This window comes from Liquorilactobacillus mali KCTC 3596 = DSM 20444 (genome assembly GCF_000260415.1).
Taxonomy (GTDB): Bacteria; Bacillota; Bacilli; order Lactobacillales; family Lactobacillaceae; genus Liquorilactobacillus; species Liquorilactobacillus mali.
Window position 1 is genome coordinate 1 of record NZ_BACP01000049.1, and the last position, 54,380, is coordinate 54,380.

52 protein-coding genes, 1 pseudogene and 1 riboswitch are annotated in these 54,380 nt (G+C 35.7%); of the genes and pseudogenes, 30 read left to right on the forward strand and 23 right to left on the reverse strand.

The genetic code is table 11. The features are described 5' to 3' along the window. Window positions 1–268 precede the first annotated feature (268 nt). The 5 genes from GSM_RS08840 to GSM_RS08860 are packed head-to-tail and all read right to left on the reverse strand — an operon-like array spanning window position 269 to window position 3,308. Entirely contained in the window at window positions 269–610 is a 342-nt protein-coding gene (locus tag GSM_RS08840; RefSeq protein ID WP_003687947.1) for a hypothetical protein, read from the reverse strand. 31 nt (window positions 611–641) lie between these two features. Further along, the gene (locus GSM_RS08845) at window positions 642–1,487 is read right to left on the reverse strand and encodes a PTS system mannose/fructose/sorbose family transporter subunit IID (RefSeq protein ID WP_003687948.1); all 846 of its coding nucleotides are present in this window, start codon (window positions 1,485–1,487) and stop codon (window positions 642–644) included. Window positions 1,488–1,489: 2 nt separating this feature from the next. Then, window positions 1,490–2,341 (reverse strand): PTS mannose/fructose/sorbose/N-acetylgalactosamine transporter subunit IIC, encoded by an 852-nt coding sequence (locus GSM_RS08850; RefSeq protein WP_003687949.1) that lies wholly within the window; start codon window positions 2,339–2,341, stop codon window positions 1,490–1,492. A gap of 23 nt (window positions 2,342–2,364) precedes the next feature. Then, window positions 2,365–2,859 (reverse strand): PTS sugar transporter subunit IIB, encoded by a 495-nt coding sequence (locus tag GSM_RS08855; RefSeq protein WP_003687950.1) that lies wholly within the window; start codon window positions 2,857–2,859, stop codon window positions 2,365–2,367. 14 nt (window positions 2,860–2,873) lie between these two features. Continuing rightward, entirely contained in the window at window positions 2,874–3,308 is a 435-nt protein-coding gene (locus GSM_RS08860) for a PTS sugar transporter subunit IIA (protein ID WP_003687951.1), read from the reverse strand. A 277-nt stretch (window positions 3,309–3,585) separates the two neighbouring features. Between GSM_RS08860 and GSM_RS08865 the strand changes: the two genes are divergently transcribed. From GSM_RS08865 to GSM_RS08925, 14 genes and pseudogenes are all read left to right on the forward strand, one after another. Next, the gene (locus GSM_RS08865; RefSeq protein WP_003687952.1) at window positions 3,586–6,099 is read left to right on the forward strand and encodes a PRD domain-containing protein; all 2,514 of its coding nucleotides are present in this window, start codon (window positions 3,586–3,588) and stop codon (window positions 6,097–6,099) included. A gap of 330 nt (window positions 6,100–6,429) precedes the next feature. Beyond that, window positions 6,430–7,386 (forward strand): aconitase X catalytic domain-containing protein, encoded by a 957-nt coding sequence (locus GSM_RS14210; RefSeq protein WP_202946212.1) that lies wholly within the window; start codon window positions 6,430–6,432, stop codon window positions 7,384–7,386. 17 nt (window positions 7,387–7,403) lie between these two features. After that, entirely contained in the window at window positions 7,404–7,673 is a 270-nt protein-coding gene (locus tag GSM_RS15650; RefSeq protein WP_202946213.1) for a 3-isopropylmalate dehydratase large subunit, read from the forward strand. After that, the gene (locus GSM_RS08875) at window positions 7,648–8,073 is read left to right on the forward strand and encodes an aconitase X swivel domain-containing protein (RefSeq protein WP_003687955.1); all 426 of its coding nucleotides are present in this window, start codon (window positions 7,648–7,650) and stop codon (window positions 8,071–8,073) included. The genes GSM_RS15650 and GSM_RS08875 overlap by 26 nt, the downstream gene beginning before the upstream one ends. A gap of 3 nt (window positions 8,074–8,076) precedes the next feature. Beyond that, window positions 8,077–9,074 (forward strand): annotated as a pseudogene (locus tag GSM_RS14215) (NAD(P)-dependent oxidoreductase). Continuing rightward, on the forward strand, window positions 9,071–10,087 hold the full coding sequence (locus tag GSM_RS08885; protein WP_003687957.1) for an ABC transporter substrate-binding protein: 1,017 nt from the start codon (window positions 9,071–9,073) through the stop codon (window positions 10,085–10,087). Before GSM_RS14215 ends, GSM_RS08885 begins: the two are co-directional and overlap by 4 nt. A 29-nt stretch (window positions 10,088–10,116) precedes the next feature. Beyond that, window positions 10,117–10,950, forward strand: coding sequence for an ABC transporter permease (locus GSM_RS08890; protein ID WP_003687958.1), 834 nt, complete (start codon window positions 10,117–10,119; stop codon window positions 10,948–10,950). Window positions 10,951–10,962: 12 nt separating this feature from the next. Next, complete coding sequence (locus GSM_RS08895; RefSeq protein WP_003687959.1) at window positions 10,963–11,736, forward strand: ABC transporter ATP-binding protein; 774 nt, start codon at window positions 10,963–10,965, stop codon at window positions 11,734–11,736. Between the two features lie 38 nt (window positions 11,737–11,774). After that, window positions 11,775–13,055, forward strand: coding sequence for a Zn-dependent hydrolase (locus tag GSM_RS08900; RefSeq protein WP_003687960.1), 1,281 nt, complete (start codon window positions 11,775–11,777; stop codon window positions 13,053–13,055). Then, on the forward strand, window positions 13,055–14,389 hold the full coding sequence (locus GSM_RS08905; protein ID WP_003687961.1) for an amidohydrolase family protein: 1,335 nt from the start codon (window positions 13,055–13,057) through the stop codon (window positions 14,387–14,389). The genes GSM_RS08900 and GSM_RS08905 overlap by 1 nt, the downstream gene beginning before the upstream one ends. 75 nt (window positions 14,390–14,464) lie before the next feature. Further along, complete coding sequence (hutU, locus tag GSM_RS08910) at window positions 14,465–16,495, forward strand: urocanate hydratase (RefSeq protein ID WP_187323303.1); 2,031 nt, start codon at window positions 14,465–14,467, stop codon at window positions 16,493–16,495. Window positions 16,496–16,501: 6 nt separating this feature from the next. Further along, window positions 16,502–17,770, forward strand: coding sequence for an imidazolonepropionase (gene hutI, locus GSM_RS08915; protein WP_003687964.1), 1,269 nt, complete (start codon window positions 16,502–16,504; stop codon window positions 17,768–17,770). Between the two features lie 37 nt (window positions 17,771–17,807). Next, window positions 17,808–18,383 carry a HutD family protein gene (locus tag GSM_RS08920; RefSeq protein WP_003687966.1) on the forward strand — a complete coding sequence of 192 codons (576 nt, stop codon included), beginning with the start codon at window positions 17,808–17,810 and terminating at the stop codon, window positions 18,381–18,383. Then, window positions 18,376–19,260 carry a MurR/RpiR family transcriptional regulator gene (locus GSM_RS08925; RefSeq protein ID WP_003687968.1) on the forward strand — a complete coding sequence of 295 codons (885 nt, stop codon included), beginning with the start codon at window positions 18,376–18,378 and terminating at the stop codon, window positions 19,258–19,260. Before GSM_RS08920 ends, GSM_RS08925 begins: the two co-directional genes overlap by 8 nt. A gap of 206 nt (window positions 19,261–19,466) precedes the next feature. Here the strand turns inward: GSM_RS08925 and GSM_RS08930 are convergent, their stop codons facing one another. Both GSM_RS08930 and GSM_RS08935 read right to left on the reverse strand, forming a co-directional pair. Beyond that, complete coding sequence (locus tag GSM_RS08930) at window positions 19,467–20,333, reverse strand: alpha/beta hydrolase (RefSeq protein WP_029327409.1); 867 nt, start codon at window positions 20,331–20,333, stop codon at window positions 19,467–19,469. A gap of 118 nt (window positions 20,334–20,451) precedes the next feature. After that, window positions 20,452–21,339, reverse strand: coding sequence for a LysR family transcriptional regulator (locus tag GSM_RS08935; RefSeq protein ID WP_003687972.1), 888 nt, complete (start codon window positions 21,337–21,339; stop codon window positions 20,452–20,454). 111 nt (window positions 21,340–21,450) lie between these two features. Here GSM_RS08935 and GSM_RS08940 point away from each other — a divergent pair, with 111 nt between their 5' ends. Then, window positions 21,451–22,479 carry a YeiH family protein gene (locus GSM_RS08940; protein ID WP_003687973.1) on the forward strand — a complete coding sequence of 343 codons (1,029 nt, stop codon included), beginning with the start codon at window positions 21,451–21,453 and terminating at the stop codon, window positions 22,477–22,479. A gap of 133 nt (window positions 22,480–22,612) precedes the next feature. Here the strand turns inward: GSM_RS08940 and GSM_RS08945 are convergent, their stop codons facing one another. The 3 genes from GSM_RS08945 to GSM_RS08955 are packed head-to-tail and all read right to left on the reverse strand — an operon-like array spanning window position 22,613 to window position 25,254. Beyond that, window positions 22,613–23,287 carry an energy-coupling factor transporter transmembrane component T family protein gene (locus tag GSM_RS08945; protein ID WP_003687974.1) on the reverse strand — a complete coding sequence of 225 codons (675 nt, stop codon included), beginning with the start codon at window positions 23,285–23,287 and terminating at the stop codon, window positions 22,613–22,615. Continuing rightward, entirely contained in the window at window positions 23,288–24,697 is a 1,410-nt protein-coding gene (locus GSM_RS08950) for an ATP-binding cassette domain-containing protein (RefSeq protein WP_003687975.1), read from the reverse strand. Beyond that, window positions 24,694–25,254 carry an ECF transporter S component gene (locus GSM_RS08955; protein ID WP_003687976.1) on the reverse strand — a complete coding sequence of 187 codons (561 nt, stop codon included), beginning with the start codon at window positions 25,252–25,254 and terminating at the stop codon, window positions 24,694–24,696. Before GSM_RS08955 ends, GSM_RS08950 begins: the two co-directional genes overlap by 4 nt. A gap of 113 nt (window positions 25,255–25,367) precedes the next feature. Beyond that, window positions 25,368–25,457: riboswitch (TPP riboswitch) on the reverse strand. Between the two features lie 308 nt (window positions 25,458–25,765). Here GSM_RS08955 and GSM_RS08960 point away from each other — a divergent pair. The 3 genes from GSM_RS08960 to GSM_RS08970 all read left to right on the forward strand — a co-directional run bounded on the left by GSM_RS08960 (window position 25,766) and on the right by GSM_RS08970 (window position 28,706). Continuing rightward, window positions 25,766–26,017, forward strand: a complete 252-nt coding sequence (locus tag GSM_RS08960; protein WP_029327410.1) for a hypothetical protein — start codon at window positions 25,766–25,768, stop codon at window positions 26,015–26,017. 23 nt (window positions 26,018–26,040) lie between these two features. After that, the gene (locus GSM_RS08965; protein ID WP_076621436.1) at window positions 26,041–27,432 is read left to right on the forward strand and encodes a TrkH family potassium uptake protein; all 1,392 of its coding nucleotides are present in this window, start codon (window positions 26,041–26,043) and stop codon (window positions 27,430–27,432) included. Between the two features lie 101 nt (window positions 27,433–27,533). After that, window positions 27,534–28,706 carry an SAM-dependent methyltransferase gene (locus GSM_RS08970; protein ID WP_003687979.1) on the forward strand — a complete coding sequence of 391 codons (1,173 nt, stop codon included), beginning with the start codon at window positions 27,534–27,536 and terminating at the stop codon, window positions 28,704–28,706. A gap of 199 nt (window positions 28,707–28,905) precedes the next feature. Here the strand turns inward: GSM_RS08970 and GSM_RS08975 are convergent, their stop codons facing one another. Further along, window positions 28,906–29,268, reverse strand: a complete 363-nt coding sequence (locus tag GSM_RS08975; protein ID WP_003687980.1) for a winged helix-turn-helix transcriptional regulator — start codon at window positions 29,266–29,268, stop codon at window positions 28,906–28,908. A gap of 174 nt (window positions 29,269–29,442) precedes the next feature. On the opposite strand from GSM_RS08975, the gene GSM_RS08980 reads away from it, so the two are divergent. After that, complete coding sequence (locus GSM_RS08980) at window positions 29,443–30,462, forward strand: zinc-binding alcohol dehydrogenase family protein (protein ID WP_003687983.1); 1,020 nt, start codon at window positions 29,443–29,445, stop codon at window positions 30,460–30,462. A 255-nt stretch (window positions 30,463–30,717) separates the two neighbouring features. Here the strand turns inward: GSM_RS08980 and GSM_RS08985 are convergent, their stop codons facing one another. The 6 genes from GSM_RS08985 to GSM_RS09010 form a co-directional block, all read right to left on the reverse strand. Further along, complete coding sequence (locus GSM_RS08985) at window positions 30,718–31,479, reverse strand: SDR family NAD(P)-dependent oxidoreductase (protein WP_003687985.1); 762 nt, start codon at window positions 31,477–31,479, stop codon at window positions 30,718–30,720. Window positions 31,480–31,697: 218 nt separating this feature from the next. Then, window positions 31,698–32,648 carry a zinc-binding dehydrogenase gene (locus GSM_RS08990; protein WP_010078135.1) on the reverse strand — a complete coding sequence of 317 codons (951 nt, stop codon included), beginning with the start codon at window positions 32,646–32,648 and terminating at the stop codon, window positions 31,698–31,700. Window positions 32,649–32,734: 86 nt separating this feature from the next. Further along, window positions 32,735–33,304: a cadmium resistance transporter gene (locus tag GSM_RS08995; RefSeq protein ID WP_010078136.1), complete on the reverse strand. Its 570-nt coding sequence runs from the start codon at window positions 33,302–33,304 to the stop codon at window positions 32,735–32,737. A 161-nt stretch (window positions 33,305–33,465) separates the two neighbouring features. Further along, entirely contained in the window at window positions 33,466–34,614 is a 1,149-nt protein-coding gene (locus tag GSM_RS09000; RefSeq protein WP_010078137.1) for an MFS transporter, read from the reverse strand. Window positions 34,615–34,690: 76 nt separating this feature from the next. Further along, window positions 34,691–34,984, reverse strand: coding sequence for an ArsR/SmtB family transcription factor (locus GSM_RS09005; RefSeq protein WP_010078138.1), 294 nt, complete (start codon window positions 34,982–34,984; stop codon window positions 34,691–34,693). Between the two features lie 103 nt (window positions 34,985–35,087). After that, window positions 35,088–35,642 carry a GNAT family N-acetyltransferase gene (locus GSM_RS09010; RefSeq protein ID WP_010078139.1) on the reverse strand — a complete coding sequence of 185 codons (555 nt, stop codon included), beginning with the start codon at window positions 35,640–35,642 and terminating at the stop codon, window positions 35,088–35,090. Between the two features lie 455 nt (window positions 35,643–36,097). Between GSM_RS09010 and GSM_RS09015 the strand changes: the two genes are divergently transcribed. Next, on the forward strand, window positions 36,098–37,180 hold the full coding sequence (locus GSM_RS09015; protein ID WP_010078140.1) for an Ldh family oxidoreductase: 1,083 nt from the start codon (window positions 36,098–36,100) through the stop codon (window positions 37,178–37,180). Between the two features lie 153 nt (window positions 37,181–37,333). Here the strand turns inward: GSM_RS09015 and lplA are convergent, their stop codons facing one another. The 3 genes from lplA to GSM_RS09030 all read right to left on the reverse strand — a co-directional run bounded on the left by lplA (window position 37,334) and on the right by GSM_RS09030 (window position 39,626). Continuing rightward, a complete protein-coding gene (lplA, locus tag GSM_RS09020) occupies window positions 37,334–38,347 on the reverse strand; it encodes a lipoate--protein ligase (RefSeq protein ID WP_010078141.1) in 1,014 nt (337 codons plus the stop codon). Continuing rightward, window positions 38,344–38,781, reverse strand: coding sequence for an OsmC family protein (locus GSM_RS09025; protein ID WP_010078142.1), 438 nt, complete (start codon window positions 38,779–38,781; stop codon window positions 38,344–38,346). The genes lplA and GSM_RS09025 overlap by 4 nt, the downstream gene beginning before the upstream one ends. Window positions 38,782–39,017: 236 nt before the next feature. Then, complete coding sequence (locus GSM_RS09030) at window positions 39,018–39,626, reverse strand: DedA family protein (protein WP_010078143.1); 609 nt, start codon at window positions 39,624–39,626, stop codon at window positions 39,018–39,020. A gap of 143 nt (window positions 39,627–39,769) precedes the next feature. On the opposite strand from GSM_RS09030, the gene GSM_RS09035 reads away from it, so the two are divergent. Further along, a complete protein-coding gene (locus tag GSM_RS09035) occupies window positions 39,770–40,603 on the forward strand; it encodes a hypothetical protein (RefSeq protein WP_010078144.1) in 834 nt (277 codons plus the stop codon). Between the two features lie 125 nt (window positions 40,604–40,728). Here GSM_RS09035 and GSM_RS09040 read toward each other — a convergent pair whose 3' ends face one another. Both GSM_RS09040 and GSM_RS09045 read right to left on the reverse strand, forming a co-directional pair. Then, on the reverse strand, window positions 40,729–41,334 hold the full coding sequence (locus GSM_RS09040) for a histidine phosphatase family protein (RefSeq protein ID WP_010078145.1): 606 nt from the start codon (window positions 41,332–41,334) through the stop codon (window positions 40,729–40,731). Between the two features lie 28 nt (window positions 41,335–41,362). Then, window positions 41,363–42,088: a GntR family transcriptional regulator gene (locus GSM_RS09045; RefSeq protein WP_010078146.1), complete on the reverse strand. Its 726-nt coding sequence runs from the start codon at window positions 42,086–42,088 to the stop codon at window positions 41,363–41,365. A gap of 236 nt (window positions 42,089–42,324) precedes the next feature. Here GSM_RS09045 and galE point away from each other — a divergent pair, with 236 nt between their 5' ends. Then, on the forward strand, window positions 42,325–43,320 hold the full coding sequence (gene galE / locus GSM_RS09050) for a UDP-glucose 4-epimerase GalE (protein ID WP_010078147.1): 996 nt from the start codon (window positions 42,325–42,327) through the stop codon (window positions 43,318–43,320). A gap of 108 nt (window positions 43,321–43,428) precedes the next feature. Here the strand turns inward: galE and GSM_RS09055 are convergent, their stop codons facing one another. Then, window positions 43,429–43,731, reverse strand: a complete 303-nt coding sequence (locus GSM_RS09055) for a hypothetical protein (protein WP_010078148.1) — start codon at window positions 43,729–43,731, stop codon at window positions 43,429–43,431. A gap of 269 nt (window positions 43,732–44,000) precedes the next feature. Here GSM_RS09055 and GSM_RS09060 point away from each other — a divergent pair, with 269 nt between their 5' ends. The 8 genes from GSM_RS09060 to GSM_RS09105 all read left to right on the forward strand — a co-directional run bounded on the left by GSM_RS09060 (window position 44,001) and on the right by GSM_RS09105 (window position 54,265). Beyond that, the gene (locus tag GSM_RS09060) at window positions 44,001–45,923 is read left to right on the forward strand and encodes a fructose-bisphosphatase class III (protein WP_010078149.1); all 1,923 of its coding nucleotides are present in this window, start codon (window positions 44,001–44,003) and stop codon (window positions 45,921–45,923) included. Between the two features lie 233 nt (window positions 45,924–46,156). After that, complete coding sequence (locus tag GSM_RS09065) at window positions 46,157–47,215, forward strand: AI-2E family transporter (protein ID WP_010078150.1); 1,059 nt, start codon at window positions 46,157–46,159, stop codon at window positions 47,213–47,215. A gap of 7 nt (window positions 47,216–47,222) precedes the next feature. Then, window positions 47,223–48,404, forward strand: coding sequence for a MalY/PatB family protein (locus tag GSM_RS09070; RefSeq protein WP_010078151.1), 1,182 nt, complete (start codon window positions 47,223–47,225; stop codon window positions 48,402–48,404). Between the two features lie 107 nt (window positions 48,405–48,511). Then, on the forward strand, window positions 48,512–49,198 hold the full coding sequence (locus tag GSM_RS09075; RefSeq protein WP_010078152.1) for a 2,3-diphosphoglycerate-dependent phosphoglycerate mutase: 687 nt from the start codon (window positions 48,512–48,514) through the stop codon (window positions 49,196–49,198). A 1,502-nt stretch (window positions 49,199–50,700) separates the two neighbouring features. After that, window positions 50,701–51,081 carry a tyrosine-type recombinase/integrase gene (locus GSM_RS14220; RefSeq protein WP_029327413.1) on the forward strand — a complete coding sequence of 127 codons (381 nt, stop codon included), beginning with the start codon at window positions 50,701–50,703 and terminating at the stop codon, window positions 51,079–51,081. A gap of 307 nt (window positions 51,082–51,388) precedes the next feature. Then, window positions 51,389–51,694, forward strand: coding sequence for a hypothetical protein (locus tag GSM_RS09095; RefSeq protein ID WP_010078155.1), 306 nt, complete (start codon window positions 51,389–51,391; stop codon window positions 51,692–51,694). 14 nt (window positions 51,695–51,708) lie between these two features. Then, on the forward strand, window positions 51,709–52,833 hold the full coding sequence (locus tag GSM_RS09100) for an ATP-binding cassette domain-containing protein (protein ID WP_268869529.1): 1,125 nt from the start codon (window positions 51,709–51,711) through the stop codon (window positions 52,831–52,833). Between the two features lie 199 nt (window positions 52,834–53,032). Then, window positions 53,033–54,265, forward strand: a complete 1,233-nt coding sequence (locus tag GSM_RS09105) for a radical SAM/SPASM domain-containing protein (protein ID WP_010078157.1) — start codon at window positions 53,033–53,035, stop codon at window positions 54,263–54,265. Window positions 54,266–54,380 lie beyond the last annotated feature (115 nt).

Sequence of the window (54,380 nt, forward strand, 5' to 3'; positions counted from 1 at the left end):
CAATCCTCCTATCCGATGAAAAAGATTTACTTATTTCATTCCTTTTTACACCTGCCTAGTATATAAAAATATTCTAAATAGTTAAAGGAAAAGATTCAAAATTTTAGAACTGTTTTTTTAAGATTCTAGTTATATAGAGGGGAAAAATATAAACGAACTAAGTCTAACATCCTAGTGTAAATAAAAAGTTCTGTTGTTAACTGAATTTCATCAATTAACAACAGAACCAACTTTACCTTTTTTTATTGGCTATCTTTACCAAAAAGTATTATGAATGTTTAACCTTTTTTCTTTTTGAACTTGAAACATTCTTATGAGTCTTATAGAAGTATTCAATTTTTTGATCGAAATCATGAATAAGTGCTCGAATGTTTTGTTGTCCTTTCCAACCTGCATATCCAAATATCAGCATACCTAGAGCACCTATTGCAAACAAGGAGATTCCCAAAATGTTAAGCCAAAAATTTTGGTGGTGGAAAAAGTAAATTAAGACGATTCCAAGACCACTGATAGTAGTCCAAAGCTGAAACCAGTAACCTAAATTTTTAAGCATATGCTTCTGATATGCAACCTCTTCCTCATATCCTTTTTTCATTTCTTGAATTGTCATTTCTACTTTCCTCCTTGTCATTGCTTGTGTTTTAGTAGGAAAGACCAGGATTGAAGAATCCAACTAGAACACCAATAAGTGAAATTACTACAAGAAGCAACATTGTCCAAATGGCTGATACATGTTTCTTAGTCATTAACCACCAGCAAAATAAAGTTACAATAACCGTCAGCAAACCAGGGTAGATGCTATCTAGTTTATTTTGAAGGTTTAAGAAAACTTTGCCATTTGCTCCGTATAATTTAAGTGAAGTTGTAACATTTACCCAAGAAGCTAGAACACCACCAACAACCATACTTCCGACAATTCCGATTGCACGTCGGATAGCAGCTCCTTGTTTTCCAACTAGGAAACTAACTGCTTGATCTCCAAAGTGATACCCACGGAAATATAAGAAACGCTGTCCAAAGTATGCAATTAATACCCATGCAACAATGTAGAAAATTGCACCAAGTGGTGAACCACCTGTCGACATACCAAGCGAAATACCAAGGAGAATTGGGATAAGCGTTCCATCAATCAAGGAATCACCAATTCCAGCAATTGGTCCCATAAGGCCGGCACGCATATCATTGATTGTTTCACCATCAATTTCTTTTCCATTTGCACGTGCCTGTTCCATACTTGCGGTGATACCGACAATAACTGTTCCTAACATTGGGTTAGTGTTGAAAAATGCTGTATATGCTTTAATCGCTTTAACTTGATCTTTATGGTTTGGATACAGTTTTTTAAGAATTGGTAGCATAGATGCCATGTAACCGAATGTTTGCATGTGTTCTTGTGAGAAGCAAGTTAATGCGCCCCAAAACCAGCGATGAAAAGATTTTAGCAGTGTTCTTTTATCAAGTTTTTTTGAATTGTTAGTATTTTCCATAATCAAATATCCTCCTCATCATCGTCATTTGGTCCTTCGGGTACAGTACTGTTGCCTTGTTTTCCACCCTTAGACATTTCAACTTCATACATAATAACTGCAAACAATAATGAAACGACTGTAACTGAAACTAAGTTAAGACCTAATGAAGCTGCCAATGTAAATCCTACAAGGAAAGGAATAAAGTCTGTTGTACGACCTATGATTTGGCGAAGTAAAATTGCAATTCCGACACATGGTAACATACCACCAACTGTGAACAGTGTTTTCATAGCAACGCCATCCATAGGTAAAGCATTTCGTAAAGCTGTTACGGCAGTAGCACCATAGTAAGTAAGAAACATTGTTGGTAAAAATGAGAAAATAGCATGAGAAATCCAAGGCCAACCAAAGTTAACAGCTGTCAACTTATTTAATTTTCCATTATGAACATCTTTCCATCCAAATGATTGCCAAACCAAGTTCATAGTAGCAACAGCATAATAGAGAACAGTCCCAACAGTTCCAACTAATGTACCAACTGACTTAGCAAGGTTAGCAGCACTTCCTCCAAGTGGATTTAATCCTTGTGAGGCAATAGCAACCATAGCTAACGGGATACCAATATAAGAAATTGCACGGACATCAGCAGAAACAGTACCACCCGGTGTAACAAGTGCAATATAAACTAACTGCATAGCAACACCACAAGCAATTCCTAGCTGAAGATCACCTAGGATAAGGCCACAGATAAGGCCTCCGACCAACGGACGACCGATTGTATAATTACCGACTGCTTGACCAGCCATACATGAGTTAGAACATAAACATGCGAACAGTCCTAACATTGCTGCCTGAATCCAACTAATTGTCATTTTAAATCCCCCTCTTTTTTAATCTAATAACCAAATTTTGACTTAAACTTGTCCCAACTTCCTAAACGCTGATCAGGTAATAAGGCGAAATCTACTTTATACCCATTCTTTTCAATTGCTTCGAAAGCGTCTCCCTCTTCTTGGGTAAAGGACTGATTGTCTCCAAGTTTTATTGCATTTTCACGATCATTACCAGGGCCAACAATAACAGTTTTTACATCACTAGGCTTGAATTTTAAATCAACTAGAATTTTTTTCATATCTTGTGGATTCTTGGTAATTAAGAAATATTTGGTGCTAGAATTTAAAACCTTGTCTTTTACCTTATCGAAATGTTCGAGTGTCCAAACAAATGTTTTTTTGTCTGAAGCTGCTTTATATGCTCCCGCCAAAACAGGATTGTTGGCAGCCTTATCATTTACAGCAATAATTCCATCACATGGATATTCTTTACCCCAACGGACAGTGATTAGCCCATGAATCATACGATCATCGATTCGTACAAAAGAAATTGACATTATAATAACCCCCTCTAAATATCATCATCTGAAGTCTCTGGTGCAACATCTATATCCAAAAATTTAATTGCACCTGTAGCTTCCGACATTATTTTTGCCTTTAATTCATCTTCTTCCATAGTGTCCTTAGACATCAATGCAGTTAGTGCCATGGAAAAATTCATACCGCCGATTATGAAACTATCTTGCAGTTTTCCATATTTGTTCAAAGTATTGCAAATCGTTGTAAGTGGACTGCCACCAATAATATCAGCCAAAATAATGAATTGAGCATCAGCTGGAAGCTTATCAAGAATTGTTTCAAAGTGATGTTCTAGAGTCGAACTAGTTTCATCAGGTTTCAACCCAACAGCAACAACGGAATTAATAGTATCTCCTGCAAACATACTTAAAGTCTGTCTCAATCCGCTCGAAAATTCACCATGGCTAACCAGTAATAAATATTTCATTTTCATCTCTTCCTCTCTGTAAAAATATATAGAATATAGCTCTACAGAAAACGATGATTATTTATCAGAGTTGTTTGAACAACCTTTATACACAATTGATACCAATCATCGTGAAGGAAGCACCCCCCTTCATTTGAAAATTTGTAAACTATTTCTTAGATTCGTCTAGACTTAAGCTAAGGTAACGCTTACACTTATTATATTAAGCATATACTACTGAAAAGTCACTTGAATGTTGTGCTTAATTATGATTAATTGTGCTTAAGGAGGGATTTTTTTGAAAGCCATAGAAAAACTTTATGCAGCAATTGCGCAACAATTTCCTGACGAACGTATTACAACCAAGCAGGCTGCTGACGCTGTTGGCCTAACGCGAGGCGTAACAAGCAGTTATCTATCTAAGTTAGAGAAACAGGGTAAATTGGTAAAGACTGGAAGTCGACCGGTGTACTGGCAGATTAAGCGAGAAAAGTCTGCGTTTGATGAATTGATAGGTTTCCATGGTAGTTTGAAAAATGATATTAATCGTGCTATAGAGGCAATTGTCTATCCAGGTCATGGATTACCTATTTTAATCATAGGTGCTCATGGTACCGGAAAACTATCACTTGCTCGTAGTGTTTATCATGAGGCGATTAGCCGCGGAATTTTTACCAAAGAATCTGTCTTTGAAACGATAGACTGTGGTAAATATAAGAATAAATTCAATACATTGCAGAGGGAGGTACAGGGGGTTGCCAGTGAGGTACAAAAGGCGGGGTTTCTATACATCAAAAATCTACAAGTATTGCGTTCTGAAGAGCAACATGAACTCTTTATGTTTGCTAGTCAACAAGAAAAAACAAATATTCGCTTTATTTTTTCAGCGACTACAGAATTAAGTAATAAGAATTATATTGATTTTAATTGTGCAGTGGTTCAAATTAGGCTGAGCTCGCTTAATGAGCGTCCACTTGATGAAAGAATTGCGTTTGTTGGTTTGTTCTTACAGAGTCAAGCTGACAAGATAGGTAAAAACATCCTAATTTCACCACACTCACTGATTAAGTTTGCTAAGTTCACTAATGTTGGTAGTATTAGTGAACTTAACAATCGAATACAGTTAATGTGTGCTGCAGCATATGCTAAGACACCTAATGTTAATCAATTAATAATTAATAAAGTCGATAAAAATTCAATTTGCATAATACCCAATCAGCAATTATTAGAAACAAGGATTACTTCTCTGGTTACCAGTGCATTGCAGCTTGGTCCAACAGCTAATAGTTTGCTTGAGAACCTTTCTGAGTCACTACTTGCTGGAGAAACTATTGCTGAACAAAATTTCTTAGTGCTTAAAGTGCTTAATCAGGTAGACACTACTGTTAGTGATTCGCTCTTGAAAGAACTTGCCCAAACAATTCAACAAGTTTCAAAAGAAGCTATTACACATCAATATGGGATTGTCTTTCAAAAGGATGATAATTTTTGGCGTTATGTTGCACTTGCATTTGTATTTGCAAATTTGTGCAGCGAGAATCTACCTGCCGCTGAGTCTACCCATAAGCTTCAAACTCAGATTAAGAAACGGTATCCAAGGAGCCATTATCTGTTCAAACAACTGCTTATCAAGATGGCTCCTAAAAATATACAAAGTGCATATTATTACCTCCCCTTTTTTGTACTCATGGTCCAGTGTTCAGAGAAACTTGAATCAGTGCATTACAATGCAATTTTACTCACACATGGGGAGCACACAGCATCAAGTATTCAACAGGTTGTTAATACACTTTGCGGCAATTATTTTTTTGAGGCATTTGATATGCCTATCGATGTTTCTATCGGTCAAATAAATGAATATGTACGCGACTATTTGATTGATCAAGGGTCTTCTAACAAAGGAAATATTATTTTGTTTGATATGGGTTCTTTGAGAGAAATGTTTAGAGAAATTAAAAAGGTGTCTGACCAGGAACTGTTAGTCGTTAATAACGTTACAACAGCAATGGCCCTCGATATTGGACTGAGAATTCAACGCAATGATATTTTTCAATCTATTGCAGAAGCCAGTCAAAAATATAGTTCAACCACTGATGCACAATATTATGAGGGGTTATCAAATCGGAAGAATATTATTGTTTCATGTATGTCAGGAGTCGGCCTTTCAGAGGAATTAAAGAAGCTGATTGAAGAAACTCTTTCGCCCTCATTAGAGGTAATTGCCCTTGATTATAAACATCTGCATGCATTACTGAAAAACAATGATCGTCAGTTTTTCTCAAATACACAGTTAATTTTAACTACAACAGATGTTAGCGGTGATATGGGGATCGATATTATTAATATTTATAACATTTTCGATAAGTCAGTTTCATTAAAACTAGAAACAATTTTTCTACAAATAGGGGAAAATCAAAAATCGAGTAATTTATTGATTGAGCGATTATTGCGCTTTTTGTCGATTGAAGGAATTCGTGGACGTTTACAAATCTTGAATCCAGACGTTGTTATCCAAGAAAGCCAAGATATTGTATCTCACTATGAGAATTTTTATAATGTAAAATTTGAACCAAGACTGAAACTAAATTTGTACATGCATTTATCGCTTATGATTGAACGAATGCTTGTAAGCACAACAGTTTCAGAGAATACTTTCCAAGAAGCAGATTTGACTCCCAGAAAAAATGACTTTATCTCTCTTTCTAGTGGGATCTTTCAACATGTAGAGCAAAAATTCAACATTAAGGTTCAAGATTATGAAATTGAGTTACTTTATCAGCTTCTAAAGGACTTTATTTTCACCGATAAATAGAATCCTCTGTATTATTAGAATTATTCAACTCAGAAACGAAGCACAATGTCCAAATAAAAAAGAAGAAAAATTTATAGTATGAATGCAGGCAGAACTCAGGAAAAAGAGTTCTGCCTTTTTTTTGCTTATTTTTTATTAGTTATTAAAAATAAATTAAAAATAGATTGGATTTTGGAAAGTAATGTATAGTTGGTAAAATGTTTGTTATTCAAATTTTTTAATTTTTTCTTTGACATGGCATGATTGCTGTATTAATCTTCAACTAAGTTAATGGCATCATTCATAACACTAAGATATTAATAAACTCATTTATAGAAAGAGGGATAAATAATGGTCAAACTTTCATTGGCGGAACAACAGATGTTAGATGGAGATTTTGGTAAAGGAACACAAACAGCTATGAAAATTCAAGTTGCAATTGCTGAGGCATTTGACGCACCATATATGGTTCCAATATCAAGGGCACACGTTGCTTTGAGTAATCAAGAAGCCGATTTATGGTTTGTGGAGAAATTGGTAAGTCAAGGAGCAAAATGCAAAATTAGACCAACAGTTAATCCTAGTTTTAACTGGGAACAGATGAGTCAAATAACTAATTTAAGTAGTGAAGATGTAGATATAGTTAGAAGGACAGATAATGCTTATAAAAAAATTGGTGCCTTAATGACTTATGATTGTACACCATATCTACAATTAAATGTTCCCAAAGTAGATGACATTATTTCATATTCCGAGTCCTCAGCAACGCCATTTGTAAATTCTGTTTACGGAGCGAAAACTAATAGAGAATCTGCTCAAAGTGCTCTATGTGCTGCTGTTACAGGAGTAGTGCCTTACTATGGTTATTTAATGAAGGAAAACAGAAAAGGCGAAATTTTAGTAAATGTTCTTGCGAAAATGGATTATGATTTTGATTTTCAATTGTTGGGTTATGTGTTGCCACTAAAAATAGGATTTAAGATACCAGTTTTTAACTTTGCAAATAAGAAAGAAAAAAATAATTTTTCGAATGCTTCTTTGATGAACTTAGGTGCACAAATGAATACCTCTGGTAATGTTGCGATATATCATATTTTAGGATATACACCAGAGGCCAATACGTTAGAGAATGCTTTTCAAAGTAATTTAGTCCCTGAAGAAATAGATATTACGCAAGAGGATTTGGACTCAGTGAGAGATAAGATTTCAGCTCCAATAGGTAAAATTGATTTTGCATTATTTGGATGTCCACACCTTACATTTGAACAGATTGAGATAGTAACAAAAATAATTGAAGGAAAAAATTAGCAGTTCCTCTATTTATTATGTCATCAGATCCAACTATGAGATTGTGTGAACAGATGGGAATTTTAAAAATTATTGAAAATGCTGGAGGAAATATCATTTCTAATACATGTATGGACCAACCTTGTTGGAAATTCTTATATGGTAAAAAAGGTGTTACTGATTCACCAAAATGTGCATATTACACTAAGCGCAGAAAAATGGAATTTGTTATTACGGATTTAGAAAATGCCACGTATTCAGCTTTGGAGGGAGAGGTTACCAGTGATAGGAAAAAACAGTTCATTTAAGTGCCATAAAATTTCTGAAGGTAAAACGAGCGGAGAGGTACTTTTTTCAAAAGATGGTATTTGTTTTTATTTAATTGATCCTGAGAGTGGTGTTGTAATCGAAAGAAACCACAGTCTTTTTGGAAAGAGTATTGCAAATAAAATATTAGTTTTTCCAAACGGAACAGGCAGTTCAGTAGTTCAAGCAGACGGGATGTATCAGTTGAAAATGCATAACATGGGGCCTAAGGCAATGATTGTTGAAAATGCAGACACTACACTTGTTGCAAGTTCAATAATCATGGAAATTCCACTAGTTGATAAAGTGGACTCTAATTTTAATGAAATAGTGAAAAATAAAGATATTTTAGAAGTTAATGCAACAGAAGGCGAAATAAAACTTGTTCAGAAAGGGGAGTAAGTAATGGTAAATAATAATCCTCTCTTTTGGATAATTGATGAAGAATGGTCTAACTATGATATAGAAAAAGAAATAATAAAAAAATATTATCCAGACGCAAGTATTAAGTACTCAACATATGATTATAAAGCAGATTTAAAAGAATGGGGAGATGAGGTAGATATTCTGCTTGCACAAGTGTACGCAGAAATTCCTGGAGATGTAATCAGAAGGTTGAAAAGTTGTAAGGGAATTGCATTGTTTGGAGGAGGATATGATCGAGTTGACACAGAAGCTGCTGCAAAAATGGAGATACCGGTAACTAATGTTAAGAATTATTGCAAAGAAGATATTGCTGAGTATGTAATAGATGCAATGTTACATTCAAATAAAGCACTCAATTCTTTCAACGATGTTATTAAAGAAAATTTATGGGGACTTAAAGCTATTAATAAATTACAGAATAGATTAAACGAGCAGAAACTTTTTGTAATTGGTTTTGGAAGAATTGGACAGTTCGTAGCAAAAGCAGCACGAAGATCAGGAATGGAAGTATATGCCTATGATCCTAGGTATAAAAGTGGTGAAGAAAAAGATAACGTGAAAATTGTAGGACTTGAAAAAGGCTTAGCGATTGCTGATTTTACAACAATTCATTGTAATTTAAGTGAGAAGACAAAACATATGCTGGGGATGAAAGAGTTTTTGCAAATGAAGTCTACAGGAGTATTAATAAACACTGCTAGGGGAGCAATTCTGAAGGAAAATGAATTGCTGGAAGCTGTTGAAAAAAAGTAATTGGTGGGGCTATTTTAGATGTTATAGAACAAGAACCTCCTAAAAAAGAGTATTATGAAAAATTCAAGAATAGTAATGTAATAGTTACACCACATATATCATACTTATCAGTACAATCAATTAATGAATTAAAAAATAGGTCGACTGAAAATGGAATATCTATGTTGAAAGGAAAGTTAACTGACGATGTTGTCAATGTGAATGATAAGGGGGAATTTATATGATAAATTTTAAAGCTACATTTGAAAACAAGAGAAATCTAGTCAAAATATTACTTGTAACGCTGTTAATCTTGATATTTGTTAATTCCAAAGTATCTGCTAGTAGCAATAATACGGTGAAAATTGCACATTCCTCATGGATAGGATTTTATCCGTTAGATTTGGCAGAGGAAAAAGGATTTTTTGAAGATTATGGAGTTAAAGTTCAAATCAAAGATATTGAAAGTAAATCAGATAGTAAGAGTGCGTTAGCTGCTGGAAAGATTCAAGGAATTGCAACTTCTTTGGATACAAATGTTTTGAGTTCAGCAAGCGGATTAAAAATTCAGAATGTTTTGGCTTTAGACACTTCAACTGGTGCTGATGGATTAGTTGGAAACAAGAACATAAAAAATTTTAAAGAGTTGAAAGGTAAGACAGTAGCTTTAGATACAACTGGTGGAGCAAGCTATTTCTGGTTTAATTACATGTTACAGAAAAACAATATGAAGTTGTCGGATATTAAGGTCGAATCTATGGATTCAGGTGCTGCAGGTAGTGCTTTTGTAGCCGGCAAAGTAGATGCTGCGATGACATGGCAACCATGGTTAAGTAAGGCAAAAGCAACAAAAAATGGACATGTTGTGATGTCAAGCAAAAGTTCACCTGGGATAATTGTGGATACTTTAGGGCTAAGTACAAGTTTTATAAAAAAGCATCCTACACAAGTTAAGGGCATCATAAAGGGTTGGTATAAAGCATTAGCATATATGAAGTCAAATCCTAAAGATGCATATAAAATTATGAGTAAAAAAGCAGGAATTACTGCTTCTAAGTTGAAGTCAGAAATGACCACACAGATAAAATTATATGATAAGAAAGAAAATAAAAAATACTTTGGAACAAAGAAAAATAAGGGAAATATTTACAAAATATCCAAAGTTGCTTCAAATCTTTGGTACACATCTAAAATTTCTGATAAAAAGGCTGATGTTAATCAGGTTACTAATCCTAAATTTGTAAATGAAATAAAATAGTTTTTTCAAAAGAGAAAGTGGTGAATTGATTGAAACAGCCAAACTTAGAAAAGAATGAAACAAAAGTGAAGAAAAAATCTTCATTTGTAAATTTAATGACGCCTCAAAGAAAGATATCGAAAAAGGTTTCTATACTTTTAGGAATATTTTCATTTGTTATTATTTTAGTTGTTTGGAGCTTTATTACGTACGAAAAAATAGTGGGATCAATGTTCGTGCCGACTCCTGGTGAGACATTTAAGGCAATGCAAACAATGTTTGCAGCTGGTTTTTGGAGTGATATTTGGATAACAGTTTATCGCGTTATGTTAGGATTTATTATCGCTTTGATAGTAGCAATTCCTTTGGGAATTCTGGTAGGGGCATATAGCCCCTTTGCTGCTTTATTAGAACCAGTTTTCTCGTTTGTAAGATATATGCCAGCATCAGCTTTTATACCACTTTTTATATTTTGGATTGGAATTGGAGAATCAGAAAAAGTAGCAGTTATTATTTTAGGAAGTCTACCTCAGCTTGTATTAATGATTGCTAATAATATTAGGGATGTAGAAAAATCATTAATAGAGGTTTCTTATACATTAGGAACTAATACATTTGACGTTTTATGGAAAATAATTTTGCCAAAGAGTCTACCAAACATAATGGATACGATTAGAATTGTATTAGGTTGGGCATGGACATATGTTATTGTAGCTGAAATTGTGGGTGCTTCATCCGGAATTGGATTTAGCATTTTACAAGCGCAAAGAACATTCCAGATAGATAGTATTTTTGTCGGAATTTTAACCTTAGGAATTATCGGGCTTATTGTTGATACTGGGTTGACAATTATTAATAAAAAACTATTTTCGTGGAACTTTTAGGAGGTTACTTCAATGGTAGAAAGTATTGTAGTAAAAAATGTTTCTAAGTCTTTCAAAACAAAGTCGGGAAATGTTCAAGCATTAAGTGATATCAATTTGGGAATACGAGATAAGGAATTTGTTTCGATTCTTGGGACTTCTGGATGTGGGAAGTCAACATTATTAAGAATAATTGGTGGGTTAGAGACAGCTTCTGAGGGGGAAGTACTGTGTCATGATTCAATTGTAGATGGTCCAGGAATAGATAGGGGTATGGTTTTCCAACAATATAGCCTTTTTCCATGGATGAGTGTTCAAAAAAATATTGAATTTGGTTTAAAGCAAAAAAAAGTTGAGAGAAAGAAACGCGAAATGATAGCAAAAGAATATATTAAATTAGTTGGATTAAAGGGATTTGAAGATTTATTTCCCAAAAATCTTTCTGGAGGAATGAAGCAACGAGTTGCGTTAGCAAGAGGCCTTGCCAATAATCCAGAGGTTCTTTTGTTAGATGAACCATTTGGTGCACTTGATATGCAGACTAGAGAAGTCATGCAGGAACTGTTATTAGGTATATGGCAGAGTTCACCAAAAACAATATTGATGGTAACACATGATATAGAAGAAGCGATATTGCTTTCTAATAGAGTAATTATTATGAGTTCTCATCCTGGAGAGATTAAAGAAATCTTGGATATTAATTTGGGTAATAAAAGGACATTTGAGACTAGATTAACTGAAGAATTCCTTGAATATAAAAGAATTGCTAGTGATGTGATTCGTGTTGAGACATCCAAGATTTTATAGTTTCAATTAAGAGTTTCCTTATTGGGAAGGTTGGTAATGTGAATAATATTGAAGGAATTAAATTAAAAATAAATAAAGAAAGAATTCAACGAAATATTCTTGAATTAGGAGACATAGGTTTAAGTAACAAAGGAGGTGTTAATCGTTCTCTCGCAAGTCAGGCTGATATTGACTCTCGTGAATGGATTAAGAAATATTGGCAAAAAAATGTCGTTAAGAAAATTACAACAGATGTAGGTGCAAACTTATGGGGTGATTATCCCTATAGTAGTGGGAAGAAACTGGCTCCTATAATTGTCGGATCGCACAATGATAGTGTTCCTGAGGGCGGAAAATATGATGGTGCGCTTGGTGTCCTTCTAGCAACAGAAGTGACGCAAACCCTGGTCGAGAACAAGATAAATTTAAGACATCCACTCAAAGTTATTTCACTAACAGGCGAAGAACCAAATCCGTATCAGATTTCCACGCTTGGAAGCAAGATAATATCAGGAGTAGTTGGTCAGGATTATCTTAAAAGATTCAATCATATTGAAACACACGAAGCTCTTTCAGAAGCAATTGACAGATTAGGTGGAGATTTTAAGCATATTGATGAAAATACACTCGCACCCAATAGTTTTGCAGCTTTTTTAGAATGTCATATTGAGCAAGGTAGAAGATTATTCGAGAGAAATGAGCCTGTTGCTGTGGTTTCAAAGATTACAGGCATCTACCGTGAATTAATTGAACTAAAAGGAGAAGCCAACCATGCTGGGACGACCGACCTTAAACATCGCAAAGATGCATTACTTGCAATGAGCTGGATTAATCTAGAATTGAGAAAGTTTCTAAGTGAATTTGAACCGTGTGATCCTGTCGTTGGAACTATTGGATTTGCAGAAGTCAAACCAAATGCGGCTAATATAATTCCTGGTGAAGTAAGATTCAATATAGATGTTCGTTCGGGTAATTGGGAAAAGGTTCAGCAAACTATTAAGTTCTTGGATCAGTGTTTTATGAAGCTGGAAGAAAAAGGCTTAATGCTAAATAGAGAGAAGATTCTTAATCAAAAGCCAGCTAATTTGAATGATAAAATAATCGATGCTTTATCCGAAACAGTTGAGCAGAATTTTGGATATCAACCGCAGAAAATGACGAGTATGGCGGGACATGATGCAGCTAATCTGGCTAAAATCGGACGTTCAGGCATGCTCTTCGTAAAAAGTATTGATGGAAAAAGTCATTGTAAGGAAGAATATTCAAGGATTGAAGATATTGAGACAGCAGGGAATGTCTTACTCAATGCAATTCTTAAGTTAGATGAGGAGCTGGACTAATGAATAAAATACTACTTCCTAAGTATATATATTTTAAAGATAATTTTAAAGTGGATTACGGAATTGCCATTGAGGGCAATCGGATTGTCAAAGTTGCTCCTGCTAATGAAGTGATTTCAGAGTTTCCAGATTTTATCCAAAAAGAATATCATGACACGGTTTTTGTACCAGGAACAGTGAATACACATAATCATTCTTTTCAAAGCTTATTGCGAGGAATCGCAATTGATCAACCCTTTTTAAAATGGCGTGATAACTCGTTATATAAGTACTCACCAGAAATGAGACTAGAAGATATTTATAACGGTGCATTATTTGCTTATGCTGAAATGATGAAGTGTGGTGTCACCTCAGTCTGTGATTTCTTTTATTTACATAATTATGGAACTGAGTCGGACGAAGCGGTCATTCAGGCGGCTAAAGACATTGGTATTCGGCTAGTTTTAGCACGTACCATGTACGATTGGGATGGAGCACCTGCGGGTTATCTTGAAACTATCGATGAGGCCGTTAATAATACAAGGCAATTGGCACTGAAATACGAAAATGATTCAATGGTTACTGTTATTCCTGCCCCACACAGCCTTCATGGTGCGAGTCCTAAGATGATTCAAGCAGGTCATAAGCTTGCACTTGAAATGGGAACTAAATTCCATATGCATGTTGCTGAAGAAACCTTTGAAGTTGACGCAATGCTTAAAGAACACAATAAAAGAACTGTTGAGTACTTGGATGAGTTAGGAGTTGTGGATTCTAGCCTAGTAATTACTCATGGAGTATGGCTTGAGGAAAATGAAGTAAAGTTATTGGGAGATAATCACGCAGCACTCAATTACTGTCCATCCAGTAACATGTTCTTAGCTGATGGAATAACTAATATCCCTAGGATGGTTAATAATAATATCAATATTTCATTAGGGAGTGATGGAGCATGTGGCAATAACCGGATTAGTGTTTTTGAAGAAATGCGAATGACAGCTTTGCTGCAAAAGGCGGTTACAAGAGATGCGCTTTGTGTTAAATGTAAGCAAGCATTTGATATGGGAACAAAAAACGGTGGTAAGCAACTTGATCTGAATGTGGGGGAAATAAGAGCGGGCCAACTTGCTGACTTGGTAGGAATTGACTTGAATAACTTCTCAATGAATCCATTGAGCACCAACTTAGAACAGATGTTGCCAAATATTGTCTATTCACTGCAACCTGATGCAATCTCGACTGTAATTATTGACGGAGAAGCGACTGTTGAAGACGGAGAATTGGTTAAAGTATCTGAAGCTGCAGTCTTGAGTAAGGTCAATGATACTATGAAATATTTTGAAACGATAAATTAATATGAAAGGCGGCAGACTAAAATGTCAGATCTCAAAGAGCAGGATAAGAAAATGATGGATACATTAGGTAAAATAATGGAAGCTGGGGAACCAACACTGATTGAATTGACATTAATTGAAAATGATCAACTTCCAGAATATCCAGAATTTGTTGAAGGAATCAGAAGAGCACCTTCACGTGGGTTTAGACTAACTGAGGCACAGACCAAAATAGCCTTGAGGAATGCTTTAAGATATATTCCAGGCAAGTTTCATGAAAAATTAATTCCAGAGTTTTTGAACGAATTATATACAAAAGGCCGAATTTATGGTTATAGATTTAGACCAGCAGGCCGGATTTATGGGCATTCAATTAACGATTACAAGGGTAACTGTGTTGAAGGTAAGGCTTTTCAAGTCATGATTGAGAATAATCTTGACTTTGAGGTCGGGCTTTATCCGTATGAACTTGTTACTTATGGTGAAACTGGTAGTGTGTGTCAGAATTGGATGCAATATCGACTTATCAAGAAATATCTAGAAAGATTAACGAGTAAGCAAACCTTGGTGATTGAGTCAGGACATCCAGTCGGGTTATTTCCATCAGATGAATCTGCACCCAGAGTTATTATTACTAATGCTTTGATGGTGGGTGAATTCGATAATCAAAATGATTGGGAAATTGCTGAAGAAATGGGTGTTGCGAACTACGGGCAAATGACTGCCGGTGGATGGATGTATATTGGTCCGCAAGGTATTGTCCATGGTACATATAATACACTATTGAATGCGGGACGCCAAAAGTTAGGGATTCCATTAGACGAAGATTTAGCGGGAAAATTATTTATTAGTTCAGGTCTAGGAGGTATGAGCGGAGCACAACCCAAGGCTGCAAAAATAGCTGGGGCGGTCTCAATTATTGCAGAGGTTGATCCTTCGAGAATTAAAACGAGACATGACCAGGGATGGGTTGATCTTTCCCTTTCAGATTTGCACGAAGTGTTTACAAGAGCCAAAAAAGCACAAATAGATAAAGAAGCACTATCGATCGCATATGAAGGGAATGTAGTAGATCTTTTAGATTATGCTGTTACGAATAACATTAAGGTTGATTTGTTATCAGATCAGACGTCATGCCATGCGGCTTATGAGGGTGGATACTGTCCACAAGGTATTAGCTTTGATGAAAGGACTAGGTTACTTGGAGAAAATCGCGCTAAGTTCAATGAATTAGTTGACAAAACGTTGAAGAAGCACTTTAAATTAATAAAAAAATTGGATAAAAAGGGGACTTATTTCTTTGATTATGGTAATTCATTCTTGAAAGCAGTTTATGATGCAGGGGTGAAAGAAGTTTCAAAAAATGGTGTTGATGACAAGGATGGTTTTATCTTTCCATCATATGTTGAGGATATCATGGGACCTAATTTATTTGATTATGGATATGGCCCTTTCAGATGGGTATGTCTATCGGGCAGAAAGGAAGATTTGAAAAAAACCGACGAAGCTGCAATGGAATCAATTGACAAAAATCGGCGTTATCAAGATATGGACAACTACAATTGGATTAGAGATGCAGAAAAAAATGAACTTGTTGTCGGAACACAAGCACGGATTTTGTATCAAGATGCACTTGGTAGAATCCAAATCGCTCTTAAGTTCAATGAGCTTGTTCGCGAAGGTAAGGTAGGCCCTGTGATGATAGGACGTGATCATCATGATGTTAGTGGGACAGATTCTCCGTTTAGAGAAACTTCAAATATCCATGACGGAAGTAATGTTATGGCAGATATGGCAGTTCAGTGTTTTGCAGGAAACGCAGCTCGTGGCATGAGCCTGGTAGCTTTGCACAATGGTGGCGGCGTTGGTGTAGGTCGTGCCATTAATGGTGGATTTGGACTTGTTTTAGATGGAAGTATGCGGGTTGATGAGATTATTAAGAAAGCAATTTTGTGGGACGTAATGGGTGGCGTTGCTAGAAGAAATTGGGCAAGAAATGAGCATGCAATGACAACGACAGCGGAATTTAATCAGAAATATCAGGATGCGGCACATATAACAGAACCATATTTAGTTGATGATCAGTTAATTAATGCGGCTGTTAATCAAAACTTTCCAAAGGAGTAATATACAATGACGAGCTTATTAATTGTACACATTGATCAAATAGCCACACCAACGGGAAAAAGTCAGCGACATGGTGTGGAAATGAATGAGATAAGTCTTGTTCAAGATGGAGCTATCTATGTGGTTGATGATCTAATCATAAGCGTTGGAAAAACTTCAGAGATATTAGCTGATCTTAGAAAGAAAAATATTACTGCTTTTGACGAAGTAATTGATGCAACCGGGCAAGCAGTTGTTCCTGGATTTGTTGATTCACATACCCACTTTTTATTTGCGGGATACCGCGTTGAAGAATTCTACGAGAGAGTGTCCGGTTCTTCATACATGGAGATTATGGAAAATGGTGGTGGAATTCAAGCAACTGTCGAGGCAACCAGGGAAGCCGGGTTCGAAGAGTTAAAAAAACTAGGTTGGCGAAGATTAAATGAAATGATTATACAAGGTGTGACAACTGTTGAAGGTAAGAGCGGTTATGGGTTAGATAAGGAGACTGAAATCAGGCAGCTTCGTGTCTTGCAAGAACTAGCAGTCTCACAGCCAGTGGACCTCGCAATCACTTATCTTGGAGCACACGCAGTGCCACTCGAATTCAAGAATGATAGTGAAGGTTATTTAAACTATATGATTGATGAAATTTTACCGCAGATTAAAGCAGAGAAACTAGCTGAATTTGTTGATGTCTTCTGTGATGAAGGGGTATTCGACTATCAACAATCACAAAAATTGTTGGAAGCAGCCAAAGAACTCGGTTTTAAAGTCAAAATGCATGCAGATGAGATTGCTAATTTAAATGGAGCAGAGTTGGCCGCAAGTATTGAGGCAACCTCGGCTGATCATTTGATTAATATCTCTTCAGAGGAGATCAAGAAGTTAAGTGAGAAACAAAAAACAGTGGCTACATTACTCCCGTGTACTGCATTTTGTCTTCAGGAAAATTTTGCGCCTGCCAGAGAGTTAATAGATAATAATTGTGCAGTTGCGCTAGCTTCGGATTATAATCCAGGAAGTTCATTCACTTGTTCAATTCCATTGATTATTGCGTTAGCAAGCTTCAAGATGAAGATGACGATGGGTGAAGTACTGACAGGTCTCACTCTTAATGGTGCAGCTGCACTAGACATTGCAGATAAAAAAGGAAGTATTGAAGTTGGTAAAGTTGCAGATTTAGTATTCTTGAAATATCCAGATTATCGCTATCTTATGTACAATACAGGTAGTAATGTTGTAAATAGGGTAATCAAGAGCGGCAAGGTGGTTTTTGAAAATTTAGGATAGCGACAAGAATTTACTTATAAATTTTTGTGGAGGAAATATGGCTAAAATATGTTTAAAAAGAGCTAGCGAGTTTAAGACAACAAGGTGGTCTGGTGGGCAAACAACTGAATTATATATATATCCAGCGGGAAGCTTATATGAAAATAGAGATTTTGGTTTTAGATTATCTTTTGCCACAGTTGAGGTTGATAAAAGTAAGTTCACGTCATTATCAGGTTATAAGCGCATAATAATGCCGCTGACAAATCCAATTGAGTTGGTAAATAATAGTAAAACTACACGATTAATTCCTGGACGATCGTTTAATTTTGCGGGGTCTGACTTGATAGAGTCAAGGGGTGTTTCAAAAGATGTAAATCTGATGCACACTAGTGATTTTGCAGGACAGATTAGTACAATAGATGATAATAAGCTCAACTCATCTTGGGAGCATCTTTGTTTGTATAATCTTGGAGGGAAAAGGATAGTAACTATTAAAGATCAAAAGTTAACTGTTGGCTTAGGAGATTGTGTTATTATTAACAATATTAATAGAGAAAATTTAGAAATTAAAATTGAGATTTCTGGAAATAAGAAAAAGCTGATTCTATTCGAAGTGAAAAAAGGTGATTAATCTGTCTGATATAAGAATAAAAGAAATAAAAAATAAAGAAGAACTACTGGAAAGACTCATGGTTGTCGGTAAAACCTCGGCAGTTAATAAAAAAATAGCAATGTATGTTGAAAAAAACTATAATGCGATTGTTTTCATGACAGCAGATAAGATCAGTCAAGAAATTGGAGTCAGCCAAGGTAGTATTTCGCGGTTTTGTGTGAAGATGCAATATCGTGGATATAATGACTTCCTAAGATATTTACAGAAAATTATCAGCTCTGAGATGACTACGAGTAAGCGCTTTTCGATGTTAGACAAAGAAGATGACAACGATAAGAATTTGAATATATTGAATCAAGAAGTTAATAATTTACAAGAACTACAAGAATTGGCTCAAACTCCAGAGTATGCCAAAGCCGTGAATTTAATTGCAAAAAGTAAAAAAGTGTTTCTGATTTCCAACAGGATGTCAGCAACAATTCTTCCTTATATGAACTATATATTGAGTAGATTACGTCCTGATGTTTTTGAATTGAGGTATGGTTCACCTGAATGGGAAAACATTGATTTGACCTCACCAGAGGGGATAGTAGTATTTACAACAGTTTTTCCGAGATATTCGAGAACATTGTTAGAGAAGAATAAAAGACTCAAAGAAAGAGGCTTTAAAATTGTAGCATTAACTGACAGCAGGTTATCGCCTATTGTAGCATGTTCTGATGTTTCACTAATAACACCAATTACGGTTTCGTCTGTTTTTGATGTTTATAGTACGCCACTATTATTAATTAATTTGTTAATGAGGGATGTGTCTAAGAAGATTCCCAATATTGATAAGAGATTAGATGAGATAGAGAGGATTAATGAGACAAATAATTCATTTTTTTTACATTGAGGAGTGCTAGAAAGCCCAACATATGAAATATTTATCTGCAGGGGTTGGGTCAAAAGTTGCGAGCCGTTCTTTTACCGATTCCAGATAAACGTATTTTTTAAATCAAGATTCTCCGTCTGACGAGAAAGTACTCATGGCATGTTCTGCGCCATGAGTACTTTCTTGGTTTAATTCGAATTTTACTGACTTATGGCACACTTTCTCATTTATGAGGCTTTGCCGTTGTTTCTTCCCCAAACAAACTTAATTATTTTTTGGCTCACTTCAGGATTTTGACGGAGCATGTGATGTTGAGCACTCCAGCCTTTAAACTCAATCTGATGATAGCTTTTTGCTCTGTTACCGATTAAATATTTAAGTGAACGAGCAGAGGTAGTACTGACACGTCCATCTGAATTGGATCCATTGTCTAAGTTCCCGTAGATATTAAGTACATGAACTTGGTCGATTGGATATTTTTTCTTTCGGTTTAGTAAGAAGTGGTAGAAACTACTCATTTTTTGCGGACGGCTATCGGCAGCTAATCTGTTGTTGGGAAACCGGAAGCCATCAATATTTGATCCATCAAATGGTCCTGCTATATCAACTTGGTGTACTAATTGTGCGGTTTTCTTTTCGTGACCAAGTAAATAATACATTAAATCAAGGTTTCCTAATGAATGGGCAACAACATTATATTTTTTAAAATGATGTTGTGATTGCAGACGCTCTAAAATTTTACCGAACCAAAAAGCATAACGTGAATAATTACGGTTATGATTGGCTACAAAATTAACTTCGATCAACGGATTATAGCTCTTATTTGTCCAGCGATAGCCATGCAATATATGAATTGCTCCGTTGCGCCGCACATTTGCGCGCACAACAGTGTTTGTCACTCCATTTTCAATCGCAGAATTTACCATATATCTTTCGGCTCGATAACTGCTGTCATACCCATGAATGAAGAAAGTAGGTATATTCGATTTTTTGAAGCCCGTTTTCTTTATATTATCGCTGTGCACAAGTCCCCAACTTGAAGTACAGCCCAATATTATTATTATGATAGTAAATAATAATTTGCGCTTCATCATAATTTCCCCTAACTATGTAGTGAATTGAATCCTTTTGAGTCAGAATATCACATTGATGGGAATCACAATGATAGGTATAGGTAAAATATAACTTGATTTTTAAAATATTTATAAATACTTAATTATTCAGTACATCAAGTGAGTGAAACCACTGTTGATAATCAGAAGCAAAAAAACTTTCTTTAGCATAAACAAAGTAAAGTTCATGTTCAACCACTCCCCGTGGTAAGGGTAATTGTTTGAGAATTCCTTGTTTTAAATCATTTTCCACTAAAATCTTATATAAGAAACTAATTCCAACTCCTTTTTTGACAAGCTGTCGCAGCAAAGTCGGTTCAGAAATCGTTAGCAGTTGAGAAAAATCAGTAAGACTTATATTTTCTTTTTGTGCAAGAGAAGTCAGTATTTCACGTGAACCAGAACCTTCTTCTCTTATAATCAGAGGATATGATAGCAGATCATTCCAAGTTACGCTTTTCTTTCGTGCCAGTGGGTGTGTGCAACTGACAAGGGGTATGAAAGGTTCATTTCTAATGATATGATACGAAAAACTGTGTTTATCGAAATTTCCCTCAACAATGCCAAAATCGATCGTACCGTTACTAATTTGCGCTAAAATACTTGTGGTGTTCCCAGCAACACACTTTATTGCAGTGAAATTAACTTTATTCAACATAATTGAAATCATTTTTTTGCCGATTACTTCGCTCAAAGAACGTGTAATGCCAAATGATATTTTCTGTTTTTGATTGTCATTTTGAAGATTGTTTAGCACCTTTACTGCTTGCGCTTGGGTGCGGGTTAAAAATGCAGCAAGTTGTTCACCTGCATGCGTTAGGGTTAGTTTTGGACGCTTGTAAATAACGAGCTTCAAATTAAGACTTGTTTCAAGCCGCTGAATTTGTTGTGTTACGGCAGGTTGTGAGATGAAAAGCTGATGAGCAGTTTTGGTGTATGAGAGAGTTTGGCTGAGTACTAAAAATGTTTGATATTCTTGAGAAATCATTACGTCCTCCTATATAACTACTTCTTATAATAATATAATAAATCATAATTTTATTTTATAGTCAATAATTAGTATGATTAAGCTTGTAAATTGTTGAAAGAGGGATTGAAAATGATAGGAACTATAAAGAGTTATTCGTTTTGGCTTGCTGTTGTAATGACTTTGATTTGCGCAGTAGTCGGAACATTTTTAGCACAGTTACCATATTTTTCACTTTTTGGAGCTTTAATCATCGCATTGATTTTGGGGATGATTTTTCAATCTTCAAAAAAACTAGTATATCAAGCAAGTAGCGGGATAGCATTTATTTCAAATAAATTTTTGCGATTAGGAATTATTTTGCTTGGATTTAAATTAAACCTTATTCAGTTAGCACAGGCGGGAGTTAAAACTATTCTATTAGCAATTGTTATTGTTGCGGGTACAATCTTTTTGACATATTTCATTGAAAGAAAATTTGGTGTAGAGCCAGAATTGGCAATCTTAGCAGCAAGTGGTACAGGAATATGTGGTGCAGCTGCGGTAATGGGAATATCACCACAGATTAAAGTGGCTCCAGAAAAACAAGAAAGACAGCGTGAAAATGACGTATTAGCAGTTGCGATTGTTGCAATTATGGGGACAGTTTTTACATTTATTGATCTGGGACTGAAACCGCTACTAGACTTAACACCCACTCAGTTCGGTGTTTTTGTAGGAGGTTCATTGCATGAAATTGCTCATGCAGTGGCCGCGGGAAGTGCTGCAGGACCTGTGGGATTAGATAGTGCAATCATTACTAAGCTTTCACGGGTATTGATGTTGGCACCAGCAGCGTTACTAATCGGCTTCTGGTATCAGAAAAGGAGTAAACATGATGGAACGAGCAATGATTCTACTGCAAAATTGCCAATTCCTTGGTTCATGGCAGGATTTATTCTTGCTAGTGTTATAGGTACTTTTGTTCCACTTGGGACTAATATGTTAAATATTTTGGTGAAAGCTGCATATATTTTCTTAGGGATGGCCATGTCTGCCATGGGAATGAGTGTTAATTTTAAAGTAATACTGAAGAGGGGATTACCAGCATTTGCAGGGGTATTTGTGTCTTCAATTGTATTAGGAATATTTGTTTTAGTGGTTAGCAAATTGTACTTTTAATTATTAACCTGTAGAACAGAACATATTCATATGAAATCAATAGGGTCAGGCTCAAAAGATAATCTTTGAACCAGACCCTATTTAAAATGAAGCATCATGTTTCTCGTCAATTCTATTTTTTATCGTAGATAACTTACCAAGGACGTACAAGAAATGAAAAAACAAAATAAAGTAGGATTAAGAAAGTAGCTAAACACCATTGCCATTTTGGCAAATTATCTTTATATGTGAGAGTTCGCGCTGCTCCTTCGGTAAATCCTTGAGATGTCATGGCCTCAGCCAAATCCTGCGACCAATTTAAGGCTACGATAATAACACGAAGGTAAAGACTCGGATTCCAAAAATGATAAGTAGTACCACGCATCATAGCTGAATAGCGAATTGTCTTGTACTGGTGTTTTATCCTGCCCAAAAGATTGAAGGATGCTAGTAGTCCATAGACAAAAGTTGAGGACAGCTTCAGATGAAGCGATAAACTCAGCAAAATGTTTTTGACAGAAACTGTCAGCGTGACAATTGCTCCCAAATAGAGATAAGCATATACACGAGAGGCGTAGATCCAGGCGGTGTGCCATACATCCCCTGTTCCGAACATAATGAACGACCACCAGCTACCCAAGGCAAGTGGAAAAGCATATAGGCTAGTCAGAATTAGTAATTTACCGGACGCCTTACAGTAGCAAAGATAAAGACAAGTGACGAAGATAACGACAATATTTGTTGAGACACTATGGGCAAATGTGATTTGAAGACCAATACCAAGCATGATAATCACCAAAATTGTAGGATTAATCCTTTTGCTGCTCAATCAGAATTCCCCCAATCGCTTAATAGTCTGTTCATCCATCAGTAACTCATAATCAATATGTTCAACAACACCTCTTCGCTGATGTGAGATTATCAGTGTTGAAAGTCCTAGATCCTTAGTAGTTTGTTTGATCAGCATCAACAGATTTTCGAGAGAATTAAGGTCTAGTCCCGCAAAAGGTTCGTCGAAGAGCATTACAGGCTGAGACATGATTAGTATGATGAGTGCTTGTAATTTTTTTTGTTGTCCCCCAGAAAGTTGATAATTAACGTGTTTCAGAACTTGAATGAGATCAAGTTTATTGACTGCATCCTGAATTCGTTGAGCTGTCCAATATTCTGAGTGAAGTGAATTTGATTGCGAAAAGTCAAGCTCTTCATCTGCATGAAGTTTGATAAATTGATCACTGCTGTTTTGAAAAATGTTGGCAACAGTTCTAGCCCAGTTGCGCAGTCTGATTTTTTCAGAAGATTTCCCGTTATATAGGACGTTTCCACTATATTTTTTTTGATGAGAAAATGCTGCAAAAAGAGTTGACTTACCAATTCCGTTATCGCCAGACAAAAGTCCAACATATCCTTTAGGAATATTGAGTGAATTTGGCGATAATAGCAGTCGCTGTCCAATATGAAAGCTTAGATTATGCCATGAAAAGACTGCATTGTCGGGTAAGTTCTTCTGCGTGACTTTAGTTTGAGCCGGTAATTTTGCAAGCTCAGTTAGAGGTAACTCAACCAAGTTTTGTGAAGATAATTTAATTTCATACAAATGATCAACAAGACCATTATAATTTGAAATATCGTGATCGGAAATGAAAATAGTCTTGTGTTGTGTTAGTTGTAACTGCTTCAATTCATTCAAGATCACAAGTCGTGAAACGTTATCAATATTAGCAAAGGGTTCATCCAAAAAGATAATGGAACTATCAAGTACGAGAACGGTTGCCAAAGCCACACGTTGTTGTTCACCACCAGAAAGTGTTTGTAATATCCTGTCTTTGAATTGCCATAAGTTTGATTTTTTGAGGACTTCAGTCGCTCTCTTTTCAATTAGGTGGGCAGGATATTGAATGTTTTCTAAAGCAAATACTAGTTGTTCAAAGACAGTCTTCATCGCAAATTGTCTGCTGGGATTCTGGAAAAGCATAGCAACATGGCGAGCACGTTCAAAAGGTACAATGTCTGCAATTTCTTGTCCATTAAGCAAAATACGGCCATTATTTTTGATACCGCTATATTGTGGATATAACCCAGCCATTAGCTTAAAAATAGTAGATTTTCCACTTCCAGAAGGACCAATCAACAAATTAAAGGAATTTAGCGGCAATTCAAAATTAAGACGCTCGAATATTGGCTTGGAATCAATTGAATAAGTGAAAGTCAAGTCTTCTACTTTTAAGGAAATACTCATTTAATCAATCCCGATCTATTTACTAATTTTTTAATCCAATATACTAGTACACCTGAGAAGAAACCAATTGAGACGAAGCGTATTACAAAGAGACTAACTAGCAATCCAACATGGTATTCACTGTATCCACTTTGAAACCAGTCCCAGACGAAGGTAATAATGGTTGAACCGATTGCAGATAATAACAAACCCAGCCTTCCCCAATTCTTGTAGCCTGTAGCAGCAAAGCCAAGTTCGTTGCCAATTCCTTGAATGAAACCAGAGATTAGGGTAGAGGCGCCCCAACTTGAGAATAATAGCATCTCAACGGCAGCTGCTAATAACTCACCTACGACAGATGCTCCAACCTTTTTTAGTAACACTCCGGCCAATGGACCTGCCATGATCCATACACCGAGTGTCAGGTCATTTGCATAGGGCTTGAGTGGTGTTGCGGCTATTGCATAGTAAGCAAAGCTCCAAACCTGATAGATAATTCCGAAAAAAATAGCAATGATTGCCAAGAAGATTACATCTTTGACAGACCAGCCTTTTTTTGTGTGATCAACTGTTTGCATAATAATCGCTCCCTTTAAAATTTTGGAGACAACAAATAGAAATGAATTGCGAAAAAAAGCCACCATACTCTACAATGAGTATGCCGGCAGCCTGATTGCTTTGATTAATATAATATCAATCGACACAAAGCTCCCTCCGCTGGCATTGTCCAGATCAGGTCAATGGGTAATTCTCAGCCAATTAGGCACCCCAGTTTGTTAATCTCTTAAAAACATGTTCAGTCTAACAAAGATTTTGTAAAATGTAAAGATATAAATGTTGTATAACAAAACAATACTACTCTGATTTTTCTCTGATCTAGTAAGGATGTATTTCCTTTGGCTAAGTCTGGATTACTCGTGACAAACTAGGCTATGAATAATTTTGGGGGAATCATCCAACTATAATTGAATTGCGCTCTCTTAATTAGTCTGAATAGTAAATTAGCGGTATAATTAGTGTTGTTGGTTATCAGTAAAGTATTGAGAATGGCTAACTTTTTGGAAATAAACTTGATTTTGAGGGGGAATAATGTTGGGTAATGAAAAAAGAAATGATCAAAATAAACAAATTATTGAAGTTAATGAATTAGGTGAACCTTTCATTGAGAGGACACATGTCTCTTTTATCTTTAACAGGCAGCATTTTAAGGGAATTGTTGAAAAACAGTTGAAGAACTCTGCGATAATTGATTTTGATGATGAATATAGCGGCTCGGAGACAGCGCTTGACCTAAAGCAAAAAGTTGTAATCAGTTACTCAAAAATGAAGCTGTTAAATTAATTTTGTAAAGGAAAGATAAAGTAATGTTTGGTATTGCAACTCTTTGGACTAGGATAAGTAAGATAAGAGAAAGATTTACCCCGATTCAGTTGCTAGTGTCAACGTATTTCGGATTAATCGTGATAACTTTTGTTCTACTATGTCTCCCTTTTTTTAGGTACCCAGGTGTAAAAGTATCATTTCTGGATACCTTTTTTATGGCTGTTTCAACTATCAGTGTGACAGGTCTTAGTACCGTTTCTCTTCATGAAGTTTACAACAACTACGGGATATTCTTATTGGAATTTTTATTTCAGATAGGTGGCTTTGGGGTAACAATGATAGCGACTGTCGGCATGATTATAACTGGGCAAAGAATTTCGCTGCATCATCGACAATTAATTCAAGTGGATATGAATCAGCCACGGTTGAGTGGAACCGTGCGGTTGGTTTATTCGGTATTCGGATTGATGATGGTACTTCAGTTTGTGTCAGGAATCATATTCTCAGCATATCTATATCTGACTGATAGTTTATATGACTTAAAAAGTGCTCTTTTTGAGGGTTTTTATATTGCAATTTCAGCCGTTACAAACGCTGGCTTTGACGTAACAGGCAAGTCGCTGATGCCATTTCGACATGACTACATTTTCTTGTTGTTGGTAATTTTACTGATTCTGATTGGTGGAATTGGTTTTCCAGTCTTAATAGAATTTCGTGAGTGGCTATTTTTGAAGATAAAGACACATGGTAAAGGGAAGTACCGCTTTTCGTTATTTTCCAAGATTGCTTTCCTTTTTGCAGTCATCTTTTTTGTAGTGGGTGCAATATTGATTTTTCTATCCGAGGCAGGCCATAGTTTTGTTAATATGCCGTGGGGGGAGAAGATCATCACGTCATTGTTTTATAGTGCTACGACACGAAATGCGGGATTGCAGTTAGACTCGCTGACCGGATTTCGAACAACAACTTTATTGCTGTTTTCGATACTGATGTTTATTGGAGCTAGCCCAAGTTCAGTTGGTGGTGGTATTCGAACGACGACAATCGGGATTTTAATGTTGTATATGATGGCGTTCATTCGTGGACGAAAGAACGTTAATATTTTTGGAAGAAGAATCGGACAAGATGATATTCAAAAAGCTGTAGTGGTCGTCAATTTGTCGTTAATGCTGTGTACTGCTGCAATATTGATTTTATCCTTTACTGAGAAGGCTAGTTTGATTTCATTAGTTTTTGAGGTGGCTTCAGCCTTTGGGACCACTGGCTTGTCGCTAGGAATTACGAGTTCGCTCAGTCTGGTTGGTAAATGTGTAATAATCATTTTAATGTTTGTTGGTCGTGTAGGGATGTTATATATGTTGATGTTGTTTGTTTCTAAGCGGGAACAAGATTTTAATTATAAATACCCGACTGAAAAGGTTATAATTGGTTGAAGGCTACTTTTGATATGTATTGCTTAGAATAAGGGGAAAAAAGTGTTAAAATTGTATTGTTTAATAACAAAAGATTAGTGAAAGGTAGATGACATTTTACTGTGCTTGATAAAATTTTTTATAAGAAACTACTGAGTCATTCTTTTAGTATTCCAGTACGTGTTAATTATTGGGATGGAGAAAGTGAAGTTTATGGCGAGGGAACTCCAGAAGTTGAGATTACTTTTAAGGAACCTGTCCCAATTAAGGAAATAATGCGCAATGCGTCAATTGCTTTGGGAGAAGCATATATGGATGGAAGAATCCAAATTAATGGTTCCATTCAAAAGTTAGTTAAGGCAGCTTACGATTCAGCTGAAAGCTTTTTTTATAACAGCAAGTTAAAGAAGTTTTTGCCAAAACAGTCTCATTCAGAAAAAAGCAGCAAGTACGATGTTCAGAGTCATTATGATTTGGGAAATGATTTCTATAAACTGTGGTTGGACCCAACAATGACATATTCTTGTGCATATTTTGAACGTCAAAATGATAGTCTGGAACAAGCCCAGATGAATAAAGTACGCCATATTATTAGAAAACTAGATCCACAACAAGGGAAAACATTGCTGGATATTGGATGTGGCTGGGGTACTTTGATGCTGACCGCGGCAAAGGAATTTGGTTTAAAAGTTTCAGGAATAACTTTGAGTGAAGAACAGTATAAATTTGTTAAAAAGAGAATTGCCGATGAAGGGCTTGAAGATCAGGCTGAGGTATATCTTGAAGACTATCGTGAATTAAAGCATGAGCCATTTGATTATATTACTAGCGTTGGGATGTTTGAACATGTTGGCGAAGAAAATTTGGAAACATACTTCAAAACGATTGCCAAGTATTTGAGTAATGATGGTGTCGCATTAATTCATGGTATAACGAGACAGCAAGGCGGAGCATATAATGGCTGGATTAACCAATATATTTTCCCAGGTGGGTATGTTCCAGGTCTGAATGAGAACTTGAAGCATATTATTGATGCTGGGATGCAAGTCTTTGATATAGAGACACTAAGACGTCATTATCAACATACACTTGAGATCTGGGATGAAAACTTCAAGAATCACTTAGATGAAATATCTGAGAAAATGGATGAAAAATTTATCCGAATGTGGGATCTATATTTGCAAGCTTGTGCCGCTTCATTTGAAGCAGGAAACATTGATTGTATCCAGTATCTGATTTCTAAGGGACCAAGTGGAAAGAATTTACCACGAACACGCAATTACATTTATGAATAGGGAGAAGGGGGACTGAGATTTTTATCACAGTCTCCTTATTTTTTTGAAGTATGACGTAAGTCGGCAAAATTAGAGTACTAGTGTGAGAGCGGACAAAAAAGTTTGACTTGCGGAACACGTTTATCCGGAATAAATAGAGGAATTGGTTCAGAATATAACTTTTGACTAGCTTCATTTTTTTGAAAAATTGGTCTGATGGTTAGTTACTAGTTGTCATGTTATCTTTTGCAATTTTCCTTTGATTATAGTAGTTGCCCCATTCCTCCATTGACTTGATTACAGGAATTAATGTTTTTCCGAACGCAGTTAATTTATAATCAGTTCTGGGAGGCATCACAGGATAGATAGTTTTTTCAATTACACCATCACTTTCCAATTCTTTTAGCTGAAGAGCTAGCATTCTACGGGAACAATCTTTCATGTTACGCTGCAGTTCACCGAAATGGCAGACATCATTTTTAATAAAATGGTACAAGATTACAGATTTCCATTTACCGGATATTATTTGCAAAGTACTCTCCACAGGGCAGCCGGCCTGACAATTATAAACGTGTCGTTTCATATCAATATTCCTCCGAATTCAATTAGTGTTACTTTCATACTCATAATAATAGAGCATTTAAATAATTTTCACTAGTGAAAAACTTGTTACTAGTTACTGAATTTTCAATATTGCAAGATATTGTTAATTAATTACTATAAGGTATGAAAGAAGGAAATGCAGATGAGACAGATGATGAAAGCGATAGGGTTTAAAAAACATTTACCAATTGATGAGGAAGAAAGTTTAATTGAATTTGAAACATTCAAACCGGTTGCAAAGGGACATGATTTATTAGTTAAGGTAAAGGCAGTCTCCGTTAATCCTGTGGATGTTGGTGTTAGAAAAAGTGGGCATGGTACTTTAAGAGAGCCAAAGATAATTGGTTGGGATGCTGTTGGAATTGTAGAATCTGTGGGAGAGAACGTTTCCTTATTCAAAAAGGGAGAACTTGTTTTTTATGCTGGTTCTTTTAAACGTTCCGGCAGTAACAGTGAGTATCAATTGGTTGATGAGAGAATCGTTGGACATGCACCACAGAAACTGACAACAGCACAAGCTGCTGCAATGCCATTAACTTCATTGACTGCTTGGGAAGCACTATTTGAGCAGCTTGAGATTAACCCAAATGATAAAAAAAATAACAACGAAAAAACGATTCTGATTATTAATGGAGCAGGCGGTGTTGGCTCTATCGCAACGCAACTAGCTAGTTGGGCAGGACTAAAGGTAATTGCAAGTGCGTCCAGACCAGAAACTATAGAGTGGGTCACAAAGCTTGGAGCTGATAAAGTCGTAAATCATCGTCTAGATTTAGTACATGAGGTTAGAAAGCTTGGTTATGAATATGTGGATTACATTTTGGAATTGAATGATTTGGATGGTCACTGGAATGAAATGGCAGAGCTGATAAAACCAAGCGGTAAAATTGCATCTATTACCGAAAATAAGCGACCCGTCAATTTACGTAAGTTAACGAAAAAAAGGGCAACATTTGCCTGGGAGTGGATGTATACAAAGTCTTTTTATCAGACACCGGATATGATTACTCAGCATGAAATTCTAGATAAGATCTCATCTTTATTAGATCAGGAGATTATAAAAACAACTTTAAACAAAGCGTTCACGCCGATCAATGATTTAAATCTAAAAGAAGCTCACAAAATAGTGGAGTCCAATCATATGATTGGCAAAGTTGTTGTTAGCGATGAATGAGAAGCGTAAATTTTTCATTATGATATGTGACAAGAATGTTTTATCTAAGTAGGTTCAAAGAAGATTAATAACATGATAAGAATGGAACACATTTACATGCAATAAATAGAGGAGCTGGTGTAAATATAACTTTTGAACCAACTCCAAATACCCCCAAGGTAAAATTTTTTGCCTTGAGGGTATGCCTCAGATACTGAGGCTTTTTTTATTTGTTGAGAGCAGTTCATTGATTATACGATTGTTAAACTTGAAGTATTATTTTTGAACAGGTTGTCCGCTATAGATTTCAAAGCCTGCAGAAACGGGAATGTTTTCACCAGTAATTGGATTGGACTCGTCAGAAGCTAAGAAATACATAACACGTGCAATATCATCAGGTTCTGCCAATTTCCCCAAGGGACTAGCCTTTTTAAAAGTGTCAATTACTGATTGAGGATTAGCTTTAAACATTGGAGTCATCGTCGGTCCCGGATTAATGTTGTTGACCCTAATGCCGTATTTGCCATAGTCGAGAGCCATTGCACGAACTAAATTGACTAAAGCACCCTTAGCAGCATTATAGGCAGCCATGTTGTAATCGCCGGTCAATCCAGAAATAGATGCAGTATTGACAATTGTTCCAGCTTTTTGTTCTATCATGTCCGGTACAAATGCTTTTGTCATCAAGTAAACAGATTTTACATCAATTGCCATGATTCTGTCCCAAGCATCTTCAGCAACTTCATGCAAGGCACCCTTGGTAAAAATACCGGCGTTATTAATAACACTATCAACTTTACCAAATAGTTGACTAGTTTTAGTCTTTAGATCAGTTACAGATGTCGCATTAGACACATCAGTTTGCTGAAAAGCAACTTGTTTTTTAGAATATTTTGATGACAATTCTTTGTACACTTTTTCACCAAGTTCTTTATTAAAATCTGCTATCATAACATTCCAACCTTTGGACAGGAATAACTTTGATGCACTAAGCCCCATTCCTGATACACCACCCGTAATTACAACAGTTTTAGCCATTCATAACTCCTCCAGTAACCAATAATTTGTAATATAATTAACAAGTATATTCTACACCGAACTTTCTTCTAAGAACAGTTAAATGGCGTGGGTTAAAATTATTTATAGTTTTTTGCAAAGAATGTTTGATGGAAAAGTGACACATCAATTTTTCTCTTGTCAAGTGCGATATTGATTATAAATTTTGATCATCATGCTTTTATTTCAAAACGGCTGACTTAAGGAACCAACAAAATTTTGCCGGTACTTTTTCCCGATTCTAAATATTCATATGCTTTTTGGCCTTCGGACAATGGGAAGGTTGTGGGATCACTAATTTTGATCTTGCCTTCTTTTAGATATTTAAATAACCTTTGACTGCGGTTTTCCCGTTCGCTTGCGTTACTTAAATAATCCCATAGGTCTCCTGTCAAGAGACTCTTTGATTGAGTTAATAGTTTTACTGGATCAATTTTAGGTGGATTACCACCTGACATTCCATAAAAAATAACTTTCCCTTTATTAATAACAAGTGACAAACTTTGTTCCAATGTTTTTCCTATGCCATCGTAAATAGTATCAAATTTTCCATAGTAATCTTGATCCCAAGGTGCAGTTCGCAAAAAGACCTTTTTAGCTCCCTGCTGTAGGGCCAAAGACTGCTTCGCTGGCGTTGAGGTGGTTCCATATACATTCATTCCATCGCTGGTCAACATTTGAGATAGTATTTGGCCAACGCCGCCACTGATACCATGGATGAATACATTGTTTCCAGGTTTATTTTTCCCAAGATCATGAGCCAGAAAATCTGCCGTTAATCCTTGTAGTCCAACAGCAGCAATTATTTTATAGTCGAGATTTGTCGGTACATTAATTGCATTTTCGGTTGGGACACTGACATATTCTGCATTGGCAAAAGGTACATCTACAAAAAATACTTTGTCTCCTAGCTTAAAGGTATTGACATGATTACCAACAGCGACGACTTCTCCCAGACCCTCGTAACCGTTGATATAAGGTTGATGCTTCTCAATATGATAAGTACCTCGACGCCGATATATATCGGCAAAGTTTAAGCCAATGTATTTGGTTTTAACTAATAATTGATCCGCATTTATTTGGGGAGAATCAATATTTCCATATCTTAAGACAGAATTATCTCCAAAATCGTTGAAATACAGAGCTTTCATATTGACACCTCTAACATAAAATTGTATTTAACCTTAGAATAACATGAAATTTAATAATTTATATTTCAAAGTACACATGATTTTACTTAAAACAAAGTAATAATATGCTGAACCAATCCTGTATCAAGCATAACAAAAAGTCCGATAAAAACATAAATGATTCTGCATAATTGTGTCCCCCAACGCTCAAAAATATTTTTGATAATAGGAAGTTGACCAAAGAAATAAGCTAATGTTAAGGATATAGCGGTCAAGAAAAGAAAATAAACCATTGTCACTATGATGTCAACCAATGCCATTGTTGCTAAAACCGGAACATAGACAGCTATGTTATCAGCACCACAGCTGGCTAGATACATGAGTAAAACAGCGGTAATTCCCTTTTTTGAGACTGTATTTGTTTTACCATTATGATCTTCTTCTTTAATTCCCATATAGATTGGAATTAATCCGAGAAATCCAATAACCCAAGCAGGCATAAGATTTTGAATTAATTGTCCTGCAAGCGCACTGATACCAAAAATCAAAAGCATTCCCAATTCATAACCGAATAAGTTGTTCTTAAAATTATATTTTTGAAGCAGGAATAATAAAATCACAAAGAAGTCAAGATTAACTCCAATAAAGAGCATCGTGACCAGTGGGAAATTCTGCATGATATCTCATCCTTCCATGAATCAAATAAAATATATTAATCAAAACATATGTTATCATTATCATATGAAATTATCAACATATCTATATGATAGAAGAAATGATTTTCAAAAGTTGTTGTTCAAGTTAGTCATAGTGATATTGGAGATACAATTAAGCAATTTCATTTTTTAAAATATCCTTGACGTGCATACAGAAGCATTGCTAAAAAGACACCGATAACTGTAAAGACCGATATGCCAAAAAAACCAGGAAAATTTTTAATTAGAATTCCTCCAAAAACTCCACCAATAGCCTCACCCAAGTACATAAATGCATTGGTTAAAGCTGACATTGTTCCTCTTGCCTTTGGTGCGGTAGCTTGAAGGGTACTCATGAATAAGGGAAAAATAGCCCCACCAATAAAGTAAATGAACGATAAAATCATGGTAGCAATAATAGCAGAAGGCGAAAAAGGCAGAATAACATAACCTAACATAAAAAGCAGAAATTCCAGAAAAAAAGCTTTGGGAAAGGTTAATATGCGCACAATATGTGATCCAGCAAGACTTCCAATAAATTGACCAAGACCAATAATTAGGACAAAACTGCCAATAGATGCAATGGGTAATGAAAAGTTATTAGAAAACCAAGTTCCAATAAAAGAGAAGGCACAAAAATTAGCCATCTGAAATAATAAATATGAGAATAAAAGCTTTAGTGCTTGTTTATTCTTGAAGAAATTACGATAAATACTGAACGAGGTTGCCCTTGTGTTTGTTTTATCTAAATGAGGCATATAAGTTATAACTAAAATGGTTAATATCAACGCAATAGTGCCAACAAAAAAGAATGGGAACCGCCAAGACCAACCAGCTAAAAAACTTCCTAAAGGAACACCAATAATTTGAGCAAATGCTAATCCAGAGGTAGCGTAACCCATCACTTTAACAACCTGTTTTTTAGGAAAAATTTGGGGAATAGTAGCCCAAATTTGGGGACTAGCAGAAGCAGCAGCTGCGCCCGCAATAAAGCGAGTAATTAACATTAGTGAAAAGGAATTGGCTAGGCCACACGCAGCAGTAGCTAAAGAGAAGCAAACTAAACCACTCACTAAAATCAACTTACGATCATGATTATCTGAAAATGGTCCGATAGTTATGGCTCCTATCATGTAACCAAGTGCATAAAAACTGACAATTAAACCAGAGAGACTCGTAGAGATGGCATAGTTCTTTGTCAAAGTGGGCAGGAGTGGTGAAACTAAAAAGGTATCTGTTCCAATAACAAACATTACCAGGAAAAATAAAAAAGATAAACGACGATATTTCATAATTTCCTCCAATAACAATTTTATAGTTTTATAATTATCAAACAATAGAGCAAGAAAATAAGCACAAATGTGCTCATTAAAGGTGCGATAATAATCCAGGAATTAATGTTTCAATCCAATCTTTATTCAAACTAACATATTTTTGTCGCCCTTGGGTGCGGGTACTGGTAATACCAATCTCTCGCAAAGTTCGTAAATGATAAGACATAGTTGATTTATCAATCTCTACATGCTGATTTAACTCGTTACACCCCATCTCGTGACCAACACTGTAGAGCATACAAACTATTTTATAGCGTCCCGGATCGGAAAGAGCAAAAAAGATACGTTGCTTCAATTCGGTTTTTTTATCCAGTTGTTTGATATCCATAAAACAATCATCTCACTTAAATTAAGATTTTTCAAGACCAATAATAGGATTGAGTGTTTTGGGAGAAAGTTAATCGGGTTACACTTCTTTAAGAAATTGAATGTTAAGAATCAACTTTTTCCCATTCTCTCCTAAGTAATGACCAGACATTTTCATCATGAAACCCATCAGCTAACAACTCATTTGCTCGAAGTGAGCCATCAAAATGAAATCCGGCTTTTTTTGCAACACCATTACTACGTGCATTATCTACTGCTGCGTGAATTTCGACTTTATGAACACCATAGTCTCTAAAACCAAGATCACATATCCCTGCAACAGCTCGATGCATAATACCATTACCTACATATTCAGTTCCTAACCAATAACCTATATCTGCGTATTGATTTGTTGTGTTAAATTTATTAAAACTAATCATTCCTACAGGTGTATTTTTGTACAGAATAACCGTATTCAATGAGCACGTATTACCAAAATTTTTTAAGATGCCTGTAAGAAACTTTTCCTCATCTTCGACACTTTTCATTGCGGGAACCCATGGCAACCAAACTTGTAACTCTTGTCGGCTTTTTTCAATAATTTGAAAAAGAGGCTCGGAGTCGATTTGGGGCCTAGGTAATGCGAGACTTACTTCAGAATCAATTTTGTGTATAAACATGTTTTCTCTCCTTAAAAAGTATTAATTTCAGTGTACTTTATCGGATACCTAAATTTCAATTCATTTTTTTCGACTGCCTGTATAGTACTTGCCAGTCATAGGTTGTAGAAACATAATTTCACATTTTTTCACGATTGACAACGATTGGAATTTGGTCTTTAATGATCGTAAGAAACTATTGAGAAGAGATTCGGTTTCGTTATTTTTAAGAGAGCACAGGCAGCTGAAAAGGTGCAGATAACGACTGATGAAAATGAACTCAAATTACTGTTGGGTGGTGCAAGCTGTTCGACCGGTGAAATCCGTTATCATTTTTGACAATATATGTCACCGAGATTTATCAGATGATAAATGAAGAGCAAGTGGTACCACGGTCAACCCGTCTTGCACTATGAGAATAGTGTTGGGCGGTTTTTTTTGTTTGTTGTTTAAAAATAAAGAAAGAAGTGTTTTTTATGCGAATTACTGCTGTAGCTGAAACTCAATTTTTAGAAAAAGTTTTTCAAAAAGCCGGATTCTCTGCTACTGATGGCTCTTTATTAGCTGATACCCTGGTAGATGCAGATTTAAGAGGAATTTCTTCTCATGGAATTCAACGACTTGATTGGTATATCCGAATGGTTCAGGATGGGACCATCAAACCACAGAATCAAGTCAAGACTTTAAAAGAGACCGATACCAGCATGTTGCTTGATGCTAATGGAAATATGGGACAGATTGCCTCTGCTTTAGCAATTAATAGCTTGATTAAAAAAGCCAAAACTACTAACGTTGCCATGGCAGTTATTCGCAACTCAAATCATTTTGGAACTGCAGGGTATTATTCTCGCTTAGCTGCTCAAGCCGGTTTAATTGGTATTTCAACTACTAACACACGGCCACTTGTTGTACCAACTAATGCAATCGAAGCCTTTTTGGGTTCAAATGCTTTTGCTTTTACCTTCCCGGCTGATCCCCATCCTTTTGTTTTTGATGGAGCTACATCAAGTGTTTCTAGCGGTAAAATTATGGTGCTTGCAAAAAATCAAAAACCGATTTCGGGTGAATGGGCAGTTGATGGTGAGCGAAATATCATTCACGATTCTAAAAAAGCCGCTGAAATTTTATCCGAAGTCGCTTTTACTGAGCACCAATCCGGCGGTGGGGTATTAACCCTTGGTGGCAATAAAGAAGAAAATTCAAATTACAAGGGTTTTGGTAACTCACTGGTCGTTGAATTGCTAACTGGTATCTTAGCACAAGGTTCAATTTCGGCTGATACCAATACTGGCAAGCATGATTTCAGTCAATTCTTTATGGTGATCAATCCAGCCTTTTTTGGCGATTTGGCAACTTTGAAAGCTAATGCTGAGAAAATGTTTGAGCGTATTCGGAATCTAGATCATATTCCAGGAACCCATATTATGATTCCTGGTGATCGTGAATATCGTAACTACGATTATAATTCAGAGCATGGTGTAGTTATTGATCCGAAAACCACCCAAGAAATTACCGCAATTGCTGAAAAATTTGCGATTGAATTGCCACAAAAGCTTTGAAAATAATATGTAAATAAAAATGTGACATAAGCCGATAAAATTCGAGCACTAACACAAAATTACGAACACAGTTTGCAGCTTGTTATGAAGTAATTTGAAGTTAGTACTCGAATTTTAATTTACGGATACATTTATATGCAATCAAAAAAGAGACTATTCCTGTCGTACTAGCAGATCAATAATTGCTTGCCGCTCAATTTTACCAAAATAGGGTTGCAAATCCACATTGATTAGGGTTTTGGTGATTGCATTTCGATCATAACGGACACCAATTAATTTTTCAGCAAATTGCTTAACATCAGCCTGTCCTAAAAAATCACCAAAGACTTGAAGATAGCTGATATGACCATGCTCAATCTTCAAGCGAAAATCAATCGTTCCTTGAGTAAAATGCTGGCGATGCTGGATTGCAGCTTGTGGTGAGTTCCCATAAATCCAATCCCAGTTACTGAAAATTTTCTGATTGATAGCCTCAACAGCCTGCTTAGCAGCGTCATCTAAGATATATTCATTAGCCTGTTTCAAGTCGTTTACCCGCAAAATTTTTTGTGCCAGTGTATCACGAAACTCCTCAATTGTTAGCTGCTGATATTCTGGAGTGAAAAATGGTTTGAGATTGGTAACTCGACTGTGGACCGACTTAATTCCTTTGGCTGCAATTTTATCTTTTGGCACATTCAACGCTTTTTCGATTACACTTAAATCGACGTCATACATCAAGGTTCCATGAGAAAACATCCGGCCATGTTCTAAGCGCATGGCGTTACCTGAAAATTTCTTATCATCAATCTGCAAATCGTTTCTACCAACTAGTTTTGCTCCAATTGCTCCCATTTCATGTAGAGCAGCAATTACCGGTTCGGTAAATTTTGAAAAAGCACCATTAGAATGTCCATCATCCTTTGTAATAAAACTAAAACTGACATTTCCAAGGTCATCAAATACTGCACCGCCACCAGAGGTACGGCGTGTAACAATTATCTGTTGCTGTCGGACATATTCCAAATTCACTTCTTCATAAATATTCTGATTGCGGCCAAGGATAATACAGGGGGAGTTAATATAAAAATAAAGAATTGGTTCTTGCAAGTCGGCGTGTTCCATTAAGTAGGTTTCTAAAGCTAGGTTATAGCGAATATCTCTTTGATCAGTTACCAAGTATTTCATTCGAATTCCCCCTTAGGGATAAATTCATCAACCAATTCAATCTTGACATTTTGGTTTTTGATTAATAATTTGGCAACTGGGCAGCGTTGTTCACAAATACCTAAGATTTCTTGTGCTTCTTGATGTTCAACCTGTGGTAATTTAACTTGCGCATGTAGCCAAAATTGAAAGCCTTGATAGTCACGCCCCATGTCAACTGCTACCCGAACAACAGCTTGATGTGACAAATTTCTCCGTTTTTCTTCTGCTTCAAGAGTGGCATTCAAACATGTTGCTAATGCTGCTCCAAGTAACTGTTCTGGGTTAGTTCCAGGGACTGAACTCAATGGATTGCTCGTCAATTGATTGAATTCACCACCAGTCAATGACCGGACATGACCGGAAATCCCAGCTTTATTTTCAATTTCTGTATGATAGAGTGATTTTTGTTTCATAAAAAAGGTCACCTCGACATTATGATTTCGATTACATTTGCTGCTATTATAACAAATTTACTTATATCAGGGTAAAAAATACTTTGCTATGGGTAACTCGGGGTTAGACGGAGAATTTTGACTTACGGAACACATTTATACGAAATAGAGGGGCTGGCTCAAAAATATAACTTTTGACCCACCCCCCCTTTATAATTCTTTGTTAACGCTCAGATAAGTATTACTTTATGGAAAATTTACCTCTTTCTTTTCTTATAAATAAAATATCCTATTATAAACAATACAACCAAAACTATCAGTGAAATTTTACCATAAGATTCAATCAAATTAATCACATGCGGCCATGCATGACCAGCCATTCTCCCAACAAAAATCAACACGGTGTTCCAAATGAGTGCGCCAAGAGTTGAAAAGATAACGAAACGACCAAGAGGATAGTCAGCCATTCCAGCTGGGACTGAGATTAGACTGCGGACAACTGGCACGAACCTTCCAAAGAATACTGCAGAATTTCCATGGCGATTAAAAAAAGATGCTGCTCGCTCTAAGTCTGCGGGCTTGAAGTGTAATATTTTACCTATTCGTCCCGCTAGGATTCGTTCTAAGCGTTCAACTGAAATGATTTTGCCAAAGAAATATAAAACCAAAGCACCAATTAAGGCACCAATTGTGGCGGCAATAATACTGCCGATAATATTTAACTTGCTGGAAAGGGTCATGAATCCTGTGAATCCAAGAATTACTTCAGAAGGAATCGGTGGAAAGATATTTTCAAGTGCAAGTAATAGGGCAATTCCAAAATAACCATAATCATTAATAATTTGTGTTAATAAAGATGAGCTCATAGATACTCCTATTTTTTCTTCTAATTCTACATAACTGGCACTAAAAGGTCAAAGTTGACGAAGTAACAAAGATATTAGTCATATAATAGCCAAGAAAAAATGTTATAATTACATGTAACGAATTGAAAGCGAGGAATTGGTCGATGGGCAAGAAAACTTGGCTTATAATCACTTTATTTATAGCAGTGATTTTTATTGGCTATGGTTACACGAAGCGTGTTGAAGCTACACAATATTACAATAACGCTATGAATGCGGGCGCGAAAACTATTAGTGATGCAAGCTACCATCGAGCTGAGAATCATTTTCGCAATGCATTGAAGAAGAAGCCAAATGATAGTTCTGCAAATGCGCATTTGGAACAATTAGAAGAGTATCAAAAGGGCTTAACTGCAATAAAAAATCAAGATTATAGCAAAGCAATTGTTAATTTTAAAAAAGTGACCAAGATAAGTAATGGATCACAAACACTATTACTTAGGGCAGTTTCTAAAGAAATTGAGCTCAAAGAAGTTGTACATGAGCTTAAAATCTTCAATAAAACATACAAGCGAGCAAAGGTTTTGGCGACTAACTATGAGTACACTGCTTCAAATACAAAGCTAGCTGTGATTTTGGGTTATGGAAATATTACACAGTCTTATTATCAAGATATTAGGAAAAAGGCACGTAACTTAGAACACAGTAATAATCAAGTACTTGCTCGCTTGGGATATAATGTTTCAAGTGCAGATGAATCAAGTGAAAAGAAGGTGGCAACGGATATTTTGCCAACTATTTCTTCTTCACCAAGAGACAGTTCGTCTTCTGCAAACCCAAGAAAGATTACTAGTGTACAAATCAAGCAGGCACGCAAAGAAATTGCTAGTCAAGGAATTGATGTCAAGGCATTTAGCGATGCAGACGTCAAAGAAGTGATTGAACACGCACGTGAACAAAATATGTCTGTGAGTGAGGTTGCGCGCGAGTTTAAATAGATAACTGTTGAAACAATGAAAGTACTTTAGGCAAACAGTGTTAGATGCAGAGAGGATACATTTATCTAAAATAAAAGGAGCCAAGTCAAAAGTTAACTTTTGAGACTTGGCCCCCGATAAGTATCTTATTCTGTTAAGTCCCTGTTGAAGTATACAAGGGTACGTGTTGAAGCCGTCAATTCGATTTTTGTTAAGCCAGCATTGTATGGTTCGTTCAATGAGCTTAGATTACTAATTCCTAAAACAGCATTCAACAGTAATTTAATTGTGAATCCATGACTCGCAATCAAAATATCTTGTGTTGGATATTTTGCCGCAAGCTCAGTAAGAAAACCATTTAGTTTTGCAGTAATTGATGCAAAATCATCACCATGGGAAACTTTTTCGGAACCTGGCAGCAGGTTCCTTTTTTCATCGAAAAATTTGGCAAAGCGTCGATGTATATCAGTAACCTTTTGACCATCCCAATTACCATAATCGAATTCCTTTAAACGTTCATCAAAAATTGTAGTGGTTTTAGGTGAGATGATTGCGGCGGTTTGAGCCGCTCGCAGTAATGGGCTTGCAAAAACTAAGTCAAAATGCAGCATCTTTTTTTCAAAGGCATCGCGGACATGTTTTGCTTGAACTTGTCCTTTTTCAGATAAGGGCGTATCGATTAGGCTTCCTTGAAGTATGCCTGCAGCATTTGCTTCACTTTGACCATGGCGCACGATATAAAGAGTCGTCATTATGTACCTCCAGAAAGAATTAAGAATTTTAATTTACAGAAACAAAAGAATTGAATTTCAAGTACTTATAATGGAATCGCATATGTGAAAATTCAAAGGGAGTTCCATCATCAAGGAAGAATATTCCCTCCATAATACCAGTAGGCTCAGTCGGTGACAGACCCAACAATTCCTGATCATTTTTGGTCGAGGGTTCGGCAAAGACGGAAAGGAATGACTTAGTGACTGATTGATGATGGTTTTCCTGCAAGTAATTGAAAATTGAACTTTCGATTGTTGATTTAGTTAATTCAGGTACTATTCTAATGGGAATATATCCTGTTTCAATCATAAAAGGCTGATCTTCGAATAATCGCAGCCGGACGATTTTGTATACAAAGTCATCGTGTGACAAGAATAGGTCACGTCGCAGTTCATGATTAGGCTTGATAACCTCAAAAGAAATAACTTTGATTTTCGGACTCTGACCATTCATCTTAAAGTTATCGGTAACACCTAGATTAGAGCCTTCCTCATAATTAAAGACAGATTCATTTTTTAGATACAACGGATTAATAAAGGTTCCAGCACCACGTTTCCGAAAAATAATGCCGTCACTAGCCATACGATTAAGTGCCCGTTTGACTGAACTGCGGCTCACGTCATACTGTTCACTGAGGGAGCGTTCATCAGGTAGGCGCAAGTCTGGAAAATTTCCTGCAAATATTTTCTTTTTTAAATCGGTAATTAATTGCTTATATACTAGTTCTGACATAGGATTGCCCCTTCTTAAGTTCTAAATAATAGTTAAGCACAAGTTAATAAAAACAACAAGCCCAGATAGGTGATCGCATGGAAGTACTTATGATTTTTGGCAAAAGATTACATTTTAGTATTAATTAACAATTTAGCAAGCATTACTGGTAAAATAGTTGAGAGAGACTGATAGTCTTCCAAATACAAATGAAACAAAGGTGTGATAATAGTCACACTCCTCAAGGAGGAATAAACATGGCAATTTTAGTTTTAGGCGGTGCTGGGTACATAGGCTCGCATACTGTAGATCGTTTAATTGAACGTGGAACAGAAACGGTTGTTGTAGATAGTCTGATAACAGGGCATCGTGCAGCCGTCAATGATAAGGCAAAGTTTTACAAAGGAGACATTGCAGATCGTGATTTCATGCGTAAGGTTTTCAAGGAAAATCCTGCGATTGATGCGGTTATTCATTTTGCGGCCTTCTCAGTGGTTCCAGAGTCTATGAAGAATCCGCTTAAATATTTTGATAACAATACTTCAGGGATGATTAAATTATTAGAAGTTATGGTTGAAGCTGGTGTTAAGAAGATCGTCTTTTCTTCAACTGCTGCGACTTATGGAACTCCAGAGAGAACCCCAATTAAGGAAACTGATCCGCAAAAGCCTATCAATCCTTATGGTGAAAGTAAGTTGGCAATGGAAAAAATCATGCACTGGACAGACCTTGCTAATGGAATAAAATTTGTTGCATTGCGTTACTTCAATGTTGCAGGTGCAAAACCAGATGGCAGCATTGGAGAAGACCATAATCCAGAAACTCATTTGTTGCCAATCGTTTTGCAGGTGGCTGCAGGGACACGTGCAAAATTACAGATTTTTGGTAATGACTACAATACTCCAGATGGTACTAACGTCCGTGATTATGTACATCCGTTCGATTTGGCAGACGCTCATATTCTGGCGGTGGAGTATCTTGAAAAGGGCAACGACAGCACTGCTTTCAATTTAGGTTCTTCAACAGGATTTTCAAATATGGAAATCTTGAAAGCTGCTCGTGATGTAACCAAAAAAGAAATTCCAGCAGAAATCGCCCCAAGACGTGGTGGAGATCCTGATACATTAATTGCAGCATCGGACAAAGCACGTAAGGTTTTGGGATGGAAACCACAATTTGATGATATCCACAAGATTATTGAGACCGCATGGAAGTGGCATTCAACACATCCAAATGGTTATAATGATAAGTAAGAGATAACAAAAAAAAGCATTACTGTTCGGCTATCAAGCCGAGCAGTAATGCTTTTTTGATGATGTCAAACATCGAATTCAAGAGTTACATGAATTTAATATTAGAAATTAAAGAGCCTCGATTAAATCAGCAGCCTCATCAGGTGATAATGGGAGATAGTCCAAACCTATGACATTTTCATCTAGAACAAGTTTGAAGTCCCCATCTAATTTGGTAGCTAACGAATGCAAGTTGTTAAGTTGTTCTGACTCAAAACGATTAAATGAAAAATTACGCTTGTTCTTCATAGTGTTCTCAAGTTCCTTACAGAAAATAACATCCAAGAAATGTCCGTTTTCTTGATTGGATAGGCGCCATTCAGTATCCTTTTCAACACGTGCTTCTGTTTTTTCTATTACTGTATTATTCATAATGAATCCTCCTTGTAGATTCCGTTGAACATAAGAATGATAACTATAAAGTATCACTAAAAAAATATTTTTACAACAAAAAAACTCAAATAATTAAAAATTGGTATTATTAATTAAATGTGGATGTTTATAAGCGTAGTCAAGGGTTTTCAAGTGTATTTGAGTATTTGCTGAAAATTGGTATTTGTTATAATATGGGGTGTGTCTTAGATAATCTGTTTCAATGATTATGTTTTCAAAAGAAATGGATTCACAGGAGGAATCTTGATATGTCATATGTTGAAAAATTGGTACGTGAGAAATTTCCAACTAAACAAGCAATAATAACAGAAATAACAAACTTAGAAGCAATTTTGAATCTGCCGAAAGCTACGGAACATTATGTCAGTGATTTACATGGTGAATTCAATGCATTTGATCATACTTTGAGAAATGGATCGGGTAATATTAAACAGAAGATTGAGGAGAACTTTGCAGGCAGGTTGACGCCCAAAAACATTCAAGACTTTGCTACGTTGATCTATTATCCTGAAGATGAACTGGTATTTCAAAAAAGTGAAATGCCAGATCAGGAAACACTGGAACAATGGTATCTTAATACAATTTCGAATTTGATTGAATTGCTGAAAATAACTGCTACAAAATATACAAGATCAAAAGTTAGAAAGGCACTAAATCCCGATTTTGTGTATATCACAGAAGAACTTCTTTACAATGACCAGCAAGAACATGATAAGAGAAACTATTATAATAAGATTCTGCGTAATTTAGTAGAGCTGAATCAGTCGGATTATTTTATTACAGCAACTTGTTATACAATTCAAAGACTTGTGGTTGATCATCTGCATGTAATTGGAGATATCTATGATCGGGGACCAGCACCTGATAAGATAATGGAGACACTTATGAAATATCACTCGCTTGATATTCAATGGGGGAACCATGATGTCTTGTGGTTGGGAGCGGTAGCTGGTTCGGCACTGTGTATGATGAATCTCTTAAGAATCTGTGCAAGATATAATAACCTTGCGATTATTGAAGAAGCCTATGGAATCAACTTAAGGCACTTATCAATGTTTGCTGAGAAAAATTATGGAGACAATGCTGCATTCAGGCCAAAAACGCTTGAAAATGCAGACTTTGTAATGCCGGATGAGAAACTTCAAATTACACAGATCCATCAAGCTGTGGCAATAATACAATTTAAGCTTGAAGGACAATTAAAAAAGCGTAGGCCAGAATTTAATCTAAATGACTTGGCTTTACTTGACCAAATTGATTGGAATAAGAATGAGATTGGGATAGATGGTGTTAATTACAAATTAAAGAATGGCTGTTTTGGAACTGTTAAGCATGATGCGCCATTCGAATTGACACAAGAGGAAGCAGAAGTTGTCCAATCACTGCTTAATTCGTTTATGAATGCTACTAAATTAAGGAAACATTTAGATTTTCTAGTCAGCAAGGGCAGTATGTATAAGGTCTATAATGGCAATTTATTGTTTCATGGATGTATCCCAGTTGCAGAAGACGGGACATTCCAAGCATTTGAGTATGAAGGAAAGTCTTATTCTGGGAGAAAATTGCTAGATTTTTGCGAGCAAAAATTAAGAAAAGCCTACCGCAAACCGCACAAAGGCGAAAGCGTTGTTGCCGATATGATTTGGTATTTATGGCAAGGGTCGTTGTCACCTCTTTTCGGGAAACACTGTATGACAACTTTTGCACGCTATTTTATATCTGAAGATGAGCCTAAGGTTGAACACAAGAATGCTTACTTTGAATTACGTAAGGAAGAGTGGTTCTGTGAGCAATTACTTAAGGAATTTGGACTTAATCAAGAAACTGGTCATGTAATTAATGGACATACACCGGTGAAAAAAGAACAAGAACCAATTTTGGCGAATAAGAAAATGATTGTGATTGATGGCGGATATTCAAAGGCTTACCAGCCTATTACAGGAATCGGTGGATATACTCTGTTGTACAATTCTTATGGTTTACAGTTAGTTACACATCATCCTTTTACATCCAAAAATGATGCTGTGAAAAATGGTTGTGACATCATATCTACTAGAAAAATTGTCAACCAGGAACTTGAAAGGCAGACGGTAGCTGACACGGATATCGGCAGAGAAATCAAAAAAAGTCTTGAAATGTTGCGTGAGATATTGCGTAGTTATGACAATTGAATTATAAGTTTTTGAATGAGTTTGTTTAGCAGTACCACCTTGGATTACCTTTCTTTGACGTGGAAATAGAGAGTGAGACTTTTGTGGCCAATTAGTTGAATTTGGATACAAAATACGGATAAAAAAGTATATTTGTTTGTAACTTAAAAAAAGCCACGCAAAAAGGGTTTTGTCATTGCCTATTTTTAGGTACAATGAAATCGGGGAATACTAACAAACTTAGGAGTGGTCTTTTGGGAATATGGGAGAAATTTATTGCTAACGTACGATTACGGCGGACAGTTGTGTTACTGGCCGTAATTTTTGTTTTATATGAGATGCGTGAATTGTTAAGCTTGATATTATTAACATTTATCTTTACTTTCTTAGTAATTAGTTTAACTAATTTCATTAGAAAGTATCTAAAAATACCGGCACCGTTAATTGTTTCTGTCGTGTACCTATTAATACTGGGTTCCTTATACCTTGGAGTAACAATATATTTGCCTAAACTTTTCTATCAGACGGAGTCAATGGTCAAATATGTGATAGACTTTTATCAGAAACCGTCATTCAATGGAAACGAAATCTTACGTTATATTAATAGTTATATAAGTACATCAACTATTGTTTCACAAATGAAAAATGGAGTAACAATTCTTTTCAAGTATCTAACAAGTATTGGCTCAATGGGTGTAACTTTCTTATTGTCGCTGTTCTTAAGTTTCTTTTTCACAATTGAAAAAAAGAGAATGTTTAGTTTCTCACGTAGCTTTTTGAAGGGACCATATGACTGGTTTTTCCAAGATATATATTATTTTGCTGAGAAATTCGTTAACACTTTTGGAATAGTTATTGAAACACAGTTTATTATTGCTATTGTGAATACAACGTTGACAACGATCTGCCTTGCAATAATGCAGATGCCTCAGCTATTCAGCTTATCCTTGTTAATCTTTTTGATGAGTCTTGTCCCTGTGGCAGGAGTCATTATTTCTGCAGTTCCAATGAGTATTATAGGTTATTCAGTTGGTGGGCTTAATTATGTATTGTACATTGCTATCATGTTACTGGTAGTACACTCGTTGGAGTCTTATGTCCTTAATCCTAAACTGATGTCAAATAAAACAGAACTCCCTATTTTTTACACCTTTGTAGTATTATTTATTTCAGAGAAGTTTTTTGGAATGTGGGGATTAATTGTTGGTATTCCAATTTTTACTTTCTTATTGGACATTTTAGGAGTAAAACCCATTAAGAGGAAAAAAGCTGCACTAGGTAAAATCAAGGATAAATTGAGTCATAAGGAGTAGATAGATTATGAAGGTTGCTGATTTTGTAGAAAAGTATGCAGTTGAACGTAAGAACACAGATTCGGTTAAATGGGACGGGATGAAGGACAGCTTTGGAACAAATGATCTTCTTCCCATGTGGATAGCTGATACTGAGTTCAAGGCCCCAGAAGCAGTCATGTATGCCCTAAAAAAAAGGATTGAACATGGTGCTTATGGCTATTCATTGACACCCGACAGCTACTACGAAACATATTTTAAGTGGCAGCAAGAACGATATGGAACAGAATTACATAGGGAATGGATTCGTTTCGGGTCAGGAGTGGTCCAGTCAATCAGTGCACTCGTAAATGTCTTAACGCTGCAAGATGATGTAGTAATGGTGCTACAACCTGTGTATCATCCATTTATGCATGTGATTGAGAATAATGAGCGCAAGCTAGTTGTCTCAAATCTGAAGAACGATAATGGACACTATGAGATGGACTTTGATGATATTCGCGCTAAGATTCAAAACGAACACGTTAAGTTATTGATTAATTGTTCACCACACAACCCGGTTGGAAGAGTGTGGACATCGGAAGAACTTGAAAAGTTGTTCGAAATTTGTCGTGAAGAGAAAGTATTGGTAATCTCTGATGAAATTCATCATGATTTGATTATTGGAGACAACAAGTTTGTTTCGGCTATCTCAATCAAAGATGGATTTTATCGTGATAATATTGTGATGCTTGATGCGGCATCCAAAACATTTAACTTGGCTGCATTGCAGAGCAGTCATGTGGTGATTGCAAATCCGCAGATTCGCGAACGGTATGATGAGTATGTTGAAAAGATGTGTTTGCCAAGTGGAAATTTACTGGGTGAGGTCGCAGCAGAGGCTGCTTATCGTGAAGGAGCAGATTGGCTATCTGGAATGCTCGGGCTAATCAAATACAACTTTGATTATGTTAAGAATCAATTTGCTGAAAATGAACCAACAATTAAAATTGCTGAACTTGAAGGAACTTACTTGGCATGGGTCGATATGCGAGCAGCTGTGGCTCCAAGCAAGTTGCATCACTTTATGCAGCATGATGCAAAACTCGCGGTTAATTATGGTGAGATGTTTGGAGCAGCTGGAAACGGATTTATCAGATTGAATCTTGCAACAACTCCCGAGAACGTTGAAAAAGCGGTCAATTATATATTGAAAGCTTTGAAAAACTAAGAATTTTTTTCACAATTTATAACTTGTTTGGACTATGAATTTTCAAGTTTTCAGTGTAAAATGTGAGTTGTAAACAAATCATATAATGAAAGAGGTTTTTGCTAGTTATGACAAAATTAGTTTTTATCCGTCACGGACAAAGTGAATGGAACTTGAAGAACCTTTTCACCGGTTGGGTTGACGTTAACTTAAGTGAACAAGGTGAAAAAGAAGCTAAGGAAGCTGGACGTAAGTTAAAAGAAGCAGGAATCCAATTTGATCAGGCATATACATCAGTATTGACTCGTGCTATCAAGACATTGCATTTTGCTTTGGAAGAATCAGGTCAGTTATGGGTTCCAGAAACAAAATCATGGCGCTTAAACGAACGTCATTATGGTGCATTGCAAGGTCAAAACAAGGCAGAAGCTGCTGAAAAATTTGGCGAAGATCAAGTGCACATTTGGCGTCGTTCTTATGATGTCCTTCCTCCACTCTTGAGTGCTGATGATGAAGGTTCTGCAGCACAAGATCGTCGTTATGCAGACCTTGACCCACGTGCTATTCCTGGTGGTGAGAACTTGAAAGTTACTTTGGAACGTGTTATCCCATTCTGGGAAGACGAAATTGCTCCTAAGTTACTTGAAGGCAAGAACGTCATCATCGCAGCACATGGTAACTCATTACGTGCTCTTACAAAATACATTGAAGACATCTCCGATGCAGACATCATGGGTGTTGAAATGGCAACAGGTCAACCAGTTGTTTATGACTTGGATGAAAAGTTGAACATTGTAAGTAAAGAAAAACTTTAATAATAAACGATAATAAATAACAAAAGCCATGGTTCCCCTCAAAGGGGCATGGCTTTTTTATGTCTCCGATGATTGCTGGAATATTGTTACTTTTTGTTATGTTAGATTATTTTAAAGTGTCAATAACTGACAAGAGACGAAATGTTAAGTGACATATTTTTGACAAATGCTGCGAAGGTTTGGTGTTGTGGAGAATGAATTAAAAAAGTATACCTTAATGGCTCAAGCGACCCAAAATTTTTATAGAATGTTCAAACGTACGTTTGCTTTTTCAGGAATCCAAGTTTAAGATAACGTCAAGCCTACAGGAAATATTGCGTATATTATTCAAGGCGGATTTTGGTGTAAGGGAATCACACCAGAGAAATTTGATGGTAAGTTCTCGGCTGATACGTCTTCTGCAGTGACTAGAAACAGGACTAGCAGCTCTAATAGCGGTGATTAAAAATGAGAAAAATTAAAAAAAGAAACCAACAATAATAATCCGAGATTCATAAAAATTGCACCAAGCCAGACAGAAAATGTAATTTTTTTTATTAGTGGTAAAATTTTTTGGTCGTATTGGATAGTCAAATTAACAATATTAGGATTTCTAAGAAGCACTGGCTTTTTATTTTTTATCTGTGAATGTAAATTAATACTTTTTCTTTTTAAAACAATATAGGACAACAGCCAAAATATTCCCCATAACAGAAATAGTACAAAGAGTAGCGGCCTAATTTGGGTGTAAAATCCAGAATAAAAAAGGGCTACAATAATGGAGAAAAAAAAGAGTAGAAGGTTGAAAGAAAATGTCCTGAAAAAAAATAAAAGAAACGGGTAGCTATTAATAGCAGAGAGAGACTTGATTTCATCAATAGAAATTAAATTATCTTTTTTATAATTTTTAATCAAAGATGTATATTGAATTTTAGGCTTATTGATTTTTTTTAAGGCTTTAGATGCTCTTCTTGAAAATATCAGCATCATAAAAATGCACGACGCAGCAAGAAGTAATAAGGAAAAATTAATTCCAATATAGGAATACAAAGGAATTCCTTCAATATTATTTTTATCAAGTATATCACAAGTACAAATCTTCTAATTAACGTTTCTGCTGGCTTCTTTCTAATTCAAGGCAATGGGTTCAAAAATAGAGGTAAATTAATCTTTAAATATATATTATTATTTTGGAACTCAATTCTGAATTGGGTTCCTTTTTTATTTGTCATAATCATAGGACAAGTTCAAGTCATAATGTACCTCCGAGTGTAATGCCACTGTTAAGTAGCGAATAGCTCATAGTGTGTTTATGATTAATTTTAAAGATAAGTGAAAAGAGGTGGATAGTATTAATGAAAAAGGAAGGGGAGATTTATGAAGGACAAAGGGGTAGATATTGAAGCGCTCCAAGATTTTTACAAGGGATTATGTGAATTGATTGGGGTGAAGCCTTAGCATTAAGACATGAGGATATCAATTAATTTAAGTGTGAGATAGCAATTGATAAATCATGGGATTCGATGCATAACTTGTTTAAAGAACCCAAGACGAAGAATTCAATTCGTACGGTTCCAGTAAGTCGGGAAGCAATGAATAAGAGCGTCAAATGGATTGAAATTTATCGTAGAGAGCTTTTCAGACGAGGAGTTGCGAATCCAGAGCAGCTATTGTTTCAGACTAGACAAGCGAAACTTCCAGATGCAAAAACAGTTAACTCTGCATATCATCAATTACAAAAGCATTTAGGCATGGAGAGTAAATTTTCAACACACACAACGAGACATACTTTGGCTAGTATGATGTTAGCAACAGGAGAGGTCTCTTTAGCATATATTTCATATTATTTAGGCCACGCAAATATAATGATAACGCAGAAGTATTACATTGGACTTTTGCCATAACAGGTTGAGAATGAGAGTACCAAAGTCATTGGGATTATCGGCTTTGGATACAAGCAGGGGAGACCTTGTTTTTTTATTTGTTTTAAGTGTACAAAAAAAGTTAAAGTGAATAATGCTTGTTTTTTCTGGGCAACAAGTTGTTAATATTCTATCGTCACCTTAAAGTAATATAACTTAAAAAACACTTTAAATATAAAAAGTAGATACTTAATCCTAAAAACACAGCTTATTATTGATTATTTTAATAATGAGTAGTACAATCTCGTCAAGAATAATTTATTATATCTAAATAAACGAGGTGAACTCTTTGCTGAAACTATTATCACTTAATAAAAAATCAACCATGATTTGTTACGTTTTACTTGATGCCATTATTTCATTAATTTTGATACTAACCCCATACATAACAAAACTCTTTGTGGATAGCGTTCAAAATAAGCAAACTCAATTATTTATTCCTTTGAGTATTGCATTAGCCTTAAATTTTTTGATTAGCCAGATAGCCTATTACTTTACTGACATAGTGAAAGGAAAGGCAGAAAGAGAAGCCTGGGACAAAATCACTTGTAAATTGAACAATCGGCTTACAACATACGATCCAAAAAAACGGTAAAACCAGACAAAGAAATCAGCCAGCAACTTGGACAGAACTATGAAATCATCAAGAATTTCATCAGCTATTATCCTGTTCAACTTCTATCACAATCTCTAACTCTTATTGGTATTTTTGTCATGTTGAGCCTTATTTCTTGGAAAATAGCATTACTAATCATTCTATGTGTTCCGGTTTTTATTTTAGTGTCAAATAAGTTCTCAACCAAACTATCTAATTATAGTTCAGACACCGTTAATACAATGCAACAACAAAAGGAGTACTTAGAAGATTCAGCTAAAATTTCCTTTACAAACAGATTTAATAACCACGGATTACTGATTCCATTTGATAAATTATCCACCAAGTATAGACAGGCTAAAAAAAAGCAGACACGTATGGAATCAATCTATTCCAACATCTTTTCCTACGCTCTGCTCAATTTAATTATTATGTTAGCAACTATAATTTCTGGATACCAAGTTTTGCATCAACAGATTACAATTGGAAGCCTTTTTGCTGTAACTCTTTATGTCTCACGATTTTGGACACCAGTTGAATTTTTACTGGAGTTCATCAGTGAATATTTTGTTGCCCGCAATATTATCCACGGTTTCAATGCTTTTTTGAATATCGTGCAAGTCAGCTATCGGCATCAGCCAATTGATTCCATTGAAATAACAAAGTTTGCTACTCTGGATAATACAAAACAAATGAACCATAGGCCAATCACGCAGATTTTCGAACGGGGCCATATTTACGTAATTGTTGGCAAAAATGGAGCTGGAAAAACCTCGCTGGTGCTGTCAATTTTAGGACTGAGAGAACATTATACTGGTCAAATCAAAATGAATGGTTTCAAAATCAATTCAAATTTTGTTTATTCACCTGCGGATCCCCCTATCTCTAAATACATTCAATTAGGTTCAACAGCCACACTATCATCTGGTCAAGCCAAAATTAAACAGTTAGAATCTAATTTACATGAAGATAAAGATGTTTATATCTTTGATGAACCAACCAACTTTTTGGATACCGAACACCGTGAATGGATTGCAAAGCAGTTGCAAAACTTACGAGAGCGAAACAAAATTGTGCTCATCATCTCCCATGACGAAATGATCATGAAGTTAGGTGAAATAATAAGTATAGAAAATTGATTTTCATATCTACTGAAAGGAGGTGAGAACTATGAAAATAAAGTTTACCATTTTGAAAAAAGGCATTCGTTCTGTACGAGAGGACAAGTGTCCACAGCGTAGTCGTTAACTTTCATAATATATGTGTAAAGTTGGAACAAATACCACAAAGAGGAACTTAATTGTAAAATTGGTTCCTCTTTTTAAGGAGTGAAAATCAATGGACACATTTTTTACATATAGAACCCCCAATTCTGTTATTGTTAAAAGCTTGTCAACTGGTGGAATTATTGAACTATCTAGAGACGACTATGACAATCCAAAGACTAACTTTAAAACTCTGATTAACCAAGTAAACGCAATTACACCATTTTATAAATCATCTAATAAGCTTACTAAAACTCTGGATCTTATGATAGTAACGACGATGAAATGCAACTTGACATGTTCATATTGTTTTGAAAATGATAAAAGTAGGGATATTTCTATATCAGCTGATCAAACAAATAAAATAATTTCATATATCGAAAAGTGTATGCGTTCTGGACATTATGACAGCTTGGATATATGTTTTACTGGTGGAGAACCATTATTAAGTTATAGACATATTAGAAGTATTGTTGAAATACTAAATTATGAATATGCATCACTTGATATAAAATACTCAATAATTACCAATGGTACCCTCTTAAACAAATCGATTATCACTTTTCTGTCTAACAACAAATTTACTGTCCAAATATCATTTGATGGTGATAAATACTTTCATAATTTAGAACGTAAGTACACAAATGGATTCGGTAGTTACGAAAGACTTATGACTAATGTTAACTTATTAATGTCTTCGGAACAAGAGGTTAGTTTAAAAATCAGAATAAATGTTACTAAACTTAATTATAATAATTTAAATAATCTTTTTGATGATTTGTCAAAATATCATAATCAATCACGCCTATCTATTTACCCAGATTTTGTTGCTGTTTCTCCCACGGAAAAAACGTATATAAACCAACAGCAAAAAATTAGTATAATGAAAACTATCTTTATACAATTATATGAAAAAGGATTCAACATCATTGGGCCTATTATGATTGGTGGCATGTGTATGTATAAGAATGATTATTCGACAACAATTCATGCAGACGGCTCTTTATACAACTGTTATTCTGTTGTTGGCAACTCCGCTTTTGAAATTGAAAATATTGAGGACACCAATGAGATACCTTCCGGTATTGGAGATATGTGCTCCGATTATACATGCCCTTTTCACGATCTATGTTATGGCGGATGCCCTTATAATGAACTTGTTCTTACAGAAAAAATGCAGAAAGATTGTCAAAAGGAATATTTATCAGAAATGAATACATTAATGTTTAAAAAGGACATTTCTGATTTGTATCAACAACCAATATACAAAGTTGAAGACTCTAACATTTCAATAATCAGTATTTAGAGTAATTGCTCTTATCCTAGTATTTGGTACACAAATATTTAGACAGTTGTGCCATAATAAAATAACTAGGATAGGAGTTTTTATATGAAACGATATACTGATGATTTTAAAGCCA

Excerpts from the sequence above, each read along its gene's own strand:
- GSM_RS08840 (WP_003687947.1), bottom strand. The coding sequence starts at position 610 with ATGACAATTCAAGAAATGAAAAAAGGATATGAGGAAGAGGTTGCATAT.
- GSM_RS08845 (WP_003687948.1), bottom strand. The coding sequence starts at position 1,487 with ATGGAAAATACTAACAATTCAAAAAAACTTGATAAAAGAACACTGCTA.
- GSM_RS08850 (WP_003687949.1), bottom strand. The coding sequence starts at position 2,341 with ATGACAATTAGTTGGATTCAGGCAGCAATGTTAGGACTGTTCGCATGT.
- GSM_RS08855 (WP_003687950.1), bottom strand. The coding sequence starts at position 2,859 with ATGTCAATTTCTTTTGTACGAATCGATGATCGTATGATTCATGGGCTA.
- GSM_RS08860 (WP_003687951.1), bottom strand. The coding sequence starts at position 3,308 with ATGAAATATTTATTACTGGTTAGCCATGGTGAATTTTCGAGCGGATTG.
- GSM_RS14210 (WP_202946212.1), top strand. The coding sequence starts at position 6,430 with ATGGTCAAACTTTCATTGGCGGAACAACAGATGTTAGATGGAGATTTT.
- GSM_RS15650 (WP_202946213.1), top strand. The coding sequence starts at position 7,404 with ATGTCATCAGATCCAACTATGAGATTGTGTGAACAGATGGGAATTTTA.
- GSM_RS08885 (WP_003687957.1), top strand. The coding sequence starts at position 9,071 with ATGATAAATTTTAAAGCTACATTTGAAAACAAGAGAAATCTAGTCAAA.
- GSM_RS08895 (WP_003687959.1), top strand. The coding sequence starts at position 10,963 with ATGGTAGAAAGTATTGTAGTAAAAAATGTTTCTAAGTCTTTCAAAACA.
- GSM_RS08905 (WP_003687961.1), top strand. The coding sequence starts at position 13,055 with ATGAATAAAATACTACTTCCTAAGTATATATATTTTAAAGATAATTTT.
- hutU (WP_187323303.1), top strand. The coding sequence starts at position 14,465 with ATGGAAGCTGGGGAACCAACACTGATTGAATTGACATTAATTGAAAAT.
- hutI (WP_003687964.1), top strand. The coding sequence starts at position 16,502 with ATGACGAGCTTATTAATTGTACACATTGATCAAATAGCCACACCAACG.
- GSM_RS08920 (WP_003687966.1), top strand. The coding sequence starts at position 17,808 with ATGGCTAAAATATGTTTAAAAAGAGCTAGCGAGTTTAAGACAACAAGG.
- GSM_RS08930 (WP_029327409.1), bottom strand. The coding sequence starts at position 20,333 with ATGATGAAGCGCAAATTATTATTTACTATCATAATAATAATATTGGGC.
- GSM_RS08935 (WP_003687972.1), bottom strand. The coding sequence starts at position 21,339 with ATGATTTCTCAAGAATATCAAACATTTTTAGTACTCAGCCAAACTCTC.
- GSM_RS08940 (WP_003687973.1), top strand. The coding sequence starts at position 21,451 with ATGATAGGAACTATAAAGAGTTATTCGTTTTGGCTTGCTGTTGTAATG.
- GSM_RS08950 (WP_003687975.1), bottom strand. The coding sequence starts at position 24,697 with ATGAGTATTTCCTTAAAAGTAGAAGACTTGACTTTCACTTATTCAATT.
- GSM_RS08955 (WP_003687976.1), bottom strand. The coding sequence starts at position 25,254 with ATGCAAACAGTTGATCACACAAAAAAAGGCTGGTCTGTCAAAGATGTA.
- GSM_RS08960 (WP_029327410.1), top strand. The coding sequence starts at position 25,766 with ATGTTGGGTAATGAAAAAAGAAATGATCAAAATAAACAAATTATTGAA.
- GSM_RS08965 (WP_076621436.1), top strand. The coding sequence starts at position 26,041 with ATGTTTGGTATTGCAACTCTTTGGACTAGGATAAGTAAGATAAGAGAA.
- GSM_RS08975 (WP_003687980.1), bottom strand. The coding sequence starts at position 29,268 with ATGAAACGACACGTTTATAATTGTCAGGCCGGCTGCCCTGTGGAGAGT.
- GSM_RS08980 (WP_003687983.1), top strand. The coding sequence starts at position 29,443 with ATGAAAGCGATAGGGTTTAAAAAACATTTACCAATTGATGAGGAAGAA.
- GSM_RS08985 (WP_003687985.1), bottom strand. The coding sequence starts at position 31,479 with ATGGCTAAAACTGTTGTAATTACGGGTGGTGTATCAGGAATGGGGCTT.
- GSM_RS08990 (WP_010078135.1), bottom strand. The coding sequence starts at position 32,648 with ATGAAAGCTCTGTATTTCAACGATTTTGGAGATAATTCTGTCTTAAGA.
- GSM_RS08995 (WP_010078136.1), bottom strand. The coding sequence starts at position 33,304 with ATGCAGAATTTCCCACTGGTCACGATGCTCTTTATTGGAGTTAATCTT.
- GSM_RS09000 (WP_010078137.1), bottom strand. The coding sequence starts at position 34,614 with ATGAAATATCGTCGTTTATCTTTTTTATTTTTCCTGGTAATGTTTGTT.
- GSM_RS09005 (WP_010078138.1), bottom strand. The coding sequence starts at position 34,984 with ATGGATATCAAACAACTGGATAAAAAAACCGAATTGAAGCAACGTATC.
- GSM_RS09010 (WP_010078139.1), bottom strand. The coding sequence starts at position 35,642 with ATGTTTATACACAAAATTGATTCTGAAGTAAGTCTCGCATTACCTAGG.
- GSM_RS09015 (WP_010078140.1), top strand. The coding sequence starts at position 36,098 with ATGCGAATTACTGCTGTAGCTGAAACTCAATTTTTAGAAAAAGTTTTT.
- lplA (WP_010078141.1), bottom strand. The coding sequence starts at position 38,347 with ATGAAATACTTGGTAACTGATCAAAGAGATATTCGCTATAACCTAGCT.
- GSM_RS09025 (WP_010078142.1), bottom strand. The coding sequence starts at position 38,781 with ATGAAACAAAAATCACTCTATCATACAGAAATTGAAAATAAAGCTGGG.
- GSM_RS09030 (WP_010078143.1), bottom strand. The coding sequence starts at position 39,626 with ATGAGCTCATCTTTATTAACACAAATTATTAATGATTATGGTTATTTT.
- GSM_RS09035 (WP_010078144.1), top strand. The coding sequence starts at position 39,770 with ATGGGCAAGAAAACTTGGCTTATAATCACTTTATTTATAGCAGTGATT.
- GSM_RS09040 (WP_010078145.1), bottom strand. The coding sequence starts at position 41,334 with ATGACGACTCTTTATATCGTGCGCCATGGTCAAAGTGAAGCAAATGCT.
- GSM_RS09045 (WP_010078146.1), bottom strand. The coding sequence starts at position 42,088 with ATGTCAGAACTAGTATATAAGCAATTAATTACCGATTTAAAAAAGAAA.
- galE (WP_010078147.1), top strand. The coding sequence starts at position 42,325 with ATGGCAATTTTAGTTTTAGGCGGTGCTGGGTACATAGGCTCGCATACT.
- GSM_RS09055 (WP_010078148.1), bottom strand. The coding sequence starts at position 43,731 with ATGAATAATACAGTAATAGAAAAAACAGAAGCACGTGTTGAAAAGGAT.
- GSM_RS09060 (WP_010078149.1), top strand. The coding sequence starts at position 44,001 with ATGTCATATGTTGAAAAATTGGTACGTGAGAAATTTCCAACTAAACAA.
- GSM_RS09070 (WP_010078151.1), top strand. The coding sequence starts at position 47,223 with ATGAAGGTTGCTGATTTTGTAGAAAAGTATGCAGTTGAACGTAAGAAC.
- GSM_RS09075 (WP_010078152.1), top strand. The coding sequence starts at position 48,512 with ATGACAAAATTAGTTTTTATCCGTCACGGACAAAGTGAATGGAACTTG.
- GSM_RS14220 (WP_029327413.1), top strand. The coding sequence starts at position 50,701 with ATGCATAACTTGTTTAAAGAACCCAAGACGAAGAATTCAATTCGTACG.
- GSM_RS09105 (WP_010078157.1), top strand. The coding sequence starts at position 53,033 with ATGGACACATTTTTTACATATAGAACCCCCAATTCTGTTATTGTTAAA.